This is a genomic window from Kitasatospora sp. NPDC086009 (genome assembly GCF_044540385.1).
GTDB lineage: Bacteria > Actinomycetota > Actinomycetes > Streptomycetales > Streptomycetaceae > Kitasatospora.
Genome location: NZ_JBITSA010000004.1, coordinates 1 through 56913, shown reverse-complemented (window position 1 = coordinate 56913; position 56913 = coordinate 1). Strand labels below are relative to the sequence as shown.

At 74.4% G+C, this 56913-nt stretch carries 46 protein-coding genes and 2 pseudogenes (1 of these 48 only partly in view); 22 read left to right on the top strand and 26 right to left on the bottom strand.

Going from position 1 to position 56913, the window contains the following annotated elements:
* On the top strand, positions 1-1378 hold the 3' portion of the coding sequence (locus tag ACIF6L_RS12170; protein ID WP_359808799.1) for an MFS transporter. Its footprint begins 5 nt before the window's first position; 1378 of the gene's 1383 nt are visible here — the last part of the coding sequence; the start codon falls outside the window, past its left edge; it ends in the stop codon at positions 1376-1378.
* Between the two features lie 52 nt (positions 1379-1430).
* Here ACIF6L_RS12170 and ACIF6L_RS12165 read toward each other — a convergent pair whose 3' ends face one another.
* The 3 genes from ACIF6L_RS12165 to ACIF6L_RS12155 form a co-directional block, all read right to left on the bottom strand.
* Positions 1431-2162, bottom strand: coding sequence for a heparin lyase I family protein (locus tag ACIF6L_RS12165; RefSeq protein WP_396489403.1), 732 nt, complete (start codon positions 2160-2162; stop codon positions 1431-1433).
* A 208-nt stretch (positions 2163-2370) separates the two neighbouring features.
* Positions 2371-3780 carry a solute carrier family 23 protein gene (locus tag ACIF6L_RS12160; RefSeq protein ID WP_359808795.1) on the bottom strand — a complete coding sequence of 470 codons (1410 nt, stop codon included), beginning with the start codon at positions 3778-3780 and terminating at the stop codon, positions 2371-2373.
* A gap of 123 nt (positions 3781-3903) precedes the next feature.
* Complete coding sequence (locus tag ACIF6L_RS12155; RefSeq protein ID WP_396489405.1) at positions 3904-4578, bottom strand: helix-turn-helix domain-containing protein; 675 nt, start codon at positions 4576-4578, stop codon at positions 3904-3906.
* 210 nt (positions 4579-4788) lie between these two features.
* Here ACIF6L_RS12155 and ACIF6L_RS12150 point away from each other — a divergent pair, with 210 nt between their 5' ends.
* Positions 4789-5454: an RICIN domain-containing protein gene (locus ACIF6L_RS12150; RefSeq protein ID WP_396489406.1), complete on the top strand. Its 666-nt coding sequence runs from the start codon at positions 4789-4791 to the stop codon at positions 5452-5454.
* A 170-nt stretch (positions 5455-5624) separates the two neighbouring features.
* Positions 5625-7037, top strand: coding sequence for a DUF2252 domain-containing protein (locus tag ACIF6L_RS12145; RefSeq protein WP_396489408.1), 1413 nt, complete (start codon positions 5625-5627; stop codon positions 7035-7037).
* 42 nt (positions 7038-7079) lie between these two features.
* Here ACIF6L_RS12145 and ACIF6L_RS12140 read toward each other — a convergent pair whose 3' ends face one another.
* Positions 7080-9098, bottom strand: coding sequence for a serine/threonine-protein kinase (locus tag ACIF6L_RS12140; protein ID WP_396489479.1), 2019 nt, complete (start codon positions 9096-9098; stop codon positions 7080-7082).
* A gap of 271 nt (positions 9099-9369) precedes the next feature.
* On the opposite strand from ACIF6L_RS12140, the gene ACIF6L_RS12135 reads away from it, so the two are divergent.
* A complete protein-coding gene (locus ACIF6L_RS12135) occupies positions 9370-10554 on the top strand; it encodes a cytochrome P450 (RefSeq protein WP_396489409.1) in 1185 nt (394 codons plus the stop codon).
* A gap of 212 nt (positions 10555-10766) precedes the next feature.
* The gene (locus tag ACIF6L_RS12130) at positions 10767-11144 is read left to right on the top strand and encodes a hypothetical protein (RefSeq protein ID WP_329485546.1); all 378 of its coding nucleotides are present in this window, start codon (positions 10767-10769) and stop codon (positions 11142-11144) included.
* Positions 11145-11345: 201 nt separating this feature from the next.
* On the opposite strand, the gene ACIF6L_RS12125 is transcribed toward ACIF6L_RS12130, so the two are convergent.
* Positions 11346-11936: a TetR/AcrR family transcriptional regulator gene (locus tag ACIF6L_RS12125; RefSeq protein WP_396489411.1), complete on the bottom strand. Its 591-nt coding sequence runs from the start codon at positions 11934-11936 to the stop codon at positions 11346-11348.
* A gap of 176 nt (positions 11937-12112) precedes the next feature.
* On the opposite strand from ACIF6L_RS12125, the gene ACIF6L_RS12120 reads away from it, so the two are divergent.
* Positions 12113-12844, top strand: a complete 732-nt coding sequence (locus ACIF6L_RS12120) for an SDR family oxidoreductase (protein WP_396489413.1) — start codon at positions 12113-12115, stop codon at positions 12842-12844.
* Positions 12845-12938: 94 nt separating this feature from the next.
* Here the strand turns inward: ACIF6L_RS12120 and ACIF6L_RS12115 are convergent, their stop codons facing one another.
* Both ACIF6L_RS12115 and ACIF6L_RS12110 read right to left on the bottom strand, forming a co-directional pair.
* Entirely contained in the window at positions 12939-14261 is a 1323-nt protein-coding gene (locus ACIF6L_RS12115; RefSeq protein WP_396489415.1) for an ALF repeat-containing protein, read from the bottom strand.
* Positions 14262-14517: 256 nt separating this feature from the next.
* A complete protein-coding gene (locus ACIF6L_RS12110) occupies positions 14518-14937 on the bottom strand; it encodes a hypothetical protein (RefSeq protein WP_352286422.1) in 420 nt (139 codons plus the stop codon).
* A 579-nt stretch (positions 14938-15516) separates the two neighbouring features.
* Here ACIF6L_RS12110 and ACIF6L_RS12105 point away from each other — a divergent pair.
* Entirely contained in the window at positions 15517-16023 is a 507-nt protein-coding gene (locus ACIF6L_RS12105) for a carboxymuconolactone decarboxylase family protein (RefSeq protein ID WP_359840278.1), read from the top strand.
* Between the two features lie 158 nt (positions 16024-16181).
* Positions 16182-16988: a polysaccharide deacetylase family protein gene (locus tag ACIF6L_RS12100; protein WP_396489418.1), complete on the top strand. Its 807-nt coding sequence runs from the start codon at positions 16182-16184 to the stop codon at positions 16986-16988.
* 10 nt (positions 16989-16998) lie between these two features.
* On the opposite strand, the gene ACIF6L_RS12095 is transcribed toward ACIF6L_RS12100, so the two are convergent.
* The 7 genes from ACIF6L_RS12095 to ACIF6L_RS12065 all read right to left on the bottom strand — a co-directional run bounded on the left by ACIF6L_RS12095 (position 16999) and on the right by ACIF6L_RS12065 (position 25855).
* Complete coding sequence (locus ACIF6L_RS12095; RefSeq protein ID WP_396489420.1) at positions 16999-19092, bottom strand: N-acetylmuramoyl-L-alanine amidase; 2094 nt, start codon at positions 19090-19092, stop codon at positions 16999-17001.
* A 5-nt stretch (positions 19093-19097) separates the two neighbouring features.
* Positions 19098-20168: a polysaccharide deacetylase family protein gene (locus tag ACIF6L_RS12090; protein WP_396489422.1), complete on the bottom strand. Its 1071-nt coding sequence runs from the start codon at positions 20166-20168 to the stop codon at positions 19098-19100.
* 203 nt (positions 20169-20371) lie between these two features.
* Positions 20372-21355, bottom strand: a complete 984-nt coding sequence (locus ACIF6L_RS12085) for a hypothetical protein (protein WP_396489424.1) — start codon at positions 21353-21355, stop codon at positions 20372-20374.
* A 379-nt stretch (positions 21356-21734) separates the two neighbouring features.
* Positions 21735-21980, bottom strand: coding sequence for a serine hydrolase (locus tag ACIF6L_RS12080; RefSeq protein ID WP_396489425.1), 246 nt, complete (start codon positions 21978-21980; stop codon positions 21735-21737).
* A gap of 76 nt (positions 21981-22056) precedes the next feature.
* Positions 22057-22845, bottom strand: coding sequence for a hypothetical protein (locus tag ACIF6L_RS12075; RefSeq protein ID WP_396489427.1), 789 nt, complete (start codon positions 22843-22845; stop codon positions 22057-22059).
* A gap of 141 nt (positions 22846-22986) precedes the next feature.
* Positions 22987-24339 (bottom strand): carotenoid oxygenase family protein, encoded by a 1353-nt coding sequence (locus ACIF6L_RS12070; protein WP_396489429.1) that lies wholly within the window; start codon positions 24337-24339, stop codon positions 22987-22989.
* A 49-nt stretch (positions 24340-24388) separates the two neighbouring features.
* The gene (locus ACIF6L_RS12065; RefSeq protein WP_396489431.1) at positions 24389-25855 is read right to left on the bottom strand and encodes an MFS transporter; all 1467 of its coding nucleotides are present in this window, start codon (positions 25853-25855) and stop codon (positions 24389-24391) included.
* Between the two features lie 715 nt (positions 25856-26570).
* On the opposite strand from ACIF6L_RS12065, the gene ACIF6L_RS12060 reads away from it, so the two are divergent.
* From ACIF6L_RS12060 to ACIF6L_RS12035, 6 genes are all read left to right on the top strand, one after another.
* The gene (locus ACIF6L_RS12060) at positions 26571-27548 is read left to right on the top strand and encodes a glycosyltransferase family 2 protein (protein WP_396489432.1); all 978 of its coding nucleotides are present in this window, start codon (positions 26571-26573) and stop codon (positions 27546-27548) included.
* Positions 27545-29008 (top strand): NAD(P)/FAD-dependent oxidoreductase, encoded by a 1464-nt coding sequence (locus ACIF6L_RS12055; RefSeq protein ID WP_396489434.1) that lies wholly within the window; start codon positions 27545-27547, stop codon positions 29006-29008. The genes ACIF6L_RS12060 and ACIF6L_RS12055 overlap by 4 nt, the downstream gene beginning before the upstream one ends.
* The gene (locus ACIF6L_RS12050) at positions 29001-30419 is read left to right on the top strand and encodes an aspartate aminotransferase family protein (RefSeq protein ID WP_396489436.1); all 1419 of its coding nucleotides are present in this window, start codon (positions 29001-29003) and stop codon (positions 30417-30419) included. The genes ACIF6L_RS12055 and ACIF6L_RS12050 overlap by 8 nt, the downstream gene beginning before the upstream one ends.
* Positions 30419-30919, top strand: coding sequence for a hypothetical protein (locus ACIF6L_RS12045; protein WP_396489438.1), 501 nt, complete (start codon positions 30419-30421; stop codon positions 30917-30919). The genes ACIF6L_RS12050 and ACIF6L_RS12045 overlap by 1 nt, the downstream gene beginning before the upstream one ends.
* Positions 30916-32412 carry a GMC family oxidoreductase N-terminal domain-containing protein gene (locus ACIF6L_RS12040; RefSeq protein ID WP_396489440.1) on the top strand — a complete coding sequence of 499 codons (1497 nt, stop codon included), beginning with the start codon at positions 30916-30918 and terminating at the stop codon, positions 32410-32412. Before ACIF6L_RS12045 ends, ACIF6L_RS12040 begins: the two co-directional genes overlap by 4 nt.
* Before the next feature lie 107 nt (positions 32413-32519).
* Positions 32520-33746, top strand: a complete 1227-nt coding sequence (locus tag ACIF6L_RS12035; protein WP_396489442.1) for an MFS transporter — start codon at positions 32520-32522, stop codon at positions 33744-33746.
* Positions 33747-34019: 273 nt separating this feature from the next.
* On the opposite strand, the gene ACIF6L_RS12030 is transcribed toward ACIF6L_RS12035, so the two are convergent.
* Both ACIF6L_RS12030 and ACIF6L_RS12025 read right to left on the bottom strand, forming a co-directional pair.
* The gene (locus ACIF6L_RS12030) at positions 34020-35525 is read right to left on the bottom strand and encodes an MFS transporter (protein ID WP_396489444.1); all 1506 of its coding nucleotides are present in this window, start codon (positions 35523-35525) and stop codon (positions 34020-34022) included.
* Between the two features lie 149 nt (positions 35526-35674).
* A complete protein-coding gene (locus tag ACIF6L_RS12025; RefSeq protein WP_359809158.1) occupies positions 35675-36508 on the bottom strand; it encodes an EamA family transporter in 834 nt (277 codons plus the stop codon).
* 128 nt (positions 36509-36636) lie between these two features.
* Between ACIF6L_RS12025 and ACIF6L_RS12020 the strand changes: the two genes are divergently transcribed.
* Complete coding sequence (locus ACIF6L_RS12020) at positions 36637-37233, top strand: XRE family transcriptional regulator (RefSeq protein WP_359809160.1); 597 nt, start codon at positions 36637-36639, stop codon at positions 37231-37233.
* Positions 37234-37291: 58 nt separating this feature from the next.
* Here ACIF6L_RS12020 and ACIF6L_RS12015 read toward each other — a convergent pair whose 3' ends face one another.
* Positions 37292-37792, bottom strand: coding sequence for a hypothetical protein (locus ACIF6L_RS12015; RefSeq protein ID WP_396489446.1), 501 nt, complete (start codon positions 37790-37792; stop codon positions 37292-37294).
* 1158 nt (positions 37793-38950) lie between these two features.
* On the opposite strand from ACIF6L_RS12015, the gene ACIF6L_RS12010 reads away from it, so the two are divergent.
* The gene (locus ACIF6L_RS12010; protein ID WP_396489448.1) at positions 38951-39610 is read left to right on the top strand and encodes a class I SAM-dependent methyltransferase; all 660 of its coding nucleotides are present in this window, start codon (positions 38951-38953) and stop codon (positions 39608-39610) included.
* Between the two features lie 289 nt (positions 39611-39899).
* Complete coding sequence (locus tag ACIF6L_RS12005; protein ID WP_396489450.1) at positions 39900-40892, top strand: aldo/keto reductase; 993 nt, start codon at positions 39900-39902, stop codon at positions 40890-40892.
* Here the strand turns inward: ACIF6L_RS12005 and ACIF6L_RS12000 are convergent.
* The 5 genes and pseudogenes from ACIF6L_RS12000 to ACIF6L_RS11980 form a co-directional block, all read right to left on the bottom strand.
* Positions 40882-41853 carry a DUF916 domain-containing protein gene (locus ACIF6L_RS12000; RefSeq protein WP_396489452.1) on the bottom strand — a complete coding sequence of 324 codons (972 nt, stop codon included), beginning with the start codon at positions 41851-41853 and terminating at the stop codon, positions 40882-40884. The genes ACIF6L_RS12005 and ACIF6L_RS12000 overlap by 11 nt on opposite strands.
* Before the next feature lie 62 nt (positions 41854-41915).
* Positions 41916-42428 (bottom strand): annotated as a pseudogene (locus ACIF6L_RS11995) (WxL domain-containing protein); the annotation flags it as partial.
* 30 nt (positions 42429-42458) lie between these two features.
* Positions 42459-43901 (bottom strand): annotated as a pseudogene (locus ACIF6L_RS11990) (RICIN domain-containing protein); the annotation flags it as partial.
* A gap of 225 nt (positions 43902-44126) precedes the next feature.
* Positions 44127-44537 carry a helix-turn-helix transcriptional regulator gene (locus ACIF6L_RS11985; protein WP_396489481.1) on the bottom strand — a complete coding sequence of 137 codons (411 nt, stop codon included), beginning with the start codon at positions 44535-44537 and terminating at the stop codon, positions 44127-44129.
* A gap of 72 nt (positions 44538-44609) precedes the next feature.
* Complete coding sequence (locus ACIF6L_RS11980) at positions 44610-44990, bottom strand: hypothetical protein (RefSeq protein ID WP_396489454.1); 381 nt, start codon at positions 44988-44990, stop codon at positions 44610-44612.
* A 363-nt stretch (positions 44991-45353) separates the two neighbouring features.
* On the opposite strand from ACIF6L_RS11980, the gene ACIF6L_RS11975 reads away from it, so the two are divergent.
* Complete coding sequence (locus ACIF6L_RS11975) at positions 45354-46928, top strand: peptidoglycan-binding protein (protein WP_396489456.1); 1575 nt, start codon at positions 45354-45356, stop codon at positions 46926-46928.
* 31 nt (positions 46929-46959) lie between these two features.
* Here ACIF6L_RS11975 and ACIF6L_RS11970 read toward each other — a convergent pair whose 3' ends face one another.
* The 3 genes from ACIF6L_RS11970 to ACIF6L_RS11960 form a co-directional block, all read right to left on the bottom strand.
* Entirely contained in the window at positions 46960-48090 is a 1131-nt protein-coding gene (locus ACIF6L_RS11970) for a heparin lyase I family protein (protein WP_396489458.1), read from the bottom strand.
* Between the two features lie 177 nt (positions 48091-48267).
* Positions 48268-49599, bottom strand: coding sequence for an LPXTG cell wall anchor domain-containing protein (locus ACIF6L_RS11965; RefSeq protein ID WP_396489460.1), 1332 nt, complete (start codon positions 49597-49599; stop codon positions 48268-48270).
* A gap of 141 nt (positions 49600-49740) precedes the next feature.
* Complete coding sequence (locus tag ACIF6L_RS11960; RefSeq protein ID WP_396489462.1) at positions 49741-50109, bottom strand: winged helix-turn-helix transcriptional regulator; 369 nt, start codon at positions 50107-50109, stop codon at positions 49741-49743.
* 155 nt (positions 50110-50264) lie between these two features.
* Here ACIF6L_RS11960 and ACIF6L_RS11955 point away from each other — a divergent pair, with 155 nt between their 5' ends.
* Both ACIF6L_RS11955 and ACIF6L_RS11950 read left to right on the top strand, forming a co-directional pair.
* A complete protein-coding gene (locus ACIF6L_RS11955) occupies positions 50265-51233 on the top strand; it encodes an NADP-dependent oxidoreductase (protein WP_396489464.1) in 969 nt (322 codons plus the stop codon).
* Positions 51234-51285: 52 nt separating this feature from the next.
* Positions 51286-51606, top strand: coding sequence for an NIPSNAP family protein (locus tag ACIF6L_RS11950; RefSeq protein WP_396489465.1), 321 nt, complete (start codon positions 51286-51288; stop codon positions 51604-51606).
* Positions 51607-51648: 42 nt separating this feature from the next.
* Here ACIF6L_RS11950 and ACIF6L_RS11945 read toward each other — a convergent pair whose 3' ends face one another.
* Complete coding sequence (locus ACIF6L_RS11945; protein WP_396489467.1) at positions 51649-53400, bottom strand: sigma-70 family RNA polymerase sigma factor; 1752 nt, start codon at positions 53398-53400, stop codon at positions 51649-51651.
* A gap of 2047 nt (positions 53401-55447) precedes the next feature.
* On the opposite strand from ACIF6L_RS11945, the gene ACIF6L_RS11940 reads away from it, so the two are divergent.
* Positions 55448-56491, top strand: a complete 1044-nt coding sequence (locus tag ACIF6L_RS11940) for a substrate-binding domain-containing protein (protein WP_352296330.1) — start codon at positions 55448-55450, stop codon at positions 56489-56491.
* Between the two features lie 181 nt (positions 56492-56672).
* Positions 56673-56913, top strand: a 241-nt coding sequence (locus ACIF6L_RS11935; protein WP_396492512.1) for an ATP-binding cassette domain-containing protein, incomplete at its 3' end; no start/stop codon positions are given.

The window sequence follows — 56913 nt, the reverse complement described above, 5'->3', positions numbered from 1 at the left end:
CACCACGGCCCACCTTCCGGACCGCCAGGCGGTCACCACCGACGACCGGGCCCTGCGCCGGATGCAGTTCGGCTGGTACATCAACGACTGGGCGAACGCCGCCTTCTCGGCCACCGTCCTGACGGTGTTCCTCGGGCCGTACCTGACCTCGGTGGCCAAGAACGCCGCCGACGCGGCCGGCGATGTGCACCCGCTCGGCCTCTCGATCCGCGCCGGATCGTTCTTCCCCTACACGGTCTCCTTCTCCGTGCTGATCTCGGTGGCGGCGATGCTGCTGACCGGGACGGTCGCGGACCGCACCGGGCGGCACAAGGAGCTGATGTGCGGCGCCGCCTACGTCGGCGCGGTCGCCACGATGGGGATGTTCTTCCTCGACGGCGACCGCTACCTGCTCGGCGGCGCGCTGCTGGTGGTCGCCAACATCGCGTACGCGGTGTCGGTCGCGCTCTCCTACGCCTACCTGCCGGCCCTGGCCACCCCCGACGAACGCGACACCGTCTCCTCCAAGGGCTGGGCGTACGGGTACGCCGGCGGCGGCCTGCTGCTGGTCGCCAACCTCGCGCTGTTCGAGGGCCACGACGCGCTCGGCCTGTCCTCCGGCACCGCCGTGCGGATCTGCCTGGCCTCGGCCGGCCTGTGGTGGGCGCTGTTCACCATCGTCCCGATGCTGCGGCTGCCGTCCCGGGCCGGCGCGGCGCCCGAGCGCGCCGCGGCCGCACCCGACGACCGGCCCACCGCCGGGAGCCTGCGCGAACTCGCCCGCACGCTGCGCGGCATGCGCGAGCACCCGCTCACCCTGCTCTACCTGGGCGCCTTCCTCTGCTACAACGACGGCATCCAGACCGTCGTCTCCCAGGCCTCGCTCTACGGCAGCGAGGAGCTCGGCATGGACCAGACCTCATTGGTCGCCGCCGTGCTCCTGGTCCAGATCGTCGCGATCGGCGGCGCGCTGCTGCTCGGCCGGATCGCCCGCCGGTACGGTGCCAAGCGGACCGTCCTCGGCTCGCTGGTCGGCTGGGTGGTCACCCTCGCCCTCGGATACGTCATGCCCGCCCACCAGCCTGCCTGGTTCTTCGTCCTGGCGTGCATGATCGGCCTGGTGCTCGGCGGCAGCCAGGCACTCTCCCGCTCGCTGTTCTCCCACCTCATACCGGCGGGCCGGGAGGCGGAGTACTTCAGCCTCTACAAGGTCAGCGACCGCGGCACCAGCTGGATGGGCCCGCTGGTCTTCGGCCTCGCCTACCAGATCACCGGCAGCTACCGCTCGGCGATCATCTCGCTGCTGGTGTTCTTCGTGATCGGCTTCGCCCTGCTGACGAAGGTCCCGCTCCGCCGCGCCATCGAGGCGGTCGGCAACCCCGTCCCCGAGCGGCTGTGACGGTCCGGACCCGGGCAGCAGGCCTGCCGCCCGGGTCCGGACCACCGGGTCCTCACGAACCCGCGGTGGCCGCCTCCAGCGTGGTCGCCATGACCGGGCTGGTGAAGGTGTTCGTGGCGTCCCCCGAGGACGGGTGGTAGGAGCCCCACTTCAGGTAGTTGCGGGTGCCGTCCCAGGTGGTGCCCTTGAAGGTGCCCGAGCCGGTGGTGAACGTCTGCTTCACGCCGTCGAACCAGAAGTCGATGGTGCCGTCGGTGCGGCCGAGACGGATCTTCAGCGCGTAGGAGTGCCACTGGTCGTTGGCGGTCGGCGCGGTCCACAGCTGGTGCGCGACGTGCTCGGTGTCCCACTCCTGGAGGCGGATCCGCCCGGTCGTCGCGTCGATCTCGATCGGGTGGTTCGCCGTGCCGGTGCTCGGCGAGCACTTCAGCTGGAAGACGTACCGGCTGTTCGCGTCCTTGATGTCCACCTTGGACGACCAGCCGAGGTAGAAGGTGTCCCCCTCCTTCAGGTCGGGGCCGAGCGTCTCGCAGCGCTCCTCGCCCGCGGCCTGGAAGGCCCGCCACACACTGCCCTTCGCCGCGTCCTTGACGACGCCGAAGTTGCCCGCCGCGCACTGGACTCCGGTGAACGAGGACGGGCCCTTGGCGGTGCTCGGGGTCCAGAGGACCTTGCCCGCCGCGGCGGCCGGGCTGCTGGCGGCGGCCGAGCCGCAGGAGAGCGCGAGCACGGTGAGGGCCGCGGCGCCGACGACGGTCTTGCGGTGCTGGGACAGAAGGGACATGCCTCTCCCGGGTGGATGAGTGGCGGAGAACGGAGGCCGTCCGGCCGTGGGGGCGGCCCGGACGCATGGAGCGATCCGACCATCTGACCACCTGACGGACCGTTGTCCAAGCGGTCCGGCCGGTCGTGGCCCTTTCGGGCAGGTCCGCCGCCTGCCTGGGCCACTGCGGCGCGCCCGTCCGCGCGGGCGCGCCGCAGTGGCCCGCCCGCTACCGGGTGTGCGGCAGTGCCCCGCCCCCGTCCCCGGCGCCCGCGTCGTAGGACGAGGTGCCCTCGTCCAGCAGCGGCTCCTGGGTCTTCAGGTGCGCGGGGGCCAGCGCCCGCAGCACGTGGTAGCCGGTGATGACGACCAGGGTGCCCAGCGCGATGCCGCTCAGGCTGAAGGTGTCGGTGAACTTCATGGTGACGTTGCCGATGCCGATGATGATGCCCGCGGCGGCCGGCACCAGGTTCAGCGGATTGCGCAGGTCCACCCCCGCGTTGGTCCAGATCTGCGCGCCGAGCAGCCCGATCATGCCGTACAGGATGACGGTGATGCCGCCGAGCACCCCACCGGGGATCGCGGCCACCACGGCGCCGAACTTCGGGCAGATGCCGAACAGCAGCGCGAAGCCGGCCGCGGCCCAGTAGGCGGCGGTGGAGTAGACGCGGGTGGCGGCCATGACGCCGATGTTCTCCGAGTACGTGGTGTTCGGCGGGCCGCCGAGCACGGTGGAGAGCATCGAGCCGACGCCGTCCGCGGAGATCGCGGTACCCAGCTTGTCGTCCAGGTTCCGGCCGGTCATCTCGCCCACCGCCTTGACGTGCCCCGCGTTCTCCGCGACCAGCGCGATCACCACGGGCAGCGCCACCAGGATCGCCGACCACTGGAAGGTCGGGCCGTGGAAGTCGGGGAGGCCGACCCAGTCCGCCCGGCCGACGCCCGAGAGGTCCAGGCGCCAGTGGTCCGTCAGGTGCCCGCTCGCGTCCGCCGAATGGATCCGCCCGAAGACCCGGTCGAACAGCCAGGAGATCCCGTACCCGAAGACCAGCCCGAGGAAGATCGCCACGCGCGACCAGAACCCGCGCAGGCAGACCACGGCCAGCCCGGTGAACAGCATCACCAGCAGCGCCGTCCACTGGTCCTGGGGCCAGTACGTCGAGGCGGTGACGGGCGCGAGGTTGAAGCCGATCAGCATGACGACGGCGCCGGTGACGATCGGCGGCATCGCGGCGTGGATGATCCGCGCCCCGAACCGCTGGACGGCGAGGCCCACCAGGAACAGCGCCCCGCCCACCACGAACACCGCGCCGGTGACCGTCGCGCTGGTACCGCCCTGCGCCCTGATCACCGCGGCCACGCCGACGAAGGACAGCGAGCAGCCGAGGTAGCTGGGCACCCGACCGCGGGTCGCCAGCAGGAAGATGACGGTCGAGACGCCGGACATCATGATCGCCAGATTGGGGTCGAGCCCCATCAGCACGGGGGCCACGAAGCTCGCACCGAACATGGCCACCACGTGCTGGGCGCCGAGCCCCGCCGTCCGGGGCCAGGAGAGCCGTTCGTCCGGAGCGACGACCGCTCCCGGTGCGGGCGTACGCCCGTCACCGTGCAGCTTCCAGCGCACGCCGAGATCCATGTGGGGGGTTCGCTTTCTCTGTACTTCCGGGGGATTGTCGCCACCATTGTCCCGGCCACCGCCCGCCCCGGCCGTCACCACCCCTCCCCCGACCTGCGCCTCGGGCGCAGCGGCGTGGCGGCCCTACCCGGAGGTGATCCGGCGGCCGTTGGTCTCGTCCGGGCGGATGCGCACCCACAGGTCGCGGCCGCCGCCGGCCCAGGGGGTGCTCCCCGGCAGTTCCTTGAGCCGGGTGATCTCGTCGGGGTCCTCGACGTACTGGGCCCGGCCGAGGATCAGCACGCTCCAGCCCCGGCTGAGGCTCTCGTCGATGTGGTCCACCTGGAACGAGACGGGCGAGCCGTCGGGCGGGGCCGAAGTGCCGTGCGCGGACGTGTGGTAGACGATCGTGCGGGCGTCCACGGTGTAGTTGACCGGGAAGACCGCCGGCGCCGGCCGGGTGGGCAGGCCGATCCGGCCGATGCCGTGGGTGCCGACGCGGTCCCAGCACTCGGGTTCGGTCAGGTGCAGGAGCAGCGGGCGCGCGCCGGCGCCGCCCTGGCCCGGCGGGGCGTCGGCGCGGCCGGACAGCAGCTCGCCGTAGGTGGTCCGCAGCACGGCGGCGATCCTGACGAAGGCGGCCGGGTCGAAGGCGGGGCCGGCCTCCATCAGGTGCCGGAGGTAGCGGGGCGCCATCGCGGTCTGCCGGGCCAGCGCCTCCTCGGTCAGCCCGAGCTGGCGACGGCGGTCATCGATCCGCCGGGCGACGAGGGCCGGATCCACCCGCTGGGCGGCGTCAGGTCCGGGGTTCTGGTCCACATCGACTCCTCGGTGCCAGGGGTCACGCTCCGTGGTCATCAGCGACCTGGTCGCCCCCGTCGGGCATGGGTGCCGGGCGGTTCCCCGCCCGGCCTTCCCCTCCAGCGTTGCCCCGACGGCGGGCGGCCGCCATAGGGGCCGCCCGGCCCGCCGGCGTGGCGCGCCCGAATCACTGACGGTGGCAGGGGGAGTGCCACAGCTGTCGGAGGCATGCGATGGACCAGGAACTCGACCGGCGGAGCCGGCCCGTCACGGGCTGCCACGGCCGCGGCGGGTCCGTCGGAGCCCTCCTCGGACGGGTGTGCCGGGAGGCTGCTCTACCCCTGCAACGGCACCGGCTCCCAGGTCTGGACCCAGAACGCCAAGGGCCTGCTCAACCCGCAGTCCGGCAAGTGCCTGGCCGACCCCGGGGCGTCGACCGCCAACGGCACCCAGCTGGTCCTCTGGAGCTGCGGCGCGGGCGGCCAGGACTGGCGGTACCCGTACAGCGGGCAACCGATCTGGAGCGCCTTCACCAACAAGGCGACCACCTACTGCCTGAGCGGGGGGGTGGAGAACAGCACCTCGGTCAGTCTCCACACGTGCGCCGCCACCCCGCAGCAGAACTGGCAGCTGGTCAAGGACGGCACGCTCCGGGTCTCCACCGGCGCCTGCCTGGACGCGGGCACCGCCGGGACCGCCGGCAGCACGGTCCTGGTCGCGCCGTGCTCGGGTTCCACGGCGCAGCAGTGGCTGCCGTCGCCGACCGGCTACCTGCTGAACCCCGCGTCCGGGAAGTGCCTGGACGACCCGCGGTCCACCGCCGTCCAGGGCGTTGCGCTGAACCTGTGGACCTGCAACGGGACCGGCGCCCAGGTCTGGTACTCGGCGGTCTGACCCGGCCGGGCCACGCTCGGCCCGATCCGGCTCACCGCGAGCCGGATCGGCCCGGGGCGGCCATGATCGGAGCAGGGCCGCCACGCCTGCCTCCCTCCCCGGGGGGCAGGCCGGCGCTCCTCCGCAGGTGGGCGGCCGGGAGCGCGGCCGCGGTCGGACAGGAGGACCGGATGGGCCAGGACCAGGCGCGTCCCGTGCGGCGCGCGACCCCCGAGGAACGGGCGGCGGCCGGTCGGGCGGCACGCCGGACGACACCGCGTTCCGCCCACGCCGAGTACCGGCCGGGCCCGGAGCGGCCCGACCCGCTCACGATCCTGGCGGCCCAGTCGGCGCTGCGCGTGCCGGAGCTGGTGCCGATCCGGTACGCCCGGATGGCCGAGTCCCCGTTCCGTTTCTACCGGGGCGCGGCCGCGGTCATGGCGTCCGACCTCGCGGGCACCCCCGACTCGGGCATCCGGGTCCAGCTCTGCGGCGACGCCCACATGCTGAACTTCCGGCTGCTCGCCTCGCCGGAGCGGCGGCTGGTCTTCGACATCAACGACTTCGACGAGACGCTGCCCGGCCCGTGGGAGTGGGACGTGAAGCGGCTGGCGTCGAGCCTGGTGATCGCGGGCCGGGCGAACGGCTTCGACGGGGCGCAGCGCGCCGACATCGTCGCCACGGCGGTCCGCTCGTACCGGGAGGCGATGCGGCGGTTCGCGGGGATGCGCAACCTGGATGTCTGGTACGCCCAGCTGGACTCGCAGCGGCTGCGGGAGCTGGCGGTGGGCCGGGTCTCCAAACGGGCCCGCCGGGGGCTCGACGAGGCGATGTCGAAGGCCCGCACCCGCGACAGCCTCCAGGCCTTCGGCAAGCTCACCGAGGTGACGGACGGCCTGGTCCGGATCGCCGCCGACCCGCCGCTGCTCGTCCCGATCGCCGACCTCCTGCCGGAGGTGGAGCGGACCGCGCTGATGGAGCTGTTCCACGGCCTGGTGCGGCGTTACGCGAGCACCATGCCCGCCGACCGGCGCACCCTGCTCTCGGCGTTCCGGCTGGTGGACGCGGCCCGCAAGGTCGTCGGTGTCGGCAGCGTCGGCACCCGGTGCTGGATCTTCCTGCTGCTCGGCCGGGACGGCGAGGACCCGCTGTTCCTCCAGGCCAAGGAGGCCGGCGAATCGGTGCTGGCGCCGTACGTCGGCGCGAGCCGGTACGACAACCAGGGCGAGCGGGTGGTCTCCGGCCAGCGGCTGATGCAGGCCACCAGCGACATCTTCCTGGGCTGGGAGCGGGTCGAGGGCATCGACGGCAGGCGGCGGGACTTCTACATCCGTCAGCTCCGCGACTGGAAGGGCATCGTCGTGGCCGAGCGGATGGTGCCGCGCGGCATGCGGGCCTTCGGCGAACTGTGCGGCGCCACGCTGGCCCGGGCGCACGCCCGGTCGGGCGACCGCATCGCCATCGCCGCCTACCTGGGGAAGCGGGACGCCTTCGACCGGGCCCTGGTGGAGTTCGCCGAGGCGTACGCGGACCGGAACGAGCGGGACCACCGGGCGCTGGTCGAGGCGGTCGCGGCGGGCCGGCTCCCGGCCGAGGCCGGCTGAGCCGGCGCGGCCCGCCTGGTCGCGCCGCCCGGGGCCCGCTGATCAGCCCTCGGCCGGCCGCGAACGGCCGTCGGCCCGGAGCCCCTCCCCGATGGCGCGCAGGAGCGCCTCCCGGTCCACCGCGACCGGTTCGGGGCCCGGCCGGGCGGGATCACCGACCCGGTGGACCGGCATCCGGGCCCGGACGAGGGTCCGGCCGTCACCCGTCGGGGGGAGCTGGACGATCTCCAGCTCGGCCGCGACGACCTCCTCCCCCTCCCGCCCGGGCCGTAGTCCGACACAGAGGTGGAAGTCGAGCGACTCGTCGTCGGCGATGTCGACGGCGTACTCGGTGACCCCGGGGCCGACGGGCTGCCCGCGCTCCGACAGGTCCTCGAACTGCGGGGAGACCTGCTTGAGGTAACGCACCCCGCCACCGTCGTACGTGGTGATCCGCAGGGCGAGGTCGCGCAGCCCGGCCCGGCGGGTCCGGTCCACCAGGGAGGCCAGCTCCCGGTGGAGGCCCGGTGTCCCCGTGGGCGACGCGGGGGCGGGCACGATGTCGAGGGTGCCTCCCAACGCGGAGGTGACGGACCGGACCTGGGCCACCGACCACCGCTCGCCGATGCCCCGGGCGTGGCACGGGAAGCGGCCCGCGCAGGAGGCGAGGGCGGCGGCCAGGTCGTCGGCGCTCTCGGCCGCCGCCTCCAGGTCGGTCAGCAGGATCGCGGTGCGCGCCGCGTCGGCGTGGCCGGCGAACAGGCGGTCGGCCAGCCGGATCCAGCGGCCGAACGCCGCCGCGCCGACCGGCTCCAGCCCGGCCAGCGCCGCCCGCGCCCCGGCCTTGGCGGCCGCGGTCGCCCGGACCAGCCGCTGGGTGTCGGGGTAGAGCATCCGCGCGTACGCCGACCCCGCGACGACGGCGAAGGAGGCGTCCTCGTCCAGGCCGTCGATGACGGCCGCGACCGCCGCCCCGACCGCCCGGAAGTCCGCCTCGGGCAGCTCCGGCGACAGTCCGACCAGGAGGACGAGCGCGCGGGGCGCGCCGGCCGCCGCACGGTCGGCGGCCCCGCTCGGGCCGGTCACCGTCAGGATCGTGTGCGCCTCCGTGGCGCCCGGGGCGAGGAACTCGTTGCGGTGCAGCTCCAGCCCGAGACCGCCGGAGTGCACCACGGCGGGAACAGCGGTGGGTACTGCGGCGGGAACAGCGGCGGGAACGGCGGCCGGAACGGCGGGCGTCCGCTGCTCCGGCGCGGACGGGCGGCGGCCGACCGCCCGGAGCCGCGCCACCACGGCTCCCGCGTCGGCCGGGCGGTCCGCCGGATCCTTGGCGAGCAGCTCCGCGACCAGCTCGTCGAGCTCGTCGGGGACCTCCGGCCGCAGCGGGGCGAGACGCGGGGCCGGAGTCTGGAGGTGCTGGACCATCAGGGTCCAGAGGCCGCCGCGCGCCGGGAACGGCGGCCGTCCGGTGAGCAGCGCGAAGAGCACACAGCCCAGCGCGTAGAGATCGGCCCGTCCGTCGACCCGGGGACTGCGCCACTGCTCGGGGGCCATGTACTCGGGCGTGCCCATCACGCTGCCCTCCCGGGTGAGACCCGACTCGGCCCGGACGTACCCGGCGAGTCCGAAGTCGCACACCTTGAGCGTGCCGTCGGGGAGCAGCATGAGGTTGGCGGGTTTGACGTCCCGGTGGACGATGCCCAGCCGGTGCGCGTAGGACAGGGCGCCCGCGAGTTGCGCGGTCAGCTCCACCGCCTCGTCGACGGGCAGCCCCGACGGCCGCCCGTGCAGGACCTCCCCGAGGTCGCGGCCCCGGAGCAGTTCCATCACCAGGTAGAGCCGGCCGCCCTGTTCGCCGCTGTCGAAGATCTGGGTGATGCCCGGGTGCTGGAACCGCGCGGTGACCTGCGCCTCGCGGTGGAACCGCTGCGCGGCCACCGCGCCGGCCGCCGACTGCGGGGCGAGGAACTTGATCGCGACCCCGCGGTCCAGCCGGGGATCATGGGCCCGCCAGACCTCGCCCATCCCGCCGCGCCCGAGCAGTACCTCCAACCGGTACCGGTCGGCGATCCGCGTCCCCACAGCGTTCAAGGCGCCTCGCAATCCCCCGTGTCGCACGGCCCCCGCCGCTTCCGCCACTCTACGAGACCGGTCCGACGGCTGTGCATCGCGCGGGGCCCCGCGTCCGGGCCGTCCCGACCGGCGGCCGACCGGCGGCGGCGCCCGCGCGGGTAGCATCCGAGCCGAGGCCGTCCGGCCACGACCGGTAGCCCAGCAGTGCGCCACCTCCGACACCGTCCGCTCCGTCGCCGCCGCCCGGCGGCGGCCCGCTCGACACCGCCCAGGGACCGACATGGCCTCCCCCTTCGCCGATCCGGCGTTCTACCGCGACCGCTACCCCACCTACGCCGCCCTGCGCGAGGCCGCACCGGTCCTGCGCATCCCGATGGAGGGCGGCGGCCCCGGCACCGCGACCGTCGTCACCGGCTACCACGCGGCCCGCCAGGCCCTCACCGCCCCGCTGTCGAAGGACACCGGCGCGTACTTCGCCGACAAGCCGTCCAAGCGGTCCCTGCACCCGGCCGTCGCCCGCACCATGCTCGCCACCGATCCCCCGGAGCACACCCGGCTCCGCCGCCTGGTCACCAGGGCGTTCACCACCGCCGTGGTCGACGGACTCCGCCCGTACGTCCGCTCACTCGCCGAAGAACTCGTCGACCGCTGGGCACCCGGTAGCGAGGTCGACCTCGTCGAGGACCTCGCCGGGCCCCTCCCGGTCACCGTCATCTGCCAACTCCTGGGCGTCCCACCGGAGGACCGCCCGGCCGTCCGCGGCTGGTCCACCGACCTGTTCGCCACCGGCGACCACGAGCGGATCGACTCGGCCTCGCACGCGCTGGCCGACTACCTGGCGGAGCTGATCGCCACCAAGCGGTCCGGGCCGGACGGTTCGCTGCTCTCCGAGCTGATCGCGGTCCGCGACAGCGACGCCGGCCGCCTCGGCGAGGAGGAGTTGCTGTCGCTGGCCGTGTTGCTGCTGGTGGCCGGTCACGAGACCACCACCGCGGCGATCGGCAACGCCGTCCTCGCGCTGCTCCGGCACCCGGACGACCTGCGACGCCTGGTGGCCGACCCGCACCGCATCCCGGCCGCGGTCGACGAACTGCTGCGCTACGACGCGCCGGTGAGCATCGCGACCTGGCGCTGGGCCCCCGAGGCGGTGCGCCTGGGCGACAGCGAAGTCCCCGCCGGCTCCCCGGTGTTCGTCTGCCCCGGCGCGGCCAACCGCGACCCCGCGCGGTTCGCCGACCCCGACCGGCTCGACCTCGACCGGCCCGACGCGGCCGGCCACCTGGCCTTCGGGCACGGGATCCACCGCTGCGTCGGGGCACCGCTCGCCCACGCCGAGATCGAGATCGTCCTGCGGGTCCTCCTGGAGCGATTCCCGACCCTGCGGCTGGCCGTCCCGCCCGACCGACTCTCCTGGCGCCACTCCCGGCTGGTGCGCGGCCTCGTCGCTCTGCCGGTCCGCCTGTAGGCGGCACCGCCGCGCTGTCCGCCGCTCCCCTGTGCCGGGGGCGCACGGCACCGCGCACGGCGAGGTACCGGCGCGGGGCCGGGAAGTCGCGAACGCTCTGTGTTCATCCCAAGGTGGGGTTTGGCTCAACTCCCCTGCCCGGTACAACCGATAGCCCTGGTGGCGAAGGTTCCGCCGCCGGCGGGCCCGCCACCACCGAAGGGGAGACGACCATGGTGCGTAGGACGCACGTGCTGGGAGCCGGACTGCTGGCGGTCGCGCTGGCGGCGGGCACGGGGTGGGTCGCGCAGGCGAACGACGACGGCGCCGCCGGGCAGGAGCGCCAGGCATCGGTGAAGGCCGTCGATGCCATCGACGGCTACCAGGTGGTCAAGCTGGGCAACGCCAACGTCGGCAACTTCCAGCGCCGGACGGTGAATTGTCCCGCCGGCAAGCGGGCGATCGGCGGTGGCGCGGAGGCCCAGGGCAACGAGGCGGTCCTGGTCGGCAGCTTCCCGACGGACGGCGCCAACGGCTGGGTAGGCATCGGCCGCCAGCCCGGCAGCAGCAGCGTGGGCATCAGCGTCTACGTGATCTGCGCGAACGGCTGACCTGCGGCACCCGACAGCTGGACCGGCGGACCGGCCGGTCCGCTGCGGCACGTGGCTCCGGCCCCCGGGAATCGTCCCGGGGGCCGGAGCCTCGTCGTCGGTGCCGACCGGTACACCGGCGGGCGTCAGCCGCCGGGCACCCGTCCGTCGGACCGCCGGGGATGAACCCCGTTGCGAGTCCGGGGCGTTGGGAGGTCGCCGTCAGTCGCCGGACGGCGGAGCCGGGGCCGCCTTCAGTCCGTCCAGGGTGAGATCGAGGAGGCGTTCGGCCTGCTCGCGCTGGTCCGGCCCGGCCGAGGTGAGGGCGATCCCGGCGAGCGCGGCGAACATGTCGCTCGCGCTGATGTCGGACCGGATCGTTCCGGCCGCGCGGGCGGCGTCCATCAGGGCAACGAGGGCGCCCTGGATCAGCTCGCGGCTGTCGGCATAGGGGTTGCCGCCCGAAGCGACGACCGCCCGCAGGGCGTCGGCCAGGCCGAACTTGGCGGTGGCGTAGTCGATGAAGCGGCGGGTCCACGCGCGCAGGGCCTCGGCGGGCGGCATGGTCGCGAGGAGCCCGGGGACGGCGTCGCAGAGCCGGGCCACCTCGTTGCGGTAGGCCGCCTCGACCAGCGCCTCCCTGGTCGGGAAGTTGCGGTACAGGGTGCCGGTTCCGACACCCGCCTCGGCGGCGATCCGCTCGAAGGTCGCGTCGAGCCCCTCCTCGGTGAACATGCGCACGGCGGTGGCCAGGATCCTGTCCCGGTTCCGCTGCGCGTCGGCCCTCAGCGGGCGCCCTGAAGCTCGGGTCATCGGCGGCCCTCTCCCTCCTCCGTTGCTAAGTGGAGGATCCTCCGCTTAGTCTGAGCGAAGTGGCGGACCCTCCACTTTCAACTCTAGGGCACGGCCCGGCCTGCCCCCGCCCCCTACTCCCCTGTTCCCCTGTTCCCCTGTTCCCCTGTTCCCCTGTTCCGGAAGGACGGTCCCGTATGTCGGGAATCGAAGGCAAGGTCGTGGCGATCACTGGCGCCGGCAGCGGCATCGGCGAGGCGACCGCACTCCTGCTGGCCGCGCGCGGCGCGAAGGTGGTCCTCGGGGCACGCCGCACAGAGCGCCTGGAGGCCCTGGCCGCCCGTATCGAACAGGCCGGCGGCGAGGCCGCCTGGATCCGCACGGACGTGACGCGGCAGGGCGACCTCACCGGCCTCGTCCAGCTGGCCCGCGACCGGTACGGCAGGCTCGACGTCCTCGTCGGCAACGCCGGGGTCGGGCTGATCTCCCCTCTGGACGACCTGCGCGTCGAGGACTGGGAGCAGATGATCGACGTCAACCTCAAGGGCGTCCTGTACGGGATCGCCGCGGCCCTGCCGGTCTTCCGGGAGCAGGGCTCCGGACACTTCGTCAACACCGTGTCCACCGCCGGCCTGCGCATCGTGCCGCTCCAGTCGGTGTACGCGGCGACGAAGAACGCCGTACGGACCGTCTCGGAGGGCCTGCGCCAGGAGGCCGGCGACAGCCTGCGCGTCACCGTCGTCTCGCCCGGCGCCGTCCGCACGGACTTCGCGGAGCACATGGACCCGTCGGTGAAGCCCCAGATCGACAAGCTGATGGAGATCGCCCTCCCGCCGGACGCGGTGGCCCGCGCCATCGCCTTCGCCATCGAGCAGCCGGACGGGGTCGATGTGAGCGACATCGTCGTCCGCCCCACCGCCCAGGGGTAGGTCCGCGCAGCCGGTGCGGCCGGCCCGGTCGGGGCCCGGGAAACACCTCGCCGACCGGCGCGAGCGGCGCACCGGTCGGCGAGGGGGGTGTGGATCAGGCCTGCGAGCGGCGGCGCGAGGCGACGACCGCGCCGGCGCCCAGGAGGACGGCCGCGCCGGCGGCGGCGGTGAGCTCCCCGAGCGGAGCGGTCGAGCCGGTGGCGGCCAGCGTGCCGGTACCGGTGCCCCGGACGGCCGCGGTGGGGACGGTGGCCGAGGTGGCTGTCGTGGCCGTCGTACCGGAGGTGACCGCGGCGGGAACCACCGCGGGGACCGGCTGGGTGGTGCCGGACGTGCTCTGCACCGCCCCGGTGGCGGGCTTCGCGGCAGCCTCGGCGGCGGCCTTCGCGGCAGCCTCGTCCTTGGCACGAGCCGTGAACCGGCCCTCGGCCAGGAAGGCCCGGACGTCCGCGGCGGTGCCTTCGAGCGCGGCGAGGCCGGCCTTCCGGACCTCGGGCGTCCCGGTCTCGACGATCTGGGAGACGCGGATCCGGTCGTCGCTCTCCCGCAGCGGCTCCAGCTGCGCCTTCAGGAAGCGCTCGACGTCCGCCGCGCTGCCGGCGAGCGCCTTCTCGGCCGCCTCCCGGACGTGACGGCCGGTACCCGCGTCGTCGAGGATCCGCCGGACCTCGGCGCGGTTCTCGTCCTCGGCCCGGGCGACGAACTGGCCGACCTTGAGGAAGGCACGGACGTCGTCGATGGTGCCGTCGAGCGCGGCGCCGGCGGCGGCCCGCACCGCCGGGCCACCGACGGCCATGATCTGGCCGAGCAGGACCCGGTCGTCGTCCTCACCGGCCTTCTTGAGGTCTGTCTTGAGGAACCGCTCGACATCCGCGGCGCTCCCCGCGAGCGCCTTCCGGGCGCCCTCGCGCACACCCGGCCCACTCTTCGGGTCGTCGAGGATCCGCTGCACCTCGGCGCGATTCTCGTCCTCGGCCCGCGCCTCGTACTGGCCGTGGTTCAGGAAGGCGCGGTACGCCTCGATGTCATCCAGGGGGAACACGGCGTTGGCGGCCTTCTGCACGACCGGACCGCCGGCGCTCATGATCCGCGAGATCGCGATCCGCGCGTCGTCCCGGCGGATGCGGTCCACCTGCGACGCGAGGAAGCGCGCCCGGTCCTCGGGGGTGCCCGCGAGGGCCGCCGCCGCGTGCTCGCGCAGGTACTCGCTCGGCGCCGTGAGCAGGTAGCTGTTCGGGTAGACGAGCAGCTTCTCGATCGCCGCCCGGTTCTCGTCGTCCGTCTTCGTCCCCGCCGGGTCCGTCTGCTCCTGCCCCGCGGGGGCGCTGTCGGCGAACGCCGGGGTGCTGCCCAGGGCGACGGGCGCGGCGGCCGTGGCGAGGAGGACGGCGGTAGCGAGCGAACGACGGATCTTCAACGGTCACCTCAGGATCTGAAGACGGACGACCCCGACGCGGCTGCGCGGTGGTCGGCCGGGTGATCGTATCGCGACACCACCCCTCACACGCGAACACATTTCCGTCACGTCCCGGTCCTTGGGTCTCCGACGACCCGGGCCGCGAGCACCGACCGCCTCCGCTCCGGCAGCTGACGCAGGAGGAGGTCCGGAGCGGCCGTGAACCGCTCTCCGGGCCTCCCCCACCACGATCAGGACGTGCCGGTACCGGCCGTTCCTAGTTGTGCCAGCCGTTCCACTTCCCGTTCTGGTCACGGTCGCGGGACCACAGGCGGTTGTCGTCGCCGCGCGCGGTGATGGTGAAGGCTCCGCCGAGGGTCTGCCGGGTGATCTCGACCTTGCTCGTGAAGGAGCCGCCCAGGGAGGTCCAGGAGCTCAGCTTGCCGGAGCTGTTGGTCGTCCAGCGCGTCCACACGGCGTGGTCGGTCCCGATCACGAAGATCTCGCTGGTGCCGTCCCGGAAACCGAAGTACGTCACGCCGTCGCCGTAGGCGCCGCCGCACAGGTAGGTGCCGCCGAACTGCCGGTCGCTGCAGTGTCCGGGGACACCGATGTCACCCGCCGACGCGGGAGCCGCGCCCAGCCCGACTCCGGCGAGGGCGGCGGCGGCCACGACCGCGGCCTTGATCTTGTTCATGCGTCTGCTCCTGACTGGTCGGGACCGGGCCTCGTCGGCGCACCGGTCCACCCGGGCCGCAGCCCACCCGGCGCCCACCCGCCGGGCCCTCACCGGTATCAACGGGAGCCGCACCCCGTCGAGTTCACCGGAAGGTCCCGTCGACCCGGAACAGAACCTGACTCCCCTGTCAGACCCGCGCGCGTCCTTCTGGCCTGGTCGGCACCGCCGGAGCCCGCGGTTGCCGACGACAGTCGCGTTCCAGGGCTGACACGACTGGGTCTGGTCCTCACCGGCGCCCGGCCTCAGGGGCTGACCGACGCCACCGGCGTCAGGCTGGACGACGCCGTCCTCCGCGACCTCGAGCTCGACCAGGTCATCGGCTGGCCCGTCACCGGGTAGATCGGCCGAATTGCCCCACCTGGGGGGAGCGTTCACCGGAGGATCCGCTGTCCGGCCGCGGGAAGAGGCAGCAGCGCCTGGCAACGCCGCCCGGGAGCCGGACGACTCCGGCGAACTTGGCGTCCGGCCGCTGTCACATCTTCCCGCCGCCGTCCGTCGAAGCAGCAGTGACCGTGTGAAAGCCCCGAGGAGGCACTTATGGAAACGCGATCGATCACGGCAGAGGTCCCGATGGCGCCGCGGATGACCGAGGACCCGGCGCAGCTCGTGCCCGAGCTGGCGGAGGTGTCGGCCGCGCTGTTCAGGGCCACCGGCAACGGTTCGGTGCCGCGCACCACCATCAGCCTGGTCCAGCTGCGGGCCGGTCAGATCGTCGGCAGCACCTACCTGACCGTGCTGCACACCGGCTTCCTGCGCAAGGCCGGGGAGTCCGAGGAGCGCATCACCTCGGTGGCGTCCTGGGCGGACTCGCCGTACTTCACCGGTGCGGAGCGGGCCGCGCTGGCGCTGGTGGAGGCCGTGCTCCAGCCGTCCGTCCACGGCGAGCGGGTCTCCGACGAGCTGTACGGCCGGGCGACGGAGCACTACGACGCCCGGGCGCTCGCCACCCTGATGTTCGCGATCGGCCAGGTGAACTTCTTCATCGCGGTGGCGCTCATCGCCAAGCCGGTACCCGGGCGGTCGTTCACCGACCCGTGGCAGTAGGCCCCACCGGGGCGCCCGGCCACGCGTGCGGCGTGGATCCGGGCGCCCTGCCCCGCCGTTCACCGCGCAAGCGCCGCCCGGGTGGTCGTGCGGCCCGGCGCCGGGCCGCCCGGGCGTGCCCCACCCGGCGCCGGGGCGCCGACACCGATACTGCGGCCATGACGGTTCACCGCGGACAGCTCGCACGACGCCCCCTGCTCAGGGCCGCCGCCCTGGCGTTCGCCACGGCCTGCGGCGCGGGCGCCACCGTCGGCGCGGCGGGGCCGCGCCCGCCCCGGTCGCCCGGCACGGAGACCGCGACCACAGGCGGGGCTCCGGGCGAGAGCACGGGCGCCCCCTCCGGGCCGCAGGAGTACGTGGACGCCGGACCGATGGCCATGGCGCTGACCTTCGACGACGGCCCCGGCCCCTACGCCACGGCCGAACTCCTCACCGTCCTACGGCAGTACGGCGTCACCGCGACCTTCTTCGTGATCGGCGCCAACGTCGAGAAGTACCCCCGTCTGGCCCGCCGAGTCGCCGAGGAGGGCCACGTCCTGGGCAACCACACCTGGTCCCATCCCCGCCTCGACGATCTGTCCGAGCCGCGGATCCGGGCGGAGATCGAGCGCACCACCGAGCTCGTCGTCGACGTCACCGGCCGACGGCCGACGCTGTTCCGGGCCCCCGGCGGCCACTTCACCCCGGCCACCGTGGCCGTCTGCGCGGACCTCGGACTGCGGCCGGTCTCCTGGTCGGTGGACCCGGAGGACTGGTCGAACCCCGGTGCCGACGTCATCGTGGACCGGGTGCTCGCCGAGGCCCGGACCGGTTCGATCGTCCTCAACCACGACGGCTGCCTCACCCCCGAGTTCCTGCCCGCCCGGGGCGGGCCGGCCGACCGCTCGCAGACCGTCGCCGCCGTCCGACACTACCTGCCCCGGCTCGTCGACGCCGGGTACCGGTTCACCGTCCCGACTGCCTGACCGGCGGCCGTCACTTGGACTCCGCCGTGGGCGGGACGACGCGCACGTCGCTCGACCGCACGAAGGCGAGCCGGTGGTCGAAGCGGATCGCGTAGTAGGTGTCGCGGCCGACCACCAGGATCCGGCTGTCGGGCGTGTCGGTACGGATCGTCCGCTGCTGGAAGAAGTCGGCCGGCCGGGGTGACTCGTCCGCCGCGACGTACACCTGGCCCGCCGGGAGGGTGGCCCGCAGGGCGACCACCGGCGGCGGGTCGACGGCCGGGTGGTCGGCGTAGGCGGAGGCCTCCGGATAGGCGCGGCCGTACACCGGGACCGAGGCCGGTCCGGGGCGCGGGGTGAGCAGCGTACGGCCGGCCGCTCCCACGCGGCGGGTGCTCAGGCCCGCGGGATCGGGGAACCAGCACTTCTGCCCGTCGTACCAGATCGCCGTCCAGTCGCCCTCGCGCCCGGCCACCACGTAGCGGGCGCCGGTAACGGCGGTGTCGCTCCAGTCGTCGGGCCTGGTGGACCCGTCGTTGACGAGCGGCGCGTCGGCGGCCGGCCCGGTGCGCAGCAGGACGGCGTTGCGCGCCTGCAGCTCCCGGGCCTGCGGCGGCAGCGGCCCGGTCGCCACGAGCGGCGCGACGACGGCCACCGTGTCACCCGGCCGCGGCGGACCGTCGGCCGGCCCGGGCGGCGCCCCCAGCAGTTCGAAGTAGTGCTCCCAGTCCCAGTACGGGCCCGGGTCCCAGTGCATGTCGGACACCGCCGCCTGGGTCGGCGCCGGGACTTCGTCGTGGCCGATGACGTGCTCGCGGTCCAGCGGCACGGCGAACCGGGCCGCGAGGTGGCGCACCAGCTCCGCGGAGGACCGGTACAGCTGCTCGGAGTACCAGGTGGGCCGGTCGGTGGGGAGTGCGAAGCCCTCGTGCTCGATCCCGATGCTGTGCATGTTGACGGTCTTGTTGCCGGAGTGCCAGGCGATGTCGTGCGTGGCCACCAGCTGGGTGACGTGGCCGTCGGAGGCACGGACGAGGTAGTGCGCGCTGGCCTGGGCCCGGGGGTCCTGGAAGTACTCGATCGCCCCGTCGAAGCCGCCCTCGGTGTCGTGCAGCACGAGAGTGCGGATCCGCAGGCCGTCGGCGGGGCGGTCGGCCGGGTTGTAGTTCCCCCATGACGTCGGGTCCGCGGGGTCGGCCAGGGCGTACGCGGCGGGCACGAAGTCGCACCCGAGCTCGTCCGGGCACTCGGCGACCGGCCCGTCGGCCCGTCGCGAAGGTCGCGCCGAAGGCTGCTCGGCGGGCCGGTGCGGCCGGGCGGCGGGCGGCACGAGGTCCGGTTCAGCGGCGAGCCTCACCCGCGCCCCCTCGGAGGTGGTCCGCTCCGCGCCCACGCGCAGGGTCTCGAAGACCCGGTCGGCGAACCGACGGCCCGGCTCGTCCTCACCCGCCCCGCGCCCGAAACGCGTCACCGCTTCGTACCAGCCGCCGGCGCCGTCGCGGACCGGCCCCGGCAGCGCGTTCCGGTATCCCGCCAACAGGGCCGCGCCGCCGCGGAGGTTCTGCAGCGTGTCCCGCTTCACCTCCTCGGCCGGGCGGTGGATCAGGGCGGCCGCCGCGCGGAGCGTGTGGAGCGCCGGGGAGTCCGTGACCCGGGGTTTCGCGGCGCCCGCCGCGCCGCGCCGGGCCGGGTGGTCGGCGTTGACGGCGTTGACGGCGTTGGCGGCGTTGACGGCGTTGGCGGCGGCGACGTCGACGTCGGTCAGCCCCAGCACGCCGTGGTTCCCGGTGGTACTCGGCCTGCCCTGGTGGGACTCCCAGCGGCTCTCCTGGTAGGCGAGTGCCAGGAGTACTCCGACCGGCACGCCGAACTCCCCGGCTGCCGAGGTGAATTGCCGCTGCAGGAGGCGCTCCCGCGCGGGCTCGCCGTCGGCGCGGGCGGCGGCCGGACAGACCACGCAGGCCGCGGTGGCCAGGGCGGTCAGCACGGCCGCGCCCCGGTGCCGGGCCGGACCTCCGGAGCACGAAGGACGGCCCGGTGGCGCCGGGGCGGCGGGCCCGGCCGTGGCCGCCCACCGGCCGGTCGCGATCGCCACCAGCCGCCGGGAGAAGGAGTCGTGGCCCATCGGGCTCAGAGGACCCGGACGCTGTACAGCTCGCCGACGATCTCCTCGCCCGGGGTGACGGTCCCGGTCCGACGGGTGCAGTCCGGCCGGTCGTGCAGCTCGATGTCGTGACCGGTGAGATTGCGCACGGCGTACGCGGGCGGACCGGGCGACACGAGGGTGCGGCACTCGCCGGGGCGCAGGCCGCTCTCCACGGTCTCCGCCTCCGCCGCTCCGTCCGGCGCGCCGGTGGGGTGCTGCCAGACGAGGGTGCCGGCGACCGCGTCGGCGGAGTCCTGTTCCTTGCTCGCCGGTGCGGTGTCCCAGGGCTGCGGGTGCTCGACCGGGCGGACGGCGGAGGCCCGGTCGCGGTAGGCGCCGCCGGGCACGAGCGTGGCCGGGGCGAAGAGTTCGGGCACGGTGACCAGGGTGTAGCCGGCCCCGCGCAGACGGCGGACGAGCTCGGGCACCACGGCGAGCGTCTCGCGCTGGTTCTCGGTGTCGTGCATCAGGATGACCGACCCCGGTCGCGCACCGGCCTCGACCCGGGCGAGGACCTGCGCCGGATCGTGGTGGTCCCAGTCCCGCGTGTCGATGTCCCACAGCACCAGCGGGTGCCCGAACCTGCGGACCTCGGCACTGAAGGAGCCGTACGGCGGTCGCACCAACTCCGGCCGCTCACCGAGGACTTCGGCGATCGCCTGCTCGCCGCCCGCCAGTTCGGCGCGCACCTGCGCGGGCGTCGACGCCCCGAGACGCGGATGGGTCAGGCTGTGGTTGCCGATCACATGGCCCTCCGCCGCCTCACGCCTCAACCGGTCGGGCCACGAGCGCACTTGATCCCCGACGGCGAAGAACGTCGCCTTCACCCGGGCGGCGGCCAGATCGTCGAGCAGCTCCGCCGTCGCCGCGGAGGGCCCGTCGTCGAAGGTCAGCGCCACACAGGCCAGGCGCTCGCAGTCCGGCCCCGCCGGCGCCGAACCGCCGGTCGGCGCGGTCGGTGCCGGCGGGGCGGGCATCGCGGACACCGGCCCCGGCGCCAGCAGCGCCGCACACACCCCCAGAACCACCGGCCACATCCGCACACCTCGTCGCATGCGCTCACCGTAGCCAGCACCACTCGCGCAGCGGCGCAGCGCGGACGAACCGCCATCCGATCGGCTCAACCACCGGAGCCGCCCCGCCCGGACGCTCCGTCGACCGGGCCGGGGCGAGGGACCCGACAGACGTGCGAGCGGGGCGACCCCGTCCGCGGCCGCCCGTTCGGGCCACGGGCCCGTGGCTGCGGGGCCGCGGCCTGCTACTCCTCGGGGTCGGCGACGTTCAGCGTCAGCTCCGCGGTGTGGAGTTGCCCGGCGGTCTGGAACTGCAGGAAGACCCGCCAGTTCCCGGGCGCCCCGAGCAGGGCCATGAAGGTCAGCGTCGGACCGCCGTGCTCGCCGTCGACCCGGCCCGTCGGGTGGAGGTGGGCCAGCGCCCGGTCGCCCTGGTGGAAGGCGGTGAGGTGGGCGTAGCTGTCCAGGTACGGCTGGAGGTCGGTGACCGGCCGGCCGTCCCGGCTGACGGTGGCGGTCAGCCGGTGCGCACCGGCCATCGGCTCGCTCCGGAGGTCGACGGTGTAGCCGTCCACGGTGGTGCTGCCCGCCGGCGCGGGCAACGGCACCGCCGGGGCCGCGCCGGGCACGGTCACGGTGCGGCTGAGCACGAGTTCGCCGGCGCGCGGGCCGGTGTTCGGCAGGAACGACGTGTACAGCCGCCAGTCGCCGGGGGCGAGGGCGGACAGGTCGGCGGTCCAGGTGCCGTCGGCGGCCATCGTCGGGTGCAGGTGCTGGAAGCCGGTGAGGTCGGAGCGGATCGCGTAGAAGTGCAGCTTCTTGCTCTGGTGCTCGGCGAAGTCGGTGACCGGCCCGCCGTCCGGTCCGGTGATGGTGAACGAGCAGGCCGTCGCCCGGCCGGCGGGCAGCTCCGCGCTGCTGAGGTCCAGGCGGTAGCCGTCCTGTTCGGCGGCGAGGCCCCGTGCGGGCGCGGGCGTCCCGGGCACCCCCGGCATCGCGGCGGGCCCGGCGGTCATCGCTCCGTGGTCCATCCCGAACATCCCGGGCATCCCGGATTTCCCGGATTTCCCGGCTGCGCCCGAGGTGCCCGAGGTGCCGGAGGCCACCGCCGGCCCGGCCTGCGCGGAGGGGCCGCACGCGACGAGCCCGACGAGCCCGGCGACCAGCAGCGCGGGCACGCAGGACGCCAGTGCCCAACCAGGGGAGAACGAACGAACAGCAGCGGACATCGGCGGGTCTTTCCGGGTGAGCGCGGGACGGCGCTTGGACGAGCGGGTGCGGGGCGGGTTCGGTCAGGCCTGGGCGGCGGACACCGGGGCGTCCGGGTCGCGCTCCGCGCCGCCGACGGTGCGGCCTCTCACGGGGCGCTCCCTCCTCCTCTCCGGCCGACGGCACGGTGCCGTGCGAGCCGAGGGAACCGGCCGCACTGAACAGGAGACCGGCGAGGGGCGCCGGGATAACCGAAAGTTCGACCCGGGCGCGGAGGCCGGCCGGGACGAGCGGGCGGGCTCGTAGGGCCACGCAGCGCGAGCCCGACAGCACCGCGGGCCGTACCCGCCGATCGGCGGGTACGGCCCGGGTCCCGGACTGCTCGTCTGCGGGGAGGTGCTACGCGTCCCGCCCCGACCGGGCGGTGGCGCGGACGCCGAAGAGCGGGGTGCGGAGCAGCTCCCTGAGCGCCTCGTCCCACGTTCCGCCGGTGACCACCTCGACGATCCGGCCGAAGACGTTCCAGGCGGTGGTGGAGTAGGACATGGTGACGCCGGGCGGGTTGGTCAGGCCGGTCGTCCGGGGCACGTCGCGGTCGGTCGCTTCGAGGATCCTGGCCACCTGGTGGTCGACGAGCTTCGACACGTCCCGGCGCAGGTCTTCCGACGTGCTCTCTCGCTCGTGGTCACGGTGGCCCGGCGCGCGGGGGCGGCGTCGGCGGCTAGCCCGCCTTCCCGGCCCGGCGGCCGACGAGGCCGGTCAGCGCGCCGACGGTGCTGCGCGGCGCCTGCCGCAGGTCGCGGTCCGGGTGGAGCACCGTGCGGAACGCGGCCCAGGCGAGCGCCCCCAGGACGAAGCCGTAGGCGGAGACCAGCCCGTGGCCGTTCTCCTGGGCGAACCACATCGCCAGCCCCAGCGCGGGCACACCGAAGGCGAGCAGCCGGTCGATGCGGACGGCCTTGCCGGCCGCGGCCCGGTCGCCCTCGCCACCGGCCCGGCCGAGGCGCTGGTCGGCCCCGCCGTGCAGCAGCAGGGCCGCGGCCAGCGTCGCGCCGAGGAAGTAGGTGGCGCCCGAGCTGCCGGCGAAGTTGCGCGGGTCGGTGCTGTGCGAGGTCTGGCCCCACAGCTTGTCGATCTGCTCGGGCAGCAGGATGCCCGCGGCGAACAGGCCGAGCGTCAGCGGCGCGCCCCAGAACCAGTCGGCGAAGGCCGCGACGACGGCGAGGGTGGCGATGTTCCAGGCCGCACCGCCGATGCCGCCGTTCTGCATGAAGACCGAGGTGACCACGCGCCACCAGCCGGACTTCGCCGGGTCGGCGTCGAACGCTCCCATCGCCCCCGACCAGCAGAGCTGGAGGGCGACGCCACCGAGCGCGATCGCGGTCAGCGCGACCGCCGCCCAGGGGATCCGCCGCGCGGTCAGCGTGTTCTGGCCGACCAGGGCGAGACCGCCCTTGAACATCAGCACCATCAGTGCCGCCGTGGTCACGTTGAACAGAACGATGTCCATCGTCACCACCCCCCTCCGAGCCGTGTGCGATTTACTGATCATGACAATAGCGCGACCCAGGCCGGTTTCAAACACTGTTTGAAACCGGCGGCCCGGGCAACGGATGAACCGTTGCCCGGGCCGCCGCGCTCGCCGCCGAGGTCACCCCTCGATCGCGTCCGGGATCCACGAGCCGTGCAGCCCGGCGCTCACCCGGTGCGGCAGGTGGACGGTGGCGATCCGGTCCAGGCCGGAGGCGTCCAGGACCAGCAGCTGGGACGCGTCCTGCTTGAGGTCGGACACGACCGTCAGCAGGTAGCCGTCGTCCTCGCGGGTGGCACCGCCGGCGGGCACGAAGACCGCCTCGCTCGGCAGCCGGGCGTCGCCGACCTGGTGGATCCGCCGGGCACCGGTGGTGCGGTCGTACTTGACGACGCCGTAGCCGCCGAAGCCCTGCTCGTCGGGGAAGGAGATGGCGTACTGGTAGCGGTTCTCGGCGCCGAGGTACCGCTCGTTGAGGGTCGGGAACTCCACCGCGAGGTCGTCGATGATCTGCTCGTCGACCGTACCGGCGGCCAGGTCGACCACCCAGCGGCGGGTGAGCGAGCGGGCGACCGGCTCGGTGCCGCGCCCGGGCGCGCCCACCCACCAGTTCCAGGAGAGCCGGAAGCCCTCGCGGTCCACCGTGGGACCCTCCAGGACGACGCGGCCCCGGCCGTCCTCGTAGGCGTTGCCGACGTGCAGCATGTTGCCCGGCTCGATGGAGAACCAGCGGACGTGGCGGGCCCCGTCGGCGCCGCGCGGCATGATGCCGATGCGGGAGAGCTGGGTGTCGCTCCAGCTGTAGGGGATGCCGGAGTGCTCGGCGGGGTCGAAGGTGACGTTGCCCTCGATGAAGACCACATGGCCGCTGGTGAGCGCGAAGTCGTGCTTGAGGGCGGCACTCGCGCCCGGGACCTCGGCGGTGTGGACGATCTCGCCCTTGGCGTCGGCGACGTGGTACGTCAGGAACGGCGGGAACGGCGAGGAGCCGAAGAAGTGCAGTTCCCCGGTGACCGGGTCCTCCTTGGGGTGCGCGGTCATCGCGGACGTCAGCTTGCCGCCGAAGTCGTAGGCGCCCACGGTGTCGAGCTCCGGGGTGAGTTCGAAGGGCAGGTTGGCCTCGCAGAGCGCGAGGAGGCGCCCGGCGTGCTCGATGATATGGGTGCCGGCGGCGCTGGCGGTCAGGTCCGGGCCGTGCTCCGTCAGGTAGGGGGCACCGTCCAGGGCGGGGGTCCGCACCCAGCGGTTGCGGTACCACTCGGCGCGGCCGTCCCGCAGCCGGATGCCGTGCACCATGCCGCTGCCCTTGAACCAGTGGGTGGGGGTGACGCCGGGCTTGGGGTTGTGGCCGTTGCGGAGCAGCCGGCCGGTCAGCTCGGGCGGCAGGTGGCCCTCCACGGTCAGGCCGGTGGCGGTGACCTCGTCGACGACGGGGGTGAAGTGACCGGTCAGGTAGGGCTTCTCGGTGCTCATGGCGGGGTTCCTTCTCGGTGGTAGCGGATGGTCGGGGGCTGTGCGGTGGTCAGCGACCGGTCAGCGGGAGCGGAACGGCCGTGGCCGCCGGGGCGCGGACCGGGCGGCGGGCCAGGTACCCGGCGAGCGCCGCGCTGACGACGAGGACGAGGGCGGAGACGAGGAAGGCTGCCCGGTACCCGCTGGTGAGGGCCGCCGCGTGCGACGCGTGGCCGGCGGCGCCGGCGGTGACCGAACCGGCCAGGGTGGCCAGGGCGGCGAGGCCGATCGCGCCGCCGACCTGTCGGGTGGTGTTGACCAGGCCGCCGGCCAGGCCCGCGTCCTGCGGCGGGACGCCGTCCACGGCGAGCGCGGTGAGCTGGACGAAGGCGACGCTCAGACCGAGGCCGACCAGGACGCTCGGGCCGAGGATGTCGGCGAGGTAGCTTCCGTCCGCATTGATCCGTGACAGCCACAGCAGCCCGGCGGCCTCGGTGAGAAGCGCCGCGGTGACGGTCGCGGTGGCGCCGAGCCGCCGGGCGATCGGGGGCGCCAGCGACGCACCGATCATATTGGCTGCCGCGAGCGGGAGTTGGCCCGCGCCGGTGGCCAGCGGCCCGGATCCGAGCACCTGTTGCTGGTAGAGCGGCAGGAAGAAGAACAGCGCGATCCAGACCGATCCCAGCAGCGCCATCAGCAGGTTGCCCGCGGCGACCCGGCCGGTGGTGAGCAGTCGGCGCGGCACCAGCGCGTCGGGGCGGCCGCGTTCGACCACGACGAAGGCCGCGAACAGCGCCGCGGCCGCGCCGAGCGCGCCCAGCACCCGGGTGTCCGTCCAGCCGGCGCCGCGTGCGGTGGTCAGGCCCCAGACGAGGCAGGTCAGCGAGAGGGTGACGGTGGCGGTGCCCAGCAGGTCGAACCGCCCGGTCCGCGCGCCGGCCTCCGACGGCACGAGCACCGCGACGGCGGCCAGGACCAGCGCCGTGCCGAGCGCGACCGAGTGGAAGATCCAGGGCCAGCCCCAGGCCTGGGTGAGGACACCGCCCAGCAGGACGCCGCCCGCTCCCCCCGCGCCGGAGACCGCGCCCCACACGCCCAGCGCCCGGCCGCGCCCGGGTCCGGAGGGGAACTGGCCCATCGCCAGGGCGAGCGCGGCCGGCGCGATCGCGGCGGCGGCGAGGCCCTGCGCCGCGCGGGCGGCGATCAGTACGCCCGGGGTGGTGGCCAGGCCGGCCGCCAGCGAGGCCGCCACGAACAGCCCGAGGCCGGACATCAGCACCCGGCGGCGGCCGAGGAGGTCGCCCGCCCGGCCGCCGGCCAGGAGCAGCGCCCCGAAGGCCAGGCCGTAGGCGTTGACCACCCAGGTGGTCCCGCCGTCCGACAGGCCGACGCCGGTGCGGATCTGCGGGAGGGCCACGTTCACGATCGAGGTGGCGAGCATGACGGTGAACTGGGCCGCCGCGAGCGCCGCGAGGGCGGCTCCCGGCCGGGTGGCCCGGGGTCCGGCCCGGTCGGTGTGCGTGTGTGCATCGGTCATGGGCACAGACTCGTGCGGAGCGTTGTCCACTCTCCAGGTCCGGCGGGGGCGGGGACTGTTCACTCCTGTCCACCGCTGTCCACCCGGGCCGAGCCGCGGCCGGGCCCGACCCGGGGGCGCAGGCAGGGGTGCGGCCCTGCGCGGGGACGCGGTAACGCGCGGGCGCGGGGATGGCGTCGGACACCGCGACGGACGGCGGGTATCCGCCAAGCTGTCCAGCCCCGGCGGCGGTTTCCGGTCCTGATGGCGGGCCCCCGCGGTGGCGCCCGCGCCGCACCTCCCGCCCGCGCCGCCCCGTCCGGAGCACCGCCGCCGCTCCGGCGCGCGGCCGGAGCCGCCGGCCGAGGGGGCGCCGACGTGCCTGTTCGCGGCGGGTCCCGTGATTCCGGTCCGGGCGGGCGGCGGTGCGGGGGCACGGAGCGGACCCGGGTGGGGCGGTCCGGCCGGAGGATGGCCGATTCCCGTCGGTGCGGGCCGATGTGATGGTGATTCAACTCCGGAATCCGTGCGGTTGCGTTCGATTGTGTTTACTGTTGGCGCATCGGGCTGCGGGTGTTCGGAACGCCCGCTGCAGTGCCGCAGCGGAGCCCCCGTCATGACCTTCCAGGATGACCGAACCGTCGACGGTTCCGGCCCTGAGACGAACCCAGACCTGAGCGAACAGCGCCACCTTGTTCGAGCGAAATCAAACACACTCGCACAGAGGAGATGTCGCATGCCCACCCGTCATGTCTCACCGAGGACAGCGACCACGGCCCTGGTGACCGTCGTCCTGCCCTGCTTCAACGAGGAATCGGTGCTCCGCGCGACCCACGCCCGGCTGACCCGCGCGCTGCGGCCGGGCCGCCGCGTGACGTACGAGATCGTCTACGTCGACGACGGCAGCACCGACGGCACCTGGTCGCTGCTGGAGGAGTTCGCGGCCGCCTCCGACGGCGTCCGGGCCCTGCGGCTGAGCCGGAACTTCGGCCACCAGGCCGGCTGCCTGGCAGGGCTGCGGGAGGCGGCCGGAGACGCCGTCGTGCTCATCGACGCGGACCTCCAGGACCCGCCCGAGCTCATCCCCGAACTGGTCTCCCGCTGGTGGGACGGCTGGTCGGTGGTCTCGGCCCGGCGCACCGGCCGACTGGGCGAGGGGGTCGCCAAACGGGCCTCGGCGTTCGCCTACTACCGCCTGCTGCAGGGCATCTCCGGCCATCCGGTGGCCCTGGACACCGGCGACTTCCGGCTGCTCGACCGCGCCGTGGTCGACCTGCTCGACGGCATGGCCGACCACGAGCTCTTCCTGCGCGGGGCGGTCAGCTGGACCGGCCTGCCGGAGACCTCGGTCGAGTACCGCCGCGACCCGCGGGCCTCGGGCGAGTCCAAGTACACGCTGCGCAAGATGCTCGAACTCTCCCGTCGCGGCATCATCTCCGGTTCGGCCGTGCCGGTCCGGGCGACCACCGCGGTCGGCCTCACCGCGATGACCTCCGGCGCCGGTCTCGGCCTGCTCCGGCGCGACCCGAGGACCGCGTGGTCGGCCTTCGCGTTCGGAGCCCAGGCGATCGCCCTCGGCATCCTCGGCGAGTACGTGAACGCCACGCTGCGGCACGTCCAGGACCGTCCGCCCTACGTCGTCCGGGAACGCATCGACCCCGTACCGAGGGCCCACCTGCCCGCGGCGGCGGCCGTGTCGGGGGTGGCCCGGTGACCACCACCGTCGACACCACGCCCGCCCCGGCGGCGCTCGGCCCCGAGGAGCCGGTCGACACCGTGATCGTCGGCGCCGGCTTCACCGGCCTGTCCGCCGCGCTGGAGCTCGCCGCCCGGGGGCACCGCGTCCGCGTCCTGGAGGCGGAGGACGAAGTCGGCGGCCTCGCGGCCTCGTTCGACGTCGGCGGCCGCGACCTGGAGCGCTTCTACCACCACTGGTTCTCCTCCGACACCGACATCCTGCGGCTCTGCGAGGAGCTGGGCATCGCCGACGCCGTGGAGCCGCACTTGACCCGTACCGGCCTGTACTACGCCAACTCCATCTTCAAGCTCTCCAAGCCGATCGACGTGCTGTGGTTCACCCCACTCGCCCTCGGCGACCGGATCCGGCTCGGCCTGCTGGCCCTGCGCGCCGGCCGGGTGCGCAACTGGCGGGAGCTGGAGCACCGCACGGCCGAGGAGTGGCTGATCTCGCTGGGCGGCCGCCGGGTCTTCGAGGTGGTCTGGCGCCCACTGCTGGAGGGCAAGTTCGGCGCCTACGCGTCGCAGGTCGGCGCCACCTGGATGTGGACCAAGCTGCACCTGCGCGGCGGCAGCCGCACCAAGTCCGGCAGCGAGACGCTGTATTACCTGCGGGGCGGCAGCAAGGCGCTGCTCTCCGCCCTGGTCGACCGCCTGACCGCGCTCGGGGTGGACCTGCGCACCGGCACCCCGGTCGACGCCCTGCACGCGGACGGACGCGGCCTGACCGCGGTGTCGGCCGGCGGCCGGCCGCACCCGGCCCGCCAGGTACTGGTCACCACCGCCCCCGAACAGACCGCCCGCCTGCTGGCGACGCCCGGGGCCGACCATCCGGCCGTCCCGGCGCTGACCAGGCAGCTGCGGCAGATCCGGTACTTGGCCAACGTCTGCCTGGTGCTGGAGAACAACCGCCGGCTCTCCGACACCTACTGGCTGAACGTCAACGACCCCGCCTTCCCGTACGTCGGGGTCATCGAGCACACCAACATGGACGACCCCGGGCGCTACGGCGGCCGCCACGTCGTCTACCTGTCCAAGTACCTGCCCGCCGACGCGGAGCTCTACCGGATGAGCGACCGGGAGGTCTTCGAGTACAGCCTGCCGCACCTGCGGCGGATGTTCCCCGGCTTCGACCGGAGCTGGGTCGAGGGCTACCACGTCTGGCGCGCCGAGTACGCCCAGCCGGTCGTCACCCCCGGCTACACCCGCACCATGCCGCCGCTGCGGACCCGCGTCCCCGGTCTCTACCTCGCCGGGATGGCCCAGGTCTTCCCCGAGGACCGGGGCACCAACTACGCCGTCCGCGGCGGGCGGCAGGCCGCCCTCCTGATGGCCGAACACCTCGAACACGCCGTCCGCGAGCGGCCGCAGCCCTCACCGGAACCCGGCCGGCGCCAGGCGACGAACCCGAACACCGACGGAGCAGCCCATGAGTGACCTCATCACCTTCGACGAGTGCGCCACCCTCGGGATCGAGCGGATCCACGAGCTGTACGGCGCGCACGTCAGCCGCAGCCAGGTCGCGCTGATCGGCTCCTTCGGCTTCGGCCGCGACCTGGTGGACCACGCCGAGGGCGCCTGGATCCACCTGGTCGGCGGGCGGCGGATCCTGGACTTCACCGGCGGCGTCGGCGTCCTGAACCACGGCCACAACCACCCCCGGATCCTCGCCGTCCGCGACCGCTTCCGGCAGGAGGGCCGGATGGAGGTGCACAAGAACTACTTCTCCCCGTACGTGGCCGCGCTCGGCCACAACCTGGCCGCCCTGCTGCCCGGTGACCTGAACGTGAGCTACTTCCCCAACTCCGGTGCGGAGGCGGTGGAGGGCGCCGTCAAGCTCGCCTACAAGTACCACGGCGGGCGGCGCGGGACGGTGCTGCACACCGACATCGCCTTCCACGGCAAGCTCCTGGGCGCCGGCAGCCTGACCGCCTCCCCGGAGATCCACTTCCCGTTCCCGGAGATCCCCGGCACCGACTCCTTCGCCTTCGGCGACCTGGACTCCTTCACCGCGGCCCTGGACCGGCACCGCGGGTCCGACGGCGGCTGCGACGTCTACGTGGTGGTCCTGGAGCCGTTCAGCGCGTCCAGCCTGCGCGAGTGCTCCCCGGAGTTCCTGCGCGAGGTGCGCCGGATCTGCACCGAACTCGACGTCGTGCTGGTCTTCGACGAGGTCTACACGGGCTGGGGCCGGACCGGGGAGCTGTTCCACTTCATGCACCACCCCGGCCTGGTGCCGGACGTCCTGGCGATGTCCAAGTCCTTCGGCGGCGGCAAGGCATCGATCTCCTGCTACGTCGCACGCGAGCCGGTGTTCCGCCAGGCCTACGACAACCTCGCCGACGCGACCCTGCACAGCACCACGTACTACGGGTTCGGCGAGGAGACCGCCACCGCCCTGGAGGCCGTCGCGGTCGCCGTCGACGAGGACTTCCCCGGCCGGGCCGGCCGGATAGGCGCCCAACTGGGCAACGGTCTGGCCGAGTTGGTCGAGCGCCACCCCCGGCTGGTGGCCGGCACCCGCGGCCGGGGCGCCCTGCACGGCCTCCTCCTGCGCGGCGGGCCGCGGATCCCCGACCGGATCCGGGCCGCACTGCCCGGCTCCTTCGCCAAGGACCCCCGGGCGCTGCCCAAACTGCTCACCGCGGCGGTGATCGCCGCGCTCTACCGCGACCACGGCGTGCTGACCTACTACGGCTCCAACCGGGAGATCGCCCTGATCGCCTCGCCCCCACTGGTCGCGGGGCCGGAGGAGGTCGACCTCTTCCTGACCGCCCTGGACCAGGTCCTCGCCCAGGGCGCGAGCCGCCTGCTGGCGGGATTCGTCAAGGAGAAGGTGACCGCCTGATGGACCGGACCACCGCCCCGACCACCGCCCCGACCACCGCCCCGACCACCGGCCCTGCCCGGCGCCCCGAAACGCTCCGGGGCTCCGAACCGCTCCGGGGCTCCGACCGGCACGTCGACCGCGCGCTGCGGGCCAGTGCCCTGCCCGCGTACTGGGCGCGCCACTACGCCTGCCTGCGGGATCCGGCCGCCGGCGCGGCGGCCGAGCGGCACGTGCGGGGCAGCGTCGCGCTCCTCCCGCTGCCCTACCGGCTCGGGTACGCCGCCGCCCTGCGCGCCCTGCCCGCGCTGTTCCGCTGCGCGACCGGCCACAGCCTCAGACTGGCCCCGGCGAGCGCCGACCGCACCGGGATGGCACGGCTCGGCCGCCTCCCCGGGGTGGCCGAGGTCATCCGGGCGAGCACCGCACTGGCCCTGTACGGCGCCCTCGACGGACACCCCGGCGGGCCCGGCGCCCCCGGTTCCGCTGTCCGGCGCGCGCCCCGGGTGGCCGCCCCGTGACGGCCGCCCTGCCGGGCCTCCCCCTCCCCCGCACGGTCCACGACGCCGACGTCCTGGTGATCGGCTCCGGTGCCGGCGGCGGCACCGTCGCCCGGGACCTCGCGGAGGCGGGTCACCACGTCACCGTGATCGAGGAGGGCCCCCGGGTCGGCACCGCGGAACTCGCCGCCGCCACACCGGCCGAGAACATGCGCAGGCTCTACCGCCAGGGCGGTCTGACACCGGTCTTCGGCCGGCCGACCATCGCGTACGGCGAGGGCCGGTGCGTCGGCGGGACGACGGTGGTCAACGGCGGGCTGCTGTGGGAGCCGCCCGCCGCCCTGCTCAACCGCTGGGCCGCCCTCTCGGGCGTCTCCGGCTACCGGGCCGCCGACCTCTCGCCCCACCTGCGGCGGATCACCGAGCGGCTGCGGGTCGGCCCCCAGCTGCCGGACGGCGGCGACCGCGACTCCGTGCTGCTCGCGAACGGGGCCGACCGGCTGGGCTGGCGCTGGCAGCACGCCCACCGCGCCCTGCACGGCTGCCGCCGGAGCAACCGCTGCACCACCGGCTGCACCACCGGCGCCAAGCAGAGCATGGCGCTGACGTACCTGCCGCAGGCCGAGGCGCTCGGCGCCCGGATCGTCGCCGGTACCCGGGCGCTGCGGATCCGCCACGACGGACGCGAGGTCCACGGCGTCCTCACCGTCGACGAGGACGGCCGGCGGGCGTACCACCGGGCCAGGACGGTGTTCCGCGCCGCGGGGCCGATCGGCACCCCCGCCCTGCTGCAGCGCAGCGGGATCCACCCCCACCGGGCCGGCCGCGAGCTGGCCCTGCACGTCAACCTGCGGACGGTGGCCCGCTTCGACGAGCGGGTGTCCGCCCTCGACGGGACGATCTTCACCACCCAGGTCCAGGAGTTCAGCGACCGCGGCACGCTCGTCATGCCGTCCAACCTGAGCCCCGGCAGCCTGGCCGCCGCCCTCGCCGGGCACGCCCCCGAGCTGGTCGAACGCGTCCTCGGCGGGCTCGACCGGACGGCCGTCTACACCACCCAGGTCAGGCTGCGCGGTCGGGCCCGGGTCACGGCCACCCCGCTCGGCGGGGTCCTCCTGCGGCACGGCATGACCGACGAGGACCACCGCGCCCTGCGCACCGCCTTCCACGACACCGCGCGGCTGCTGCTGGCCGCCGGCGCCGTGGAACTGCTCCCCCCGGTCGCCGCCGCCGCGCCGCTGCGCGACCTGACCGCGGTGGAGGCCTTCTGCGCCGGGGTCGGGCCCGGCGACTGGCAGTTGGTGTCCGTCCACTCGATGGCCTCCTGCCGGATGGGCCGGCCGGACCGGGGCGGTGTGTGCGACGAACTCGGCCGCCCGCACGGCTTCCGGAACCTGTACGTCAGCGACGCCGCCGTCCTCCCGGGCGTCACCGGCATCAGCCCGCAGGGAACGATCATGGCCTTCGCCCACGAGATCGCCGCCCGCTTCCTGAACGGCCCGCCCGCGGTCTGACCCACCGCCCGACCCGGTCCCGACTGCCGGGCCGGCCCCCGCCCTCACCGGCCGGGGACCGGCCCGGCAGCTCCCGTCCCGTACCGTCCCACCCACCGGAGATCCGTGTGCACACCCTCCCCACCCCGCCCGGCACGGCCCTGCGGCCCGACCGGGCGTTCAGCACCCCGGCGGTCGTCGCGTCCTGCGTCGGCTTCGTCCTCATCGGCGCCCTCCAGTCCCTCTACGGACCGGCCCTGCCCGCGCTCCGGCAGGAGTTCGGGCTCTCGCCCTCGGGCGCCGGACTCGCCCTGAGCGCCCACTTCATCGGTGGAGTCACCGGCGTCCTCGCCTTCGACCGGGCGTTCGGCCGGATCGGCAACCGCGCCCTGCTCCGCGCCTCCTACGCCCTGATGGCACTCGGGAGCGTCGCCTTCGCGTTCTCCCCGAGCTGGCCGCTCGCCCTGCTCGGCGCCCTGGTCACCGGCCTCGGCTTCGGCGGCCTCGACTACGGCCTCAACCAGCTCTTCGCCACCGGCTTCGGCCGGCGCAGCCCGGCCATGCTCAACATCCTCAACGCCCACTTCGGCATCGGCGCGATCGCCGGCCCCGCCCTGATCGGCCTGCTCGGCGCCGACCGCTACCCGGCCGTCTTCACGGGCTGCGCCGTCCTGGCCGCCGCACTGCTGATCCCGCTCACGGGAGTGCGCGACCGGACCACCGGGACGGACCACGACCCGGCCGAGCAGACCACCGACCGGTCCACGGGCCCACGCGGACGCCGGACCGCCGCCCTGCTCACCGCGTTCGTGGTCCTCTACGTCCTGCACGTCGCGGTGGAGGCCGGCGTCGGCGGCTGGGAGCCCACCCACCTGGAGACCGTCGGCTACAGCGCCGCACTCGCCGCCTCCGCGACCTCCGTCTACTGGCTGATGCTCACCCTGGGCCGCTTCCTGGTCGCGCCGCTGACCCTGCGCTGGCCGGAGCCGGCCATCATCGCCGTCAGCTGCGCCGGCATGGCGCTCTGCCTGCTGGCGGCCGTGGTGCCCGGCCTCGCCCCGTTCGCGTACGCGGGCGTGGGCCTGTTCATCGCGCCGATCTTCCCCACCGGGCTGCCGTGGCTGCGGCGCGCCGTACCGGCCGCGCGGCGGGCCGGCGCGCTGGTGATCGCCGCGTCCATGGTCGGCGGGGTGGCGGCCGGACCGGCGCTGGGCAGGACCATCGAGCTCTTCGAGGTCCGGATGGTGCCGGTCGTCCTGTTCGTCCTGGCCGCGATCTGCCTGGCCGCCACCTGGTGGCTGACCCGGGCGACCGGGAAGGCCTCCGACCGGAGCGCCACCGGATCGTCGTCCTGACGGCGGGTGACAGGACCCGGCGGGGTCCTGTCACCCGGGCTCGCGGCGGCCTACGGCAAGGCCTCCGAACCGTGCGGCTCCACGAACCCGACGACCTGCCGCGGCCGGTCGAAGCTCGTGACGCCGTACCCGATCAGCCGCACCGAGGCCGGCCGGCCCTGGCCCCTCGATCGGCATGCCGGTCGCTCCCCCGCCCCAGTCGCCGTCCCGTGCCTGCCGGTCGACCCGTCCGCGCATGGCGGCCCGGCCACGTCCGCGCCCTCGGAGCAGCCGCTACCCGGCCGTCGCTTCGGCGGCGGACGTGCCCGTGCCCCGGTCCGCGACCCGGGCCCGGCGGATTCCCCAGCCCACGAGCAGCGCGGCCACGGCGGTCAGCGCGAGACCGGCGCAGCCGACCGCGTCCAGGAACTCCGCGCTCCGGTGGGCGTCCCGGTCCGGGGCGGCGAGGCCACCGGTGACGAGCGCCGCGAGGACGGTGCCGCCGACCGCCACGCCGACCGCGGCGGCGACCTCACCGGCGCTGTCCACCAGCGCCGCACCGACCGTCGTCCGGTTCCGGGGGAGGCCGCGCATCACGTTGGTCCCGGCGACGACACCGACCACGCGCATGCCGGCCGCGGCGAGGGCGAGCGCGACGGCGACCCACGGGTACCCGAAGCGGCCCAGCAGCCCGTAGACGGCCAGTCCGCACACCACCGCTCCGGCGCTCAGCCAGGCGGCCCGGTCGAGACCGACGCGCTTGATCAGCGGGCCGACGAGGGCACCGCCGGCGATGAGGACGACGACCTGCGGCAGCATCCCGAGCGCCGCCTGCGCCGGCGTCCAGCCCAGGTCGAGCTGCAGGTGCAGCGTCACCAGGTAGCCGAGCCCGGCGGTCGCGAGTCCGGCCGCGCCCTTGAAGGCCAGGCCGCTCGACACCAGTGGGCGGGCGACCAGTTCGAGGTCGAGGAGCGGGTGGCGGGCCGACCGCTCGCGGACCACGAAGAGGACGGCCGCCGCGGCCGCCACCGCCGAGGTCAGCCACGGGAGGAGCGAGCGGGCGCCCAGCTCGACGAAGAGCGTCGGTGCGACCAGCGCCAGCACGACCGTCGCCGTGCCGAGCAGCGCGCCGGCGGCGTCGACCGGGTCGCGGTGCAGGTCGTCAGCCCGGTCCGCCGGGATGCCGCGCCGGATGCCGAGGTAGGCGAGCGCGGCGATCGGCACGTTGACCAGCAGCAGGGTCTGCCACGGGGCGACGGCGAGGACGAGACCGCCCGCCGTGGGTCCGATCGCGAGCCCGACCAGCCCCACCGTCGAGATGAGTGTCGTCGCACGGACGCGCAGGCCGTCCTCGTCGAACAGACGGAACGCCAGGGCGAGCGAGCCCGGCGTCGTCATCGCGGCCGCGATCCCCATCGCCGAGCGGACGGCGATCAGCTGCTCCACCGTGGTGACGAACGCGGTGGCCAGGCTCGCCGCACCGAGCAGCACCAGCCCGACCAGCATGACCCTGCGCCGGCCGACCCGGTCGGCCAGCGCCCCGAGGGCCAGCATGAGCCCGCCGAACACCACGACGTACGCACTGGTGACCCACTGCAGGGCCGTCGCCGAGGCGGACAGCTCGCGCCCGATGGTGGGCAGGGCGACGTTGAGGACCGAGTTGTCGAGCATCTCGAAGAGGAACACGGCGGAGAGCCCGGCGAGGGCGGTCCAGGCCTCGCGGAGGGAGCGCGGCGAGCGGGGACGTTCGGCGGGGGCAGCGAGGCTCTCGGCGGCTTCACGGGGACGGCGGGTGGGCACGGCGCACTCCTTCGAGGTGAAGAAGTGGCGGCTCGTCGGAGACCGCGTATGCGCGCGAGTGGCTCGCGTTTTTACTCCCGGTGCCGCCACCGTAGCACGCGGCCCGGCGCCCCCGGCACGCTCGTCCGGCGCCCCCGGGAGGCGGTCGGTCAGGTCAGCGCGAGCAGGCTGACGGCGACGGCCGCGGCTGCCAGCCCGACGAGTTGCAGGCGGTGGATCCGTTCGGCGAGCACGGCCCGGGCGAGCAGGACGGTGCCGGCCGGGTAGAGGGCGGTGATGACGGCGACGACGGCGAGGTCGCCGCTGCGGGCGGCGAGCAGGAACAGCAGGTTCGCCAGGGAGTCCAGCACCCCCGCGGCCGCCGACATCCCGTACGCGGGCCGTTCGCTGCCCAGCCGCCGGTACAGCAGGCCGGCCGCGGTCAGGGTGGCGGCCGAGGAGACGGCCCGGCCGGTGAGCAGCGGTGCCAACCCGCTGTCGGAGGGCGCCTGGTGCAGACAGATCAGCTGCAGGGCGATGGCCGCGCCCGCGCCGAACGCGAGCAGCAGGGCGCCGCGCGAGGGCCGGACCGGGCCCTCGCTCCCGGCGCTCACCAGAACGACCGCGACCAGCGCGAGCGGCAGGCCGACCAGCCCGGCCGCGGAGAGCCGCTCCCCCTGTACCAGGCCGACCCCGACCGGCAGCACGGCGGACACCAGCGCGGTCACCGGCGACAGCACGCTCATCGGGCCGATCGCCAGGGTCCGGTAGAGCAGCACGAACGCGGCCGCCGAGGCGATGCCGGAAGCGGCGCCCCAGCCGACGGCGGCGGCGCTGAACGAGGCGCCGAGGAAGGGCCACAGCAGGAGTTCGACCGCCAGGCTGGCGGGGGCCGCGATCATCACGGTGCGCAGGACGTGGGCCTTGCGGGCGCCCATACCGCCCAGGAAGTCGGCGCAGCCGTAGGCGAGGGAACTGCACAGGGCCAGCAGCAGAGCGGTCACAGCACGTCCTTCGATGCACTTCGTCAATCAGTGGAACGACTTCACGGTACAACAGAATGACCAGGGCGGGTTACCGGAACGACCGCGGGGTACATTTGAGTGGACCGAGGGACGAGGAGTGGTAACCGGTGGTCGAGACAGCGGCGGCTCTGCGAACGGTGGCGCGCAACGTGAGGGCGGCCCGGCAGCGGGCCGGCCTCTCCCTGGAGGAACTCGGCCGCCGCGCCCAGGTCAGCAAGGGCGCCCTGGTAGGCCTGGAACGAGCACAGGGCAACCCCAACCTCGCCACCCTGGTGCGGCTGGCCGACACCCTCGGGATCTCGGTGTCCGCCCTCATGCAGGGCCCGTCCGAGGGGCGGGTCCGCGTCGTGGCGGCCGACGCGGTCGCCCCGCTGTGGACCGGCGAGCACGGCGGCTCCGCCCGGCTCATGCTGACCACCTCGGGCCCGGCCCCCGTCGAGGTCTGGCGCTGGCACCTCGAACCCGGCGAGGACTACCCCAGCCACCCCCACCAGGCCGGCGTCGTGGAGACCGTCAGCGTCACCGCGGGCCGGATGACCCTGGTCGTCGACGGCACCGAGCACACCGTCGAGGCCGGCCAGACCGCCACCTTCGACGGCGACGCCCCCCACACCTACCGCGCCTCGGACACCGGCCCCTGCGACCTGATCATGACCGTCCACCTCCCCCCGGGCCCCACCCCGCCCGCCGGCGTGACCGCGTGAACCGGGGCACTCACCGGGATGCGGTACGGCGGTTCGCTCTGGCCGGGGCGCCCGCCTGTCACGTGGCGGTCGGCTGCGGGCTCATCGCACGCTCGTACAGCGCCTCCCGCGCCCGCTTGAGCAGTTCGGCGGCCTTCGTCCGCGACGCCTCCTCCGCCTTGTCGAGCGCGCTCGGGTAGTCCGCGGACATCTCCGAGCCCGCGCTGTAGTCGACGGTGACCGTCAACCGTAGATTTCCGTCGCAGAAGGCCGACCTGAAGCTCAGTTGGTCGACCGGCCCCGGGATGGTGTCGGTGAGCGGGTGCCGGACCGACGACTGGTAGCCCTCCTGGCCGAGCCCCCCGCCGTCGGTCGTCTCGAACTTCCGGGTCTCGGTCGACTTTGGTCCGCCGAGCGGGGACCTCGCGATGTCCGCCTCGACCTCCAGCCAGTGGCAGCCGCGGGCCGCCTCGAAGACCGTCGCGTCGACGCTCACCCGCCAGTCCTCGGTCGCCGGACCGCCGTCGTAGCCGCAGCTGAGCGACGTGGACGGGTCGCTCGCGATCCCGTCGCTCGTCACCGGTATGGAGCTCCTCAGCTGCCCCGGCAGGCCGGGATCGCCCACTACGGCGCAGAGGTCGCCGACCGTGCGGTACCAACCGACTTGCTTCGCCTTGCTTTCGCCACTGCCGCCCCCGCCGCCACACGCGCTGAGGAGAACGAGGCCGGCGGCCACCAGGGCGGCCGCGCCGGTACGGGAGATTCGGTTTCGACTCGTCACCGCGCCAGGTTAGAGCCCCCGTCGAAGTCGCGGGTCGGAAAGCGTCAGCGGCACCCGTACCGGCTCCCATCGACTCTCCGGCACCTGCGCCCCGGTTCCGATCCTGGCCGGTGGCCGCCGGCGATCAGCTCCGGCACAACGCCCTGAAGCGGCGATGGGCCCGAGATCACGCGGGAGCACGCTCAGCGGGCCACCGTGGAGGGGGTGACGTTCGGCTGCGGGGGGGATGGTCATCGGGGGGAGGGTGATCACCGGGCCGATCGGGTGGCAGCCGTCCCAGCTGGGGAGTTGGAGGGGCGGGCAACTGGTCGGGGGCTTCGGGAGGGTCGGGGTGGGTCGCGGGCCGGGGCTCCACGCGGCGGGCGGGTTCTCCTGGTCCAGGGTCGGCGTCGGGGCGGGCACGCGGGTCGGCGCCGGCTTCGGGGCGGCCGCGGTCTTCGAGGGGCGCGGCGGTGCGGCGACCGTGGACCGGGCCGGCGCCGGGGCTGCCGGAGGCTCGGTGGGCGCGGGGGTCCCGACCGGCGGCGGCGTGCTCGTGGCGGTGAGGACGACCTCCGTCGGCGGGGCGGGCTCCGAGGGCGTGGGGCTCGCCGAAGCGGTCGGGCTCGGCGAGGTGTCCGAGGCGCCGGAACCCACCGAAGACCCGGCCGGGACCGGATCGTGCGACCCCCGCAACGCCAGGCCCCCGGCACCGGCCAGGCCCAGGAGACACACCCCGGCGGCTATTCCGCCGACGAGCCTCCGCCGGTTCACCGGCTTCGCGTCCTGCTCGTCCCTCTCGCCCTGCATTTCCGGCCCCACCTCTGTCTGATACAGCGTCTGAACTGCGCGGATCGTAGCAGCGGCCCCGCAGCCGGAGAGGACCGGGACGGCGCCCCACGCGAGGGCCTCCCGCGCGGTTTGCCGGATCGGCAACAGAACTGGCCCACCCGGTGGGCGGCGGGCGAGCGTGGGGGCATGACCGACGACATCGCAGCAACCTCGCCCGCGGGCGAGTACCTCGGGGACCCCGCCGTGCGGGCCGAGTGGGACGGCCGGTACGCCGACCGGCAGCAACTGTGGAGCGGCCGCCCCAACGGCGTGCTCGTGGCCGAGGTCGAAGGGCTCGCCCCCGGGCGGGTGCTGGACGTCGGCTGCGGCGAGGGCGCGGACGCCGTCTGGCTGGCGCGCGGAGGGTGGGACGTGACCGCGCTGGAGGTCTCCGGCGTGGCGCTGGAGCGGGCGGCCGGGCACGCCCGGGACGCCGGCGTCACCGTTCGCTGGGTGCACGCGGAGCTGGTCGGGGCGGCGCTCCCGCCGGCCTCCTTCGACCTGGTCTCCGCGCAGTACCCGGCCCTGCTGCGCACCCCCGGCGCCGCGGCCGAGCGGGCGCTGCTCGCGGCCGTCGCGCCCGGCGGCGTGCTCCTGCTCGTGCACCACGCGGGCATGGACACCCAGGAGGCACACGGGGGCGAGTTCGACCCCGCCGACTACGTGTGGCCCGCGATGGTCACCGCGCTCCTCGACGAGGACTGGCAGGTCGAGGTGGACGAGCAGCGGCCGCGCGTGGCACCGGAGGGCGGCGCCGGCGCCCACCACACCGACGACCTGGTGCTCCGCGCCCGCCGACTGCGCTGAACCCTCCCGACGCGAGCGCTCCCGGCCGTGGCACGACCGGCGAGAGGGGGACGCCCGCGTCGCGGCGTCTGTGCCGGGGCGACCACCCGGTCACCCGGTGCCACGAGTCCTTCGTGCGCGATATTTCGTGGTGGCGAGATTCGTCCGGCGAGGAGGCGGGAGACCATGGTGAGCTGCTGCTCCGCAAAGATCCCGCCGGGAGGCCCTGCCTCCATCCCCTTTCGACAACGTCCTTTTCAGGCAGGGGTGTTGGTTCCCTCCACCGGCATCCGCCTGAAAGGATGCCGATATGACCCATCACCCCGCGGAGCACCGCTACACGTCCATGTCCTACCGGCGGGCCGGCCGCAGCGGTGTGCTGCTCCCCGCCGTCTCGCTCGGCCTGTGGCACAACTTCGGTGACACCCAGCCGCTGGAGGTGCAGCGCGCGGTGCTGCGCCGGGCCTTCGACCGCGGTGTCACGCACTTCGACCTGGCGAACAACTACGGCCCGCCGTACGGCAGCGCGGAACGCAACTTCGGTCTTCTCTTCGCCCAGGACTTCAAGCCGTACCGGGACGAGCTGTTCATCGCGTCGAAGGCGGGCTACGACATGTGGCCGGGTCCGTACGGCGTCGGCGGGTCGCGCAAGTACCTGCTGGCGAGCCTGGACCAGTCGCTGGAGCGGATGGGTCTGGACTACGTCGACGTCTTCTACTCGCACCGCTACGACCCCGCGACGCCGCTGGAGGAGACGATGGGGGCGCTCGACCGGGCGGTGCGCTCCGGCCGGGCCCTGTACGCGGCGGTCTCCAACTACCCGGCCGCGCAGCACCGCGAGGCCGTGGAGATCCTGCGCGACCTGGGCACTCCGATGCTGATGAACCAGGTCAGGTACTCGATCCTGGACCGCGCCGCCGCCGAGGACGGCCTGCTGGACGCGGTCGGCGAGACGCGGACCAGTCTGATCGCGTTCTCCCCGCTGGCGCAGGGCCTGCTGACGGACCGCTACCTGTCCGGCGAGGTGCCGGCCGGCTCGCGGATGTCGGTCGGCCGCTTCCTCCGCGCGGAGGCGCTGACCGGGGAGAAGCTGGAGCAGCTGCGCTCGCTGAACAAGATCGCCGAGCGGCGCGGCCAGACCCTGGCCCAGCTGGCGCTGTCCTGGGTGCTGCGGGACGAGCGGGTGGTCTCGGTGATCATCGGCGCGTCCAGCACCGCCCAGCTCGACCAGAACCTCGACGCGTTCGACGGCGGTCCGTTGACCGCCGAGGAGCTCGCCGAGATCGACCGGCTCAGTCGCTGACGCCCGCCGCCGGCCGCCCGCGGTGCCGGGCGGCCGGCCGCCGGCGGTGCCGGGTGACCGCCACGGCGGTGCCGGCGGCGGCGAGGAGGATCAGGGCGCCGGCGAGCAGCCACGGCACCTGGGTGAAGTCGTCGGAGCCGGTGGCGGTGACGCCGTTCGCGGTGGCGGTGACGGTGACGTCGCCCCAGCCGGTGGGGGCGCCGGACCAGGCCTCGGTGACCTCGACCTGCTGCCCCGGGAGCAACTCGGCCGGTACGTTGGCCAGTTGCCGACTGGCGGGACCGCCCGCGAACACCCCGCCGACGTGCAGTTCGGCGCGGGGGTCGAGCTTCACGTTCCCGGTGTTGTGCAGGGTGTAGGAGACGGTCGAGTCGGTGCGGCCAGTCCAGGGCACCTGCGGGTTGTGCGCGGCGAACCGGACGTCCTCGACGGCGAGCGCCGGCCGCTCCGCGCCGTCGACGCGCAGGTAGATCCGGGCGCCGACGCCGCGCTGGATGCCGATGAAGGAGCCGGCCGCGGTCGGCACGCGATCGTCGACGGCGACCAGGGCGCCCACGTGGTCCCCGGGCGAGGCGTCGGCGGGCACGGTCAGGGTGAGGCCGACCGGCAGGGCGGAGCGGGCCGGGACGGTGACGACGTCCCGCTCCGGCTTCCCCCAGGCCCCGACGTCGTGCTGGGCCTCCTTGCGGCCGCGCACCGCCAGACCGCCGTCGCGCTCGGTGTTGTAGGCGTCGGCGACGTAGAGGTGCAGGGTCAGCGGGCCGTCGGTGGTGTTGGTGACGACGGCGCGGTCGGTGAAGGTCGCGCCGGGCTGCGCCGAGAGCTGGAACGCCGCGCGCGGTGTGATCACCGAGTCCGCCGGCTTGACCGACCATTCGCCGTTGTCGGCGGCGTGGGCCTGGGTGGGGAGGAGGGCCAGCAGGCCGAGGAGGAGAACGGTGACGACGGGTGCTCTGCGCATGGCGGACCAGCTTTCGGGGTGCCGCGGGCCGGACGCCTGGGGCGTCCGGCCCGCGAGCACGGTCACAGGAGGGTGAGGGTGAGCGTTCCGGAGTAGTTGCCGACAGGGGTGAACTTCGCGATGTCCAGGGACACGGCGGCCCCCGCGGTGAACTCGCCACCGGTCAGCGCGGCGTCGGTGACGGACGCCAGGGTGGCGCCGGCCTTGCCGATGGTCCCGGGGCTGCCCGCCTGGCAGGAGCTCGGGCTGTCGGCCTTGGTGGCGCAGCTGGGGGTCCAGCTCAGCCGTTCGGCGTCGATCCTGCCGCGCGGCCCGGTGAAGTCGGTGACCTTGCCGGTGAGCGACCAGCCGGCGGTGCCGCCGCGGAAGTCCTTCACGGTCACGGTGTTCAGGGAGCCGGTCGAGGGCGCGCCCGAGCCGAAGGCCACCGCCGGGAGGCGGACGGCGTCGGTCGCGGCGGCCATCGAGAGCACGCCGGCGTCGACCGAGGTGCTGATCTGCTGGTCCACCGTGCCGGGGGTGCCGGTACCGGGGTCGGTCGGGTGGGTCGGGTCGGTGGGGTCGGTGGGGCCGGTCGGGTCGGTCGGAGCGCCGGCGACGGCGACCTTCCAGTCCTGGCCGGGGCTGCCGTCGCAGTCCGACTGCACCAGCTTGGCACCGGCCGCCAGGGATCCGCCCTGGAGGTCCAGGCACTTGTTGCTGTGCTTCACGATGATGCGGACCGGACCCTCGGCCGGGCCCTCGAAGCGCCAGCGCTGGTTGTTGCCCGAGCCGCAGTCGTACTGCTTGACCTCGGCGCCGTTGGCGGTCGAGTTGTCCGCCACGTCGAGGCACTTGCCGCTGTGCTGGGCGAGCACCCGGACGTAGCCGTTGTCGTTGTTGGTGAACCGCCACTCGCTGTTCAGTCCGCCGTCACAGGCGCCCTGGACCACCGGCACGTTGTTGTCGGAGAGGCTGTCGGTCACGCTCGCGCAGAGACCGCCGGCCTTGTTGGTGAGCGTGTTGAGGGGGTCGCCGCCGGAGCCGGCCACCCGGCCGGTCGCCGTGTCGATCGAGACCTCGGGGTACCACGGGAGGTCCATCGTGGTGGCGGTCGGGAACTGCAGCGGCAGCCAGACGTAGGTGGAGTCGTTGACCCGGTTCGGGTTGGCCCCCTTGCCCGCCCACCGGTCGCCCAGGTAGAGGAAGGAGGTGGTCTCACTGCCCTCGACCGGCAGCACGAACGCCGTCTGCGAGCCGTGGCCGTAGTTGTCGCCGACGTCCTTCATCTCCGTCCACGGCCCGGTCGGGCTCGGGGCGGTGGCGTACTTCTGCTGGTTCGGGTCCCAGTAGCTGGTACCGGAGGTCAGCATGAAGTACACGTCCCCGCGCTTGAACATCGCCGGAGACTCGCGGTGCTGGCCCGGCCAGGGGTTCGCCGGGACGCCCGTCACCTGGGTGTAGTCGTCGTTCAGCTGATAGATCATCAGGTCGGCGTTGTTGTTCGCCGAGGAGATCATGTACGCCTTGCCCGTGCCCGGGTCCTCGAAGGCGGTGATGTCCCGCGACATGTACTCGTTGCCCTCGGCGTCCTTCGGGCGGAACGAGCCCTTCCACTGGTACTGGCCGTCCACCGTCGAGGAGACCGCCACGGCCGCCCGGGCCTCGCCGTAGGAGTCGTCGGCCTCCTTGTGCATCCACATGACGAACTGCTTCGTCTTGGCGTTGTACAGGACCTTCGGACGCTCGATCAGCGCGTCCTTCAGCTCCGGGTCGGTCTCCTGGGTGAGCACGTGGCCCCGGGGCTCCCAGGTCTTCAGGTCCGTGGAGCGGTACGCCGACACGTAGCGGAACTTGTTGTCCTCGCCGCGGTCCTCACCGAACCAGTAGTAGTAGGCGTCGACCTTGATCACGCCGCCACCGTGTGCCTGCACCCCCGCTCCGGTGGTGTCCGGGAACTGGGTGCCTGCGGTGGCGGTGACCGGCGCGGCCTGGGCCGGTGACGGCCCCGCGATCACAGCCAGGAGCAGGCCGAGAAGGCCTGCGAGAACGGATCCCACTCTTTTCATACGGGTTCCTCGACGTCGTCCGCGCTCGTCCTGACCTCCGGGTCCAGCCACCGGAGCTCCGTTCACTACTGAACAGAAACAAACGTGATTACGCGGAATTCAACAGATGGGGGACCCTCAGGCTTGCCGAGTGCGCCCAACAAGTCAACACGTCGAAACATTACTGATACCTGGTGGCCATACTTCGGTGACTCCGCGGCCGCGATCACCAGCTCTCACCAGCGATCACCAGCTCTCGCCGGCCGTGTCCGCCCGTGGCATCGCGGCAGCTCGGTCGCGCGGAACGGACCCGTCCACCGGCACGGCGTCGGCACCGGTGAGTGCGGCACGGGTAGTGCCGAGCTTCTTCAGGACGCTGGCGACGTGGTGTTCGACCGTGCGCGGTGAGAGGAACAGCGCGGCGGCGATGTCGTTGTTGCTGGCCCCTTCGGCGAGCAGCCCGGCGACCTGCCGCTCGCGCGGCGAGAGCGCGCCGCCGTAGCCGGCCCGGCCGCGGGGATTGCTGCGGCCCCCACCGGCCGGCCGGCCCCTGGCCCCCGCCGTGTTCCGTCTCCGCCATGCCGTACTCCCGGCGCCGCTGACCGCCCCACCGGGTCGGTGACGACGGTCGGGCCGCTGAACACCTCCAAAGTACAGCCGCCGCCGGACGCGGTCGCTCCTGCTCCGTCAGGGGACGGCGACCGGCTCGGGGGCCTCGTTCCTACTGCGTCAGGGGACGGCGACCAGCTCGGGGGCCTCGTTCCAGAACGAGGGGCGCGGCATCTCGACGACCCGGCACCCGGCCTCCTCCAGCCTGCGGACGGCCGCGCCGGCCTCCGCGTCGTCCAGGGAGAACACGAAGGGTCCGGGGATCAGCACGGTGGTGCACAGACCCTCCTCGACGGCGCGGGTCAGATCGGCCAGCGCCGTCAGGTCGTCGGTCGAGCGCCGGCCGTTGTCCATGAAGACGGTCGCGTCGCCCAGCCCGGATTCGGCGGAGTAGCGGGCGAGGATCCGCCAGTAGTCCAGCAGGTACACCGTGTCGTACGGGTAGCAGCGCAGGTAGATGGCGGTGGAGCGGCTCGCGACCGGCCGGATGCGGTGGGTCATGGTGTTCTTCCCTCTCGGACGTCGCCCGCTCACTGCGCGGGCGGTACTCCTGGATCCAGCAAAGGTCGGAGGCGGGGGCGGGGTCCAGCGCCGAGGCCACCCAACTTCACCCGAGTGCGCCGAACCGTAGGTACCCGCCCCCGGAGTCATGGGTAGTCGGGGGCGTCCCGGGCCCGCGGGTCCGTACGTCCGTGACCGGGTGCGCGGGGGCGGCGGAGCCGCCTCCTCCCGCGTCGGATCACGATCGGGTAACAGGGCGGGACGGCGGCGCCGATCCCGACTCCAAGGTTCACAACGCCTCCGGGAGCGGCGGGCTCGCGGGCCGTCCGCGACCGCCGCCGGTCGACCTCACCGAGGACCCTCATGTCACCTTCCCTCGCCTCACTCACCGACGCGGAGCTCGGCGAGCTCCTGCTCTCCGGCTCCGCCCGGCGGACCGCCACCCGGGAGCTGACCCGCCGCTACGGCGACCTGGTGCTCGCCTACGCGGGCACGCTGTGCGCGACCCCCCGGGAGGCGCACGGCCTCGCGGCGGAGGTCCTCGACCGGGCGCTCGACGCCCCGCACCGGGACCGGCTCCCCGGTGGCTCCTGGAGCTGCCTGCTACTCGGCGAGGCGCGCCTGGTCGCCGCCGGGTGGGCCGCCGCGGGGCGGGGCGACGACCTGTCACCGGGCTTCCTCGCCTGGCTGTCCGTGCGCCGGGCACCGCAGCAGGACCCCCGTGACGTCGTCGCCACCGTCGAGGGGAGCAGTCCGCTGCTGGCTGCGCTGGGGCAGCTCCCGGACCTCCCCGCCATGGAACTGTGGCGCGCCCTCGCGGCGGACCCGGCCACGGTCCCGGCTCCCGCGCCGGCGGCCCGCCGAAAGCTCGCCGACGCGTACATCCGGGCGCACGCCCTCGGGGCGCCCGAGCGGCAGTGCCGGCACCTCGCGGCCCTGCTGGGCGAGACGGCCGCGACCGACGCGCCGACTCCCGTCGAACTCGCCGCCCATCTGCCGCTCTGCGACCGCTGTCACCGGGCGATGACCGACCTGCGGGCCGTCCGCCGCTGGGAGGCCGGTCACCTGAGCGAGGGCCTGCTGGCCCGGTTCCGCCCGGTGTCCGCCGATCACCGGGCGGCCACTGCCCCGGTGGGCCCCGGGCCGGACCACATGCGGGTGGCGCCCCGGGAGGAGCCGTCGGTGGAGATCGTCATCGGCCCCGCCCACCGCCGGCCCGGACCGAACCGCCACCTCGCCCGCCGGCGCCTCGCGATCGGCGCCGCGGGCATCGGCACGGTCGCGCTGGCCCTCGGGCTGGCGATGGCCGAACCGCCGTCGAGCCGGGTCACCGGGTCGCCGACGCCCGACGGGACCTCGGCCACCGTCCTGGACACGATCGCGCCGGACCCGACGGGTCCGAGTGCCGCACCGGTGCCCCCGGCCCGCGAGTCGCCGTCGGCCCGGCCCACCGCGGCACCGACCCCGAGCAGGTCCAGGACCGTACCGGCGACGCCCTCGTCCGCCCCCGCGCTCGCTCCCCCGACGACCGCCCCCGGGCCGACGGGGGGCCGGCCGACGACCGCCGGCGCACCGGCCCCGGTGAGCACGCCCAGCACACCGGCCGCGGCACCGACGCCACCGGTCGCCCCGGCCCCGACCGCCTCGCCGTCCGCCCCGACGCCACCGCCCGCCCGGCCGCTCCGACGGGGCGACAGCGGGCCGGAGGTGACGACACTGCAGCGACTGCTGATCAGGGCCGGGTGCACGCCGGAGCCGGGATTCGTGCAGGGACGCTTCGACGCCGTCACCGAGCGCATGCTGACCGGATTCCAGCAGGCCGCCGGCATCCGCGGCGACGAGCGCAGCTTCTCCGTCTTCGGCGACCGGACCAGGGCCGCCCTCGAACAGCCGGCCGCCGGGCCCCGGTGCCGGCCCGGGCCGGCGGCCCAGGGCTGACGGCCGGTGGCCCGGGGCCCGGCGGCGCCGCTCACCGCCGCCTGCGCCGGCCGGTCCCCCGGTGACGGCGGCGGACCACCCCGCCGACGCACGCGAGGGCGGTGAACGCGGTCGCGCCGCCGATCCACTCGGCGGTGGGCGACGGCTCCTCGGCCGGGGCGGCCGTCGTCCCGACGGAGACCGGCAGCGCGGCCTCGGCCTCGGCGCGGGTCATCGCGTCGTCCGGCTCCGGCGACGACTGCGAGGCGGGGGCCGCCGTTTCGCCGGAGGGCGTCGGGCTCGGGGTCGCCGTCGGAGCGGCGGTGGGCGAGGGCGAGGGCTTCGGCGAGGCCGTCGGAGCGGGTGCGGACGGCGCAGCGGTGACGGATTCCGGCGGTGGCGTGGTCCTCGCCACCGGGGAGGGCGGCGCGGCGGCGCCCGCGGTCACGTCCGTGATCGAGACGTCGTCGACGTACAGGACGGCGTCGGGGCCGCCGACGGAGTGCGTCACCTTCTTCTCCGGCCGCCAGGTCGGGCGGTAGATCCCGATCCGGAAGTGCGGTGCCTCCCCTCGGTGGTAGTTGTTCTCCCCGGTGTGCGATCCGACCTTCACGCCGTCCCGGACCACCACGACGGAGCCGGGCGACGACGGGGTCGACCAGGTGATGTCGACGACCCACCGGTTCCAGTGGCCGAACTGCACCGTCCCGAGCGGGACGACCGTCTCCCGGACCTCGACCCCCTCCAGCCAGTGCACCTTCAGCAGCCAGGCCTGGCCGTTCAACGAGAGTGCGACGACGGGCTTCACCCCGTCGTTGTCGTCCCCCTGCGTGCTGAACCACTGGGCGACGATGGTGCCGAAGTCCTCACGGGGCCAGTCGTTCGGCAGGTAGTTGCCGAAGGAGAAGCGATGACTTCCCGCACCGAGGTTCTTCATCACCAGCTCGGTCTTGAACGAGCGCCCGTCGTTGGGCACGTTGAACCGCGCGGCCCGTCCCGAGCCGCCGGCCGGCGCGGGGACGGCGGAGACCCGGCCGAAGCCGTTGAGCGCCATGTAGGGCCAGCCGTCGGAGGATTCGAAATCGTAGGCCACCGACGCGGCGGCGGCCTCCGGCGCACCGACGAGGCCGACGGCCACCAGGGCCGTGAGCACGGCACCGGCCAGATTCGGACGAGATAGCACGATGATTCCTGTCCTGTCAGGGCGTTCGACGTTGTCCGTCCCGGGGACGGCTCGGGGCCGTCCCCGGGCGGGCCTCCCCGTGGGCGGGTACGGCACGGCCGGGCCGGCGGCGCGCGCGGGAGGGCGCCGCCGGCCCGGGTTCCACGGCGTCACGCCGCGGGTGCCGCGACCGCGCCGCTAGCCGTGCCGGGCCGCCCGGCGGCGGCGCAGGAGCACCAGGACACCGGTGCCCGCGGCGAGGGTGGCGACGCCGGCCCCGGTGATCAGCGCCTGGTGGTCACCGCCGCCCGTCTGGGCCAGGTTCCGCTCCACGGCGTCCGCCGTGGTCTTCGCCTGGACGACCGCCGCCGGCTGGATCCTCAGCGGCGCGATGGTCGGGTTGTCGATGGGCACCGGAAGCGGCAGCGGGCCGTCGCCCACCGGATCGGCGGACGCGGACGGCGCTGACGCGGACGGCGCGGGCGCCGGGGCGGAGGACGAGGTGGACGGCGTCGTGGGACGGGCCGTCACCGCGGGAGTGGTGGCCGGGGCGGTGACGGTCGGGACGGCGACGGTCGGCGTGGGCGAGGGCGCGTGGGTCGGCGAGCCGGTCGGGCGGCTGGGGGCGGCCGTGGGCGTCGCGGAAACGGTCGGAGTCACCACGGGGCTCGGGGCGGGAGCCGGGGCGGTGGGCGCCGCACTGCTGGGCGCCGGGGTGGCCGTCCGCGACGGCGTGACCGCGGGAACCGTGGGCGGCGCGGTGACGGTGGGCGGCGCGGTGGCGGGGCGCGACGCCGTCGCGGAGGGCGACGGCACCCGGGTGGGGGACGCCGTGGCGACCGGTGCCGGCGCCTTGATCCGGAATCCCGCGCACCCCACCCCGCAGGCACAACCGTAACTGCCGCGGTCCACCGGCTGCCCGGTCGCGTCGTCGAGCTGCGCGGCGAAGAGCACCGGAGCCACGCCGGCCCTGCCGACCGGCGCCTGGGCGGAGAAGGAGACCCGGACCCTGAGGGCGAGGGACTTGCCCTTCCGGACCGCCACGAGCGCGTCGTCCGCGACGTTGTCGCCGTCCCTGCCGCCGAGCACCACCAGCACGCCGTCGTCCACGCCCTCGCTGCCCGGGGCCTGTGAGCCCCTGAGCCAGTCGGTGCGCCCCGGCAGCTGGTACTCGACCCTGAGGTCGGCCGTGCGGAGGTCACCGGTCACGTTCTTGAACTTCAGCAGCGGGAAAGCCACGAAGTCGTGCGCCGACGGATTCGCGATCGTGTAGCCGAACTCCTCTGCCGCACCACCGACTTCGAAGTCCTTCGGGACACCGGACACCGACGGCTCCAGTCCTCGTTGCAGCGAGCCGTCGAGGCGCGGGGCGGAGGCCGACGGACCTGCCGGGGAGGCGCTCGCCGAGGCCGCTCCGGGCGACGGCGTGCCGGGCGCTGCCGTACCGGCGGCGCCCGCTGTCGCGAGCGGGAGCGTGGAGAGGACGAGTGTGGTGGTACCGGCGAGGATCAGACTGCGGCGGGTGGACAAGTGATCACCTTCTGGCGAGCGCGGAGGAACCTGACACCGTGTCGATGTCTGCCGGTATGGAGACGGGGGCCGCGAACCCGTCCCGCGGGTATGCCGATCCGTTACCTCGCACCCGGTCCGGGTGCCTGCGCCCGCCGGTGATCAGGCCTCGGACAGCCGGCCCGGGCGGGTCCGCGGCTGCGCGGTGTTCTCCTCGACCCAGGCGCGCAGCATGCTCAGCGGGACGGCGGCGCTGCGGCCCAGCTCGGTGAGCGCGTACTCCACGTGCAGCGGTACCGCCGGGTAGACGGTCCGGGTCAGCAGTGCCGCGTCCTCCAGCCGGCGCAGGGTCTGGGTGAGCACCTTGGGGCTGACCCCCTGGAGGCGCCGCTGCAGTTCGCCGAAGCGCTGCGGCCCCTGGCCGAGGGCCCCGATCGCCAGCGCCGACCACTTGTTCGCCAGCAGGTCGAGCATGGCCCGGCAGGGGCACTGCGCCGCGTAGACGTCATGCCGGTCGTGCTGTCCGGTCACGCATTCCGACACCTTGAACCACTCCTCACCAGGACACTTCCCATCAGGAAGCAGTAGACCTTGCGGGTAACTATATGCCGCTGGATAGCGTCGAGGGCATCAGCAGGGCGGGCCCACCGAGGGCCTCCCGCCGTTCTCTTCCTACGGAGTCGATCATGTCCGTGAACTCGATGCGCGCGGTGACGCAGGACCGCTTCGGCGGCCCGGAGGTACTGAAGGTCGAGCGGGTGCCGCGCCCCGAACCACTGCCGACGGAGGTACTGGTCCGGGTCCGGGCCGCCGGCGTCAACCCGGTGGACTGGAAGACCCGGGCCGGCGGCGGGATGGCCGGGGTGCTGGGTGAGCCCCCCTTCGTCCTCGGCTGGGACGTGTCCGGTGTGGTGGAGGAGGTCGGCTTCGGGGTGAGCACGCTGCGGCCCGGCGACGAGGTCTACGGGATGCCGTGGTTCCCCCGGGCCGCCGGCGGCTACGCGGAGTTCGTCACCGCGCCGGCCCGCCAGTTCGCCCGCAAGCCCGCGACGCTGAGCCACGTCCAGGCCGCGGCCGCCCCCCTGGCGGCCCTCACCGCCTGGCAGGCCCTGGTGGACACCGCCGGGATCCGGCCCGGTCAGCGGGTCCTGGTCCATGCCGCCGCCGGCGGCGTCGGGCACTTCGCGGTGCAGATCGCCAAGCACCTGGGCGCCGAGGTGATCGGCACCGCCCGCGGCGGACGGCACGAGTGGCTGACCGGGCTGGGAGCGGACCGGCTCGTCGACTACACCACCACCCGGTTCGAGGACGTCGTGACCGACGTCGACGTGGTCCTCGACCTGGTCGGTGACGAGCACGACGGCACCAGCACGCGCTCGCTGCGGACGCTGCGCCCCGGTGGCCTGCTGGTCGCCGTCCCCTCCGGGGTCTCCGCCGAGCTGCACGCCGCCGCGGCGGAGCTCGGGGTCCGCAGCAGCGCCTTCCTGGTCGAGCCCGACGGCACGGGCCTGACCCAGCTCGCCGAACTCATCGACGGCGGTGCGCTGGCCGTCGAGGTCGAGCAGGTCTTCGGCCTGGCGGAGGCCGCGCTGGCCCACGCCCAGGGCGAGACCGGCCGCACCCGCGGCAAGCTCGTCCTGGACCTCAGCTCCTGAGCCGTCGCCGGACCCGCCGCCCACCGACCCCCCTTTCCCAGGAGCACCCGCGATGTTCTACGAGATCCGCCACTACCGCACCAAGCCCGGTCGGCGGGAAGAATGGCTGCGCTTCATGGAGCGGACCGTCATCCCCTTCCAGAGCTCGAAGGGGATGGTGATCACCGCGTCCTTCGTCGACGAGGAGCACCCCGACGGCTACGTCTGGATCCGCCGCTTCGAGGACGAGGCGCACCGCGTCGAGGCGTACGCGGCCGTCTACGAGAGCGACCGCTGGGTCGCCGAACTCGGCCCGGCCGTGGCCGACCTGCTCTTCCTCGACAAGTCCGTGGTCACCCGGGTCGTGCCGACGCCCCGGTCCCTGCTGCGCTGACGGATGTCCCCCGGGCGTGCTGCCCGAACGCCCGGGGAACGGTCACAGCTGGAACGCCACCTTGCCGTTGCACGCGGCGTCCGCGCCGCACGACTGGGGGTAGAGGCGGAACAGGTCCTCGGCGGCCCCCGTGCCCGCGGCGCCGACGAGCTGACCGGACTGGCGCTGCTGGAGGCCCGTCCCGCCGCCGGGCAGGCTCACCGTCTGCCAGACCTGGCCGGGGCCGCTGCCGCACGGGTGCTGCACGACCTGCGCGGCGGCGCCACCGGTCGAGTCGAGGCAGCCGCCGTTCCCGGCGCTGATCACGGAGTACCCGGTGCCCGACGGCTGGGGCCGCAGGTACCAGCTCTGGGTGTTCCCGGCGGCGCAGGCGTCGCGGTACGGCAGTTCTTCGTCGACCGTGTCGACGTCCTCGGCGTCCACGCAGCTGTTCAGCGCCGGCAGCCGCAGCCGCACCACCCGGTCCCCCGGCGCGGGGGTCGGGCCGTTGGCGTCGGTGTAGACCCCGGCCGACAGGCCGCCGCCCGTTCCCTTCGACGCCGTGGACTTCGTGACCGGCGCGGAGGCCCGGGCGGTGGCGCTCGCCCGGTCCGCCGCCGACGGGGTGCCGGCGGTAGCGGGACCGGTAAGCGGGGAGGCCGGGCCCGAGACCGGGGCGGCCGGGGTCGGCGTCGGGCCGGCCGGCGTCTGAGTCGGGGCGGAGTCGGCGGTCGGCGGTGCCTCGGCGGCCGCGGTGCCGAGCGGGGCGGCCGCCCCGATCCGCGCCTGCGGCGGTGAGGACGCGCCCGGCCGGGAGCCGACCGGGCCGGAGCCGGTGGCGATGGTGACCAGCACCGCGGTCGCGGCGACCCCGGCCACCGCCGCACCGATCGCCGCCTTCGCCCCGACCCCGGTGCCGGCCCCGTGCCCTGCGGCGGCCAGCGCGCCGCCGCCTGAGCCCAGCGGGTGACCGCCGTCCCACAGGACGAAGAAGCCGAGCCCCACCGCCCGCAGGCGCCCGTTGACGTCCCGCATCTCGGCCAGGCACGAGCGGCAGTCGGCACACTCGTCGAGGTGGCGGGCCAACCTCTTGGTGGTCCGCTTCGACGGGCGCTGGGCCAGGCCCGCAATCTCCTGGGAGTGCGCCGCGCAGTCGGGGGACGCGGCGCGGCGGACGTGCGCCACCAGGTAGGCCTCCCGCAGCCCCTCACGGGCGCGGAAGGCCAGCGAGGAGACGCCACTGGGGGTGAGACCGAGCAGCGGTGCGATCTCCTCCGGCGGCCGCTGTTCGATGACGGTGTGCCAGAGCACCGTGCGCCAGCGCTCCGGCAGCGACCGGTACGCCTCGGCGACCAACTGCCGCTCGGCGGTGGCCGCGAAGAGCTCGTCGGGCGAGAGCACCTGCTCCTGCCGGTCGGCCCAGTCGCCGAAGTCCGAGGTGAGCAGGGTGCGCCGGTCGGCCGTCGACCAGGCCATCGCCGTGTTGCGGACCACGGCCAGCAGGTACGGGCGCCAGTTCTCGTCCGGCCCCGCGCCCGTCCGCACCGCCGCGAGGGTCCGGGCGAAGGCCTCGCTCGCCAGGTCCTCCGCGCTCTCGGCGCGGCCGGTGACGATCCGCGCGTAGTGCAGGGCCGCCCGGTGGTGGCGCTCGTAGAGTTCCGCGACCACCCGGTCGTCGCCGCCCCGCAGCCGCGCCGTCAGCCGGGCGTCGCTCTCGGCGGCCGGGTCGTCCGCGCCGGGCTCCTCCGCTGTGTCGGGTTCGGACGTCGGTGGCTGGTCCGCGAGCGCGGCGAGCGGGCGTGAGCGGCGTGGCATGAGGGTCCCTTCGGGGTGAGCACGGCAGTTCCCGGCGCCGGGGAGGGGGCGACCCCGGGGCCTGTTTCGCTCCGGGGCGCCCGCCGGGGCCGCGGCGACGGAGGGGATGCATGCGGAGTCGGTTTCGGTCGGATCGGTCACGGAGTCGAAATCGGTCACGGAGTCGGATCGGTCACGGGCGCGCGCCCGCGCCGGGGGGGGTACCGCGTACGACAGTGCATCCGCCTCACCGGGGGCTCGGCACGCGCCGCGGTCGAGGAGGCCGCCCGAGGGCGACGGTCGGTGGGCCACCGAAGGCCCGGGCGGGAGCGTCCGCGATCACTGGACAGCCCAAAGCGGAATCGTATATCTGACACCCCTTCGGAGCTACAGCACCCCAGCAGGGGGCCAAACTACCGAAAGGCCGCACGAAATCGTATACCTGATGCCTCTTCGGAACTGCGCCCCCACCCCCGGCGGCCCTACGTCACCGCGGGTCCGTGGCGGTGGGACTGCCCACCGGAGGCTCCGGAGTCGACGGGGGTGTGCCGACCGGACTGGGCGGGGCCGACGACGGTACCACCACCACCGGCACGGACGGGCTCGCCGGCACCAGGGTGGTCGGCGGCGTGGGCGGCGGCTCCGAGGCCGGCCGGCGCGTCCCGGTGGGAGTCGGCCCGGGCGAGGTCCGGCCCGCCCGGGGCTCGGTCGGGCCATCGGACGCCGGACCGCCGGACGGGGGGCCGGTGGGTGCCCCGGATCCGGACGCCTGCGGCCCCGTGGCCACCGGGGCCGCGGAGGTCCGCCCGGTCGCGGACGGCTTCGGGCTGCCGGGCCCGGTCGGCCCCGCACCGGCGAGCCCCTTCGCCGGCCCCGCCGTCCCGCTCTCCCCCGCCCCGCCGCCCGCCGTGCTCCTCACCGCGGGAACGGCCGGATTCGCTGTCGGGCCGGGCGGGGCCTCCGAGGTGCTGGCACCGGGCACCGAGGCCGTACCCGATCTGGGTGCCTCCCGGCCCTCCTGCTGGATGGCCACGGTGCCGCCGACCAGCGCGGCGGCCGAGAGCGCCAGGCTCCACCACGGGACGCGGCGCGAGTCGCGGCCCGGGCCGACGACCGGGGCCGATGACAGGGCCGGCCGTTCGGCGCGGGCCACGGTGCGGACGCGTTCGAGGACGACCGTGGGTTCGTCGTCGCCTCCGTACATCGCCCCCGGCCGCGGTGGGCGCCCGCCGACGGAACAGGAGGGACAGGACGGCGCGGGTGCCCCGGGCGGCGGGGAGGACGGCCCGTCCACGCCGCCCTGCCGAGCGGCCAGGTACCGACAGGTCCGGACCGCGACGGCGACCGCGCGGGCGCGGCGGACGTCCGCGGAGTCGTCCTGGAGCGCGGTCCCGGCGGCGGCCGAGGACGGCAGCTCCCGCTGTCCGGCCGCCCGCACCACGGCCCGCAGGATCTCCCGCCGGCACTCCTCGGGCAGCGACGGCAGCGCGTCCGCGGCCGCCTGTTCGCCTGACTGGGGCAGCCGGCCGCGAGGCTCGAAGGCGGTCCAGGGCGCTGAGGGCTCTCTCACTGTTCTCCTTGCGTGCGACTCGGCAGGCGACCGTCCACCTGCGGCGGTCGTGAGGGGTGGAGCGCCGTCGCCCCCGACCGTCCCGGGGGTTTACCGAAGCGTTACCGCCGGCTTTCGGACCGGGCGGCCCGGGCGCGACCGATCCGGATCCGGGCTCGCCCGGCGAAACCCCGGCTGAGCCGCGGGGCTTGCCACCTGGCTGCCCGTCCCGTCCGCCCCGCCACCGGTCGCACGTCACAAGCTGGTCTCGACCCCGCCGCACCCTTGACGTGGTTTCCGAAACAGAGGTGTCATATCCCCATCGCGTTCGGAAGTGTTTGTTTCTGGCAGTCTACGTTCGATTGACTGGCCAAGGCGGGGCTCCCGGCCTCAAACCACCACCCGGTCGGCGCACCGCCGCACTCCACCGCTCGCATTCCACCAGCATGTGCACGACTGCCCGACTCCCTCGCACCCGTTCCGTCCCTGCGGCTGGTGCGCCCTCGAAGGAGCTCCCCCATGTTCCGTCCCACCAGCCGCGCCGCCGCAGCAGCCGGCCTTCTCCTCACTCTGGGCCTGGCCACCGCCTGTTCGACCGGTCAGGAGTCCGTGAAGTCGGGCGACGCCTCGGTGGCGCCGGTCTCCGGGAAGATCTCGATCACCTACCTGCAGAAGCAGGGCGACCAGGAGTACTTCGTCGGGGAGGCGGCGGGCGCGAAGGCGAAGGCCGCGGAGCTGGGGGTCGACCTGAAGGTCGTCAACCTCGGCAACGACGCGAACAAGACCATCAGCGAGGTGCAGTCCGCGGTCGCGCAGAAGACCAACGGTGTGATCATCGTGGTGCCGGACCCGGCGGTGGGGCCGCAGGTCGTGCAGACCGCGCGGGACGCCAAGGTGGCGCTGCTGACCTCGGACGACCAGATCTGCGCCAGTGGTCCGGACCCGGCGGCGTGCTCGAAGGACGACCTGGTGTCGCGGATCGGCTTCTCCGGGCTGCAGATGGGCGGCGAGGTCGGCAAGCGGGCCGGTGAGGAGTTCAAGAAGGCGGGCTGGAACCCGGCGGAGACCCGGGTGATCTCGGCGTGGAAGCAGGACGTGACGGTCTGCGGTGACCGGGTGAAGGGCGCGAAGGAGGCGTTCGCGGCCGCGGTGCCGGGGGTGCAGAACATCGACGTGGCGACGGACAACACGCCGACGGGCGCGCAGGACAAGATCGCGGCGACGGTGACGGCCAACCCGGGTGTGAAGAACTGGGTGCTGTGGGGCTGCAACGACGAGAACGTGCAGGGCGGGGTGACGGCGCTGCAGAACGCGGGCATCTCCGCGGACCACGTGATCGGGGTGGGTCTGGGCGCGTACCTGGCGTGCAAGGACTGGAGCGGCGGCAAGCCGACCGGGATGAAGGCCGCGCTGTTCATCAACGGCAAGGACGTCGGCGCGCTGGCCGTGCAGACCATGTACGACAAGCTCAAGAACAGCAAGGACTTCCCGAAGGAGGCCTTCGCGCCCACCACCATGGTCGACGCCACGACCTGGCAGAGCGCCGGAGTCACCTGCAGCTGACCCCGTTCGGGCCGCATCCCCCGGCCTGACGCAGCGTTCCCCGGCCCGGCCCCTGCACCGCCGGGCCGGGGACGCCCCGCCGGCCGGACCGCCCGAAGCTCCCCCACCCGGTCCGCCACCGACCGCGTCCCACCGGCCGCGGACCTTCCCGACCCTCCCGCACGACCTCAAGGTGACCCCGATGAGCCCAGCCCCTGCCGTGAACCCGGAACCCCGCCCGCCCACTGCCGAGCCCGCCGCCGGGAGCGTCGGTGTCCATCAGGTCACCAAGCGGTTCGGTGCGGTCCAGGCCCTCGGTGGCGTGACCCTCGACTTCCCGGCCGGTCAGGTGACCGCGTTGATGGGGGAGAACGGGGCGGGCAAGTCGACCCTGCTGAAGATCCTGACCGGTGACCACCAGCCGACCGAGGGCCACGTCGTCC

Excerpts from the sequence above, each read along its gene's own strand:
- ACIF6L_RS12085 (WP_396489424.1), bottom strand. The coding sequence starts at position 21,355 with ATGTCCGCTGCTGTTCGTTCGTTCTCCCCTGGTTGGGCACTGGCGTCC.
- ACIF6L_RS12165 (WP_396489403.1), bottom strand. The coding sequence starts at position 2,162 with ATGTCCCTTCTGTCCCAGCACCGCAAGACCGTCGTCGGCGCCGCGGCC.
- ACIF6L_RS12095 (WP_396489420.1), bottom strand. The coding sequence starts at position 19,092 with ATGGGCCACGACTCCTTCTCCCGGCGGCTGGTGGCGATCGCGACCGGC.
- ACIF6L_RS11980 (WP_396489454.1), bottom strand. The coding sequence starts at position 44,990 with ATGACCCACCGCATCCGGCCGGTCGCGAGCCGCTCCACCGCCATCTAC.
- ACIF6L_RS12150 (WP_396489406.1), top strand. The coding sequence starts at position 4,789 with ATGCGATGGACCAGGAACTCGACCGGCGGAGCCGGCCCGTCACGGGCT.
- ACIF6L_RS12070 (WP_396489429.1), bottom strand. The coding sequence starts at position 24,339 with ATGAGCACCGAGAAGCCCTACCTGACCGGTCACTTCACCCCCGTCGTC.
- ACIF6L_RS12120 (WP_396489413.1), top strand. The coding sequence starts at position 12,113 with ATGTCGGGAATCGAAGGCAAGGTCGTGGCGATCACTGGCGCCGGCAGC.
- ACIF6L_RS12110 (WP_352286422.1), bottom strand. The coding sequence starts at position 14,937 with ATGAACAAGATCAAGGCCGCGGTCGTGGCCGCCGCCGCCCTCGCCGGA.
- ACIF6L_RS12005 (WP_396489450.1), top strand. The coding sequence starts at position 39,900 with ATGACCCATCACCCCGCGGAGCACCGCTACACGTCCATGTCCTACCGG.
- ACIF6L_RS12145 (WP_396489408.1), top strand. The coding sequence starts at position 5,625 with ATGGGCCAGGACCAGGCGCGTCCCGTGCGGCGCGCGACCCCCGAGGAA.
- ACIF6L_RS12100 (WP_396489418.1), top strand. The coding sequence starts at position 16,182 with ATGACGGTTCACCGCGGACAGCTCGCACGACGCCCCCTGCTCAGGGCC.
- ACIF6L_RS12060 (WP_396489432.1), top strand. The coding sequence starts at position 26,571 with ATGCCCACCCGTCATGTCTCACCGAGGACAGCGACCACGGCCCTGGTG.
- ACIF6L_RS11955 (WP_396489464.1), top strand. The coding sequence starts at position 50,265 with ATGTCCGTGAACTCGATGCGCGCGGTGACGCAGGACCGCTTCGGCGGC.
- ACIF6L_RS12045 (WP_396489438.1), top strand. The coding sequence starts at position 30,419 with ATGGACCGGACCACCGCCCCGACCACCGCCCCGACCACCGCCCCGACC.
- ACIF6L_RS11940 (WP_352296330.1), top strand. The coding sequence starts at position 55,448 with ATGTTCCGTCCCACCAGCCGCGCCGCCGCAGCAGCCGGCCTTCTCCTC.
- ACIF6L_RS12125 (WP_396489411.1), bottom strand. The coding sequence starts at position 11,936 with ATGACCCGAGCTTCAGGGCGCCCGCTGAGGGCCGACGCGCAGCGGAAC.
- ACIF6L_RS12050 (WP_396489436.1), top strand. The coding sequence starts at position 29,001 with ATGAGTGACCTCATCACCTTCGACGAGTGCGCCACCCTCGGGATCGAG.
- ACIF6L_RS12065 (WP_396489431.1), bottom strand. The coding sequence starts at position 25,855 with ATGACCGATGCACACACGCACACCGACCGGGCCGGACCCCGGGCCACC.
- ACIF6L_RS11950 (WP_396489465.1), top strand. The coding sequence starts at position 51,286 with ATGTTCTACGAGATCCGCCACTACCGCACCAAGCCCGGTCGGCGGGAA.
- ACIF6L_RS12090 (WP_396489422.1), bottom strand. The coding sequence starts at position 20,168 with ATGCGACGAGGTGTGCGGATGTGGCCGGTGGTTCTGGGGGTGTGTGCG.
- ACIF6L_RS12000 (WP_396489452.1), bottom strand. The coding sequence starts at position 41,853 with ATGCGCAGAGCACCCGTCGTCACCGTTCTCCTCCTCGGCCTGCTGGCC.
- ACIF6L_RS12105 (WP_359840278.1), top strand. The coding sequence starts at position 15,517 with ATGGAAACGCGATCGATCACGGCAGAGGTCCCGATGGCGCCGCGGATG.
- ACIF6L_RS12130 (WP_329485546.1), top strand. The coding sequence starts at position 10,767 with ATGGTGCGTAGGACGCACGTGCTGGGAGCCGGACTGCTGGCGGTCGCG.
- ACIF6L_RS12160 (WP_359808795.1), bottom strand. The coding sequence starts at position 3,780 with ATGGATCTCGGCGTGCGCTGGAAGCTGCACGGTGACGGGCGTACGCCC.
- ACIF6L_RS12135 (WP_396489409.1), top strand. The coding sequence starts at position 9,370 with ATGGCCTCCCCCTTCGCCGATCCGGCGTTCTACCGCGACCGCTACCCC.
- ACIF6L_RS11945 (WP_396489467.1), bottom strand. The coding sequence starts at position 53,400 with ATGCCACGCCGCTCACGCCCGCTCGCCGCGCTCGCGGACCAGCCACCG.
- ACIF6L_RS11975 (WP_396489456.1), top strand. The coding sequence starts at position 45,354 with ATGTCACCTTCCCTCGCCTCACTCACCGACGCGGAGCTCGGCGAGCTC.
- ACIF6L_RS12010 (WP_396489448.1), top strand. The coding sequence starts at position 38,951 with ATGACCGACGACATCGCAGCAACCTCGCCCGCGGGCGAGTACCTCGGG.
- ACIF6L_RS12075 (WP_396489427.1), bottom strand. The coding sequence starts at position 22,845 with ATGGACATCGTTCTGTTCAACGTGACCACGGCGGCACTGATGGTGCTG.